This window comes from Sporosarcina thermotolerans (assembly GCF_042658975.1).
GTDB classification, from domain to species: Bacteria; Bacillota; Bacilli; order Bacillales_A; family Planococcaceae; genus Sporosarcina; species Sporosarcina thermotolerans.
In genome coordinates this window covers 1-57,671 of the sequence record NZ_JBHSRM010000027.1, presented here as the reverse complement: position 1 = coordinate 57,671, position 57,671 = coordinate 1, and the positions used below count along the sequence as shown (strand labels likewise).

Sequence of the window (57,671 nt, the reverse complement as noted above, 5' to 3'; positions counted from 1 at the left end):
TTCTCCTCTTGGCGTTTCGAAATAAATTCTTGATACATCCACGTCTCCAGCGGAACTGTTAAACTGTGAGGCCGTTATACTACCGATTAAAATTAACACCAAGGAAATTACTGCCCAAACGACCGGTTTCTTTAGGCTTTTCATAATACCCCCCCATTGGTTTAATATATTTCGGGTATAGAAATAAACCCAATAGAGTATACGCTGTCATAAATTCAACTATGCAATGAGTCAGTTGACTTGGAAGGGGTTTTCTATCTGTTCGATGCAGCCTAACATCTTTTACCCTTTAAGACGTCACCTAATAATGTATTTGCATACTATGTATAGAACATCTCAATGATGGAGGTATGCAATTGACAAACTTTCTATCTTTTACCGGTAGAGTGATGGGGATCGAGAATTTTCCGATCATGACAAACGATCCAAATGTAGGCTGTTACAAATTATTTACATTGACAGACATGGACGGTTCGACTGTAAATTTTGTTGTTGGGCCTGCCACTTATTTTGTTAGACATGAGAAAGTGAGGGTCGGTGATATTGTAACAGGATATTACGATGCGAATGCGCCAGCGCCGTTAATATACCCTCCTCAGTATCCGGCGATCGTGATGGCGAAGGTCCACAGTGATTACCTTGTAACAGTGAGTTTCTTTAACAGCCAATTACTAAGCAGCGACGGCACTTTACAATTAAATCCATCGAGGCAAACAGAAATCGTTCTCGAAAACGGCCAAGATTTCAACGGAAATATAGGAAACCGAGATCTGATAGTCATCTATAGTACTTCTACAAGAAGCATTCCAGCTCAAACAACACCCTCTACAATAATCGTTATTTGTTATTGAAAACATATTTGAAAGAGCCAACCGCATTAAAGCAGTTGGCTCTTATTTAGGTGAGGTTCTCATTCAGACCATCAAACTATAAATCAAAAACTCCATTGAATTTAGCGGATATTAAATCACACGCAGCTATTCTTGACATGGACTGGGTGAATGAAAACTACGACCGAATTCGAAATGAGTGGAAGGATAAGATAAAGTAAATTAATTTGACCCTTTTCGAGTCTACTGACTTGGAGAGGGTTTTTTAGGTGCATGCCTATATTCATTTTCCCGCACTCTTTGATTTTTAGGTATAGAAAAAGCACTCAAAGATTTGAGTGCTTAATAAATAGTAGTCTTTGTCTCTTTATAATAGTTTAGAATGACCGCGTACTTGTTTTCACCGCACCATAGAACCTGATGGATTTCGACTTCTTGAGTTCCTTTTTCTCTTTTGCAGTTCCATACAATTCCCTCTATACCAGATTTTACACTCAGAATGCAGGACCCTAAAGTGAATTCTCCGATATACTGTCCCTTTGTTAATGTAGATATCATTTATCACACCCCCACTGAGACCATTCGCCAAGAAAGGTGAAAATCCTTCAAGCAAAAAACAACCTGTAGGATGCTCGTTATTGTTTCATAAACTCTGTTTTCACCAATATCTTCCTACACCCAATATTTGATGTCTTAGAACCTTCATCCGCAAAGAAAAAAGTAACCACCCACCGCTGACTGGCAAGAAAGCAGGGTAGTTACTCTTTTTTTAACACTAACTATTCGCTCTTGGCCAACCGCTCTTCATGCGGATGTCAGTTGCGCTAACCGGATGTCACAGCATCCGGACTTTTCTTATTATATGTTTAGTTTACCGCAATCAAACAGATATTTCATGTTATTAATTTGGGTACCTAATTTCTGCACAGGCACCAAAGAAGCATGAAGGGTGGAATTAAATAAATATCGATTGACAGTGTTCGAATGTTCAATAAATAATAGAATAGGATGTTAGAGAGTCATTACTTCAAATGAAGGCTGTGAATAAATGCGTGATTGTGAAATCAATGTCGATCAAGCTGTGGAAAATAATATCGCCTGGTGCAAATTGATTTGTGAAGCATATGGCAAGCGCTCAGACACAACAGAAAAGGTATGGGCCCTTACTTCGGAAGCACCTACATACTATCCAGAATTGATTACTATGAATAGAAAAACCAAAGACACGGATATTCTTGAATTCTTGAATCTAAATCATATCAGCAGCGTTAAAGATAGCTATGCAACACTTCAATTGGCGTCTTATGGATATCAAATGCTATTTGAAGCTGAATGGATCTGCTATCCCACCTTGAATGAATATAAACCAGACCAATATGAGTGGAATATCGTCCGTACCGAGAAGGAATTTGAACATTGGAAGAACCTAACAGGGTTGGAAATACCCTCAAGACTGTTAGAAATAGACGGAGTGAATTTTTTCTTCATAGATTGTCCGTCTAAATTCGCGGCTTTTATTGTAAATAAAGCAGCAAACGTTATCGGGATATCCAATGTCTTTTCAAGCGACATGGACATCACCGGCCTGTGGCGTTCAATCCCTCAAGCGGTATCCAAAGAATTTCCCGGCGTCCCACTTGTTGGGTATGAACAGGGCGAATCCCTCTCGGCTGCACATGCATCCGGTTGGACTTCAATTGGCCCGCTTCGTGTTTGGATAAAGTTTAGGTAAGCAATCATCATCTTGTAGTGAAGAGGAAGAAAACAGGAGGCTATATAATTGGGGAATGAAGTGGAGATTCAAGCAGCAATAGAACAGGGGAAAAGAGAGGTGTGGGATAGCAATTTATTTACGATAGATTGCGGTGAAATCATACTGAGAGAGTTTACAAGTGACGATGTGGATCATATTTTTGAAATCACGTCACAACCTGAAGTTTATGAGTTTCTGCCAGATTGGCGATCCACAAAAGAGCAACGGTTAAACTGGCTGACAAATTATGAGATTCCAGCCAATAAAGAGTTCCTTGCAGCCGTACCTATGATCGGCAACCAGAATTATTTGAAACTGGGAATTATATTAAAAGAAACTGGTGAATTCATAGGTTTCTGTACGACAGGCATTAAAGAAGAGCTGAGTGAACCAAACCGGGAAATTGCTTATGCGATTTCAAAACAGTATAGAAATCGTGGATACACAACAACAGCAGTAAAAGGGTTAGTGAACTTTTTGTTTCAGTATACAGATGTAGATCGACTTAATACAGTTGTTCTCCCCCGCAATGGAAGCTCAAATAAAGTTAGTCAAAAATGTGGCTTTCGTTTGAATGGAGAGACCGAAATTGAAGGACAAATACATTTTCATTACACCCTTACCAAAGAAGAGTGGAAAAGAATAAATAGCTTTTAGGCTAAGAGGGGTGAAATTAGTTCATAGGAAAGGTAGGAACAGTAATGATATTGTGGTTTCGGCATTTGCCACAGCGAAATCTGAATTTGCATGAATGGAAACCTTTCATTGAAAATGAATCGTTTCGAAAACATTACATGAAGTTTATATACCTGTTAATGGTTACTTTTTTTTCGGTTCCTTATTGGCTTATCAAGGCAAGTTTCACTCAGATGACATACTTTCCAGTACTGTTAATTATTATTGCGGTTTTTGTAATTCATGAAGCTCTTCATATTCTTGTCATATACAGGAAAGGCGATATAAGCTTGACGATTAAAGGAGTCCATTTTTGGCTCAATACAAATGCAATTCTATCTAAAATGAGATTTTGGATCTTCATGAGCTTGCCTTTTATCGGATTATCAGTACTGCCGGCCATAGCTTCGTTTTTTGTGTTAGGTGAAATTAAAGAACTCCTTTTATTCATCAGTTGGTTTAATTTAATAATTTCAGCATCCGATATTGTGAATTCAATATTGATTTTAGCAAAACCAAATAACTCGGTGTTTTGCAGAGGCTTCTACCAAGTGAAGTGAATAGTAAACACAATAAGGAAGAGAAGAAGAACGACATTGACCCTTTTCAAGTCTATTGATTTGGAGAGGGTTTTTTAGGTGCATAGAAGTATTCATGCCAACAACCAATTTACTGCTTCATTCAAATCCTCTGCAATCAAATCAGGTGTAACATCTTTCCATCTACCAAAAAACTCTCCATTTATGTATTTGTTATACGCATCCTTCCCACTCCCTGTTTTCACCAATATCTTCTTACACCCAACTTCATCCGCAGCCAACAAATCAGTCCACCTGTCTCCAATGACTACACTTCGCTGCAGATTCAAGTTATTCTCTTTAGCGGCTGTAAGTAGCATTTCAGGTGAAGGCTTTCTACAAGTACATCTATCTGTAGACCTGTGCGGACAAAGGTAAATCTTATCGAAGCCGAAACTGATGAGCTCTTCTTCGAAACTTTGATAGGTTGCTTCGCCCTTTGATATACCTGGTTGGTTCGTGAATGAACAAATTAAGATCCCTGCTTTTTTCAGTTTCTGAATCGAATCTGCAACACCAGGGAACAGCGTAAACTCCTTAGGATAAATAACACTGTCACTGCCCCCGATAGTTCCATCCCTATCTAAAAATACTGCTTGAATGCTCAAGATTAATTACCTTTATTCATGTATCATTACATCATTCTCTAAATGGTAAGGGAAATCCTTGTGTTTTGATAAATGTGAAACTTTATTTGTTTAATTCTGTCTAATTATTTTATAGAGGGAGGGAGGTGCTTCTTTGAAAAGGTTGCCACTGTTATTGATAGCTGGGGTTTTCACTTTGTTTTTCGTTAGTGGATGTTCCTCTAAAAACAATCAAAAAGTAGTTGTTTACGAAATGGAAAGTTTTTCGGATATCAAAAAAGATTCATTGACCTCCTTTACAGACCCCGAAGTTGTTAATGATTTTGTGAAAGCGTTCAACAACGCAGTAAAAATGATAGGTATAGTTAATATGGCCGATCCTGAGTATAAAGTTGAAATTGGTGAAGAATCCTATTTTCTTTGGATAAATGAAGAAAGAGGCACGATAATGAATTTAAACGATACTCATACCATTTATACCCTTTCAAAAAGTTCAGCAAAAAAAATTAATGAGTTATTGAACTAACGTGGCAGTTTAGTGGAATAGGTTGTCTTTAGAAACAATGAGGGGGGAAGTATATGAAAAAGGTTTTAATTTCTTTATTAGCAGTAGTTGTGTTAGTAACCGGGATTTATTTTGTATTTAACCATACACCACCTAAACCAACTATAACTATTGAAAATAATACAGTAGAAGTGGCACAAGGTTCTTATTGTTGGGGTGGGCTTATTAAGGGGCAATGTGTTGATATGATTTCCCCACCGGAACTTATTAAACATCACGAACTTAAACCTGTTGCAGTATCTCCTGGAGCTGAATTGAAAATAAAATTTAATCGTAAACCACAAGAAAATACGTTGGTCGCATCTATATGGTTTAGTAACGATGAAGTAGAAAATGTCCCATTAAATGACGATGTAATATTAGTACCAAAAGAAAAAGGCGTTTATATTTATAGTGTTTCCGCACGTTGGGAAAAGGGAAGTTCGAGTTATGTTTTTGTAATTGAAGTTAAGTAAGTCTTTTTTCACTAACGGGGCAGTTTAGTGTTTTTAGTGACATATCTTTTATTCGGTGTAGAATCTATTAGTGAAAAAATGAACAATCACCATTCCTCACTGAACATCATCATCTTCTCTTTTATAGCTGGCAGTGCAGCAAGCATTAAAATGAATGAAGGAGGAAAATATTGTGAAGACAAGCGCTTTCATAATCGTTATTATCCTTACCGTAGTCACTGTGCTTAGTGGATGTATGGAATTAAAGAACAATGTAGTTGTATCTAATGAAGAGGAGATTCCTGAGGATATAACTGAACAAGCTAATGAGCAAATCAATGAGGAATCCAATGAACAAACCAACGAGCAAACCATCGAAAAAGAAGAAATTAATAATTTCGCATTAAGTATCAATGATACATTTATTAATCTTAAGGATTGGGATTACGAGGCAAATATAGAAGAATTATTGGGAGCACCTACTTCACAAGAAATTGAAGAAATTGAAGGAGCAGGTCAGCTTACGGGTTCCTTTATTAAGAAAATTGAGTATGACGGACTTCAGTTTGAACTTTTCTCTCCAATGCAAAATGGTAAGGAATTTTGGATAATGACTATTGACATCAGCAAAAAAGGGTACAAAACTTCTAAGGGAATTGAGATTGGAAATACCGTAGATGAAATAAAAGATGCCTATCCAAATATATCAATAGCCCTTGACGGTAGAACAGATCCTAATAACTGTACTTACGCTCTTAATAATGAAGACATTATGGATTATAGTTATTTGCAATTTGAAGTAAAAGATGGACTGGTTAGCTTTATAAAAATTTTTTACTCAATTCCATAATATTGATGAATTAGATTTCTTCATAAACTAACGGGGTAGGTTAGTAACAAGGTTTGAAACTTTTTCAAACAGAATTCGTTTGAATTTTTAATGAAGAATTTATCAGATTTGGGAATGGGGGGAATATTAGTATGACACGGAAAAAAATTATGATAATAGCTATCGTAATACTGTTCACTATTATTTCAATAAAAGTATTTAAAAAAGATTTATGGGAAGTTAATGAAGAGCTATTGAAACAAGAGGTGTTGAACATTGGAGAATCCGTAGAATCAGTGAATTTATCCAATGTAACTCCATTTGAATGGGATATAATGTATTCTTTTCACCCGTATACTTCTAAAGATACAATCTATAAAACCGTTGGCTATAAGTGGGATACTATCAGTGAATCAGTAAGTGAAGGTATGAATCAATTAGTTTTTATGAAAGATGAGAAAGTGGTTTGTTATTTATATGGATATCCTGCGAATAATGGATATGGAATTTATTTTTTTAATAGTGGAAGTGATACCAGATTAACTTCTGCTTCTATGCTTAGTTTTGATGATGATTTGAATTTTCAAGTTGAAAGACGAGATAGTATTATTTATTTAATGAAAAATGGATGACAACACTCTTCAACTAACGGTGTGCTTTACTTCAATAAGGATAGTGAAATATTCCTTAGAAAATAAAGGAAAACTTTTTATGAAAGAGCTATATCCAATGACATTAAAAAAGAAGCATGAATCCTTTGAAATGAGGAATCATGCTTTTTGAATTTTCGGGGAGTCTTAGGCACCCGAAAAAAAATATTTTCCCAATCGAGTATCCTTTTCCCCTGTTCATCTCTATATAGTTAGTGAACGGACCTATCCGATCACGAATGGGAGGAATGGATATGAATAAGGGATGGTTGAAATTACATCGGGAACTGAAGGACAAGGCGATTTGGAAGACGTCGACACCTGAACAGCAGGTAATTCTTGTGACATTGCTCATGATGGTGAACTATGAAGCAAGTGAATGGGAGTGGAGAGGGCAGAAATATGATTTACAGCCGGGACAAGTCTTGACATCCCTATCTAAACTTGCTGAAGAAAGCGGCAAATACATAACCGTGCAGAACGTTCGAACAGCTTTGAAGCGATTTGAAAAATACGGATTTCTAACAGATGAATCAACAAACAAAAACCGGCTCATGGAATTTCGAGTACCAGGTTCCCATTGAATTTCGAATTGTTTTAGAACCTGGTACCCTTCAAGAGCCAAGCACCACAAAATCTACGGTCAGCTCGCACAGCGCATCATCGACATAAGCAATAAGATGGACGTGGCGCTTTACGGCGAAGAGACGGGCCTTTCCCGGTCGTTCCGTGAGTTGAAGCGGGAGGCGGTGAAGTTTCCGTATTATGCGGGGAGTTTTTGGGGAGGTAGGGAAGGTGAAATGAAAAACGACCCTGTGCTAATTTGTTAACAGGGTCGTTGTCATCTTAGGGTCAATTATTCGCTTTACCATTGATAATCAAGTGAACCTCTTCTTTCGATAAATCTGCAAGCTTACAGATTAGATCCAAAGGAAGCGATTCATCATACATCTTTAAAACAAACTCTTTGATTGTTTGTTCCTTTCCTTGATTCTTCCCCCGAATCTCCGCCTCTTCCAACCGTGTAAGATGATCACGTAATGCAATTTCCCGACTAATGGCTAAATCGACAGTTTCCGGATCCATACTAAGTCTGCGAATTTCCTCGAAGGCTTCTTTAAAAGTGGAACTTTCCATACCGACTTCCTCCTTTGCTTTTTGGTCTCCTTTAAAAAACAACAGCCATTTTTCCAAGTCATCCATGTCGGTTACTGGTTTTTCTCCCTGTTTTCCCATTTGTAATGCGTGGATTTCCAAGTGGTTTGAGAAGATCACGCCGGACGATGGTTCTATTAATAGGAATGTACTATGAATCCCGCTTGAAGGCAACAGTTCAAAATCGGTGATGATAATCTGGATGACCTTCTTCAGCTTCGTGTAGGGATCACTGCTCTTAAACTGGGCAGTATAAGTTTTCGCCCAATAGTAAAGTACTCGCTCATTGAAAGCGGGATGCCGTTGCAGCTGTACCTCAATATTGATCCGTTCCCCACGATCTGTCGTTGCCCGCAAGTCCAAGACGGAGTATTTATCGTCATTATGTTCCTGCTTGTTCGTGGGGTCGATTACCTGTAATGACTGAATGCTCCCCCCTAAAATCGAATTGACAAAATGTAAAAGCAAACCGTTATTCCGTTCATCCGTGAAAAAGGATTTGAATACAAAATCATTTCGAAGTTCCAGTAATTCCAAATCGTATCCTGCGGACTCCTCTTTTACCAAAGCGACCAACATAGACACCCCCATATTCGTTATACAAATAATAAAATAAATGTTCGCAATAAACAAGTAAATTGATTTACTACTCAGATAACAATTTGACAGTTAGGTGGTGAGTTGGATTTCGATGTACTCATTAATACAGGGGTGATGAAACGTATTGAACGAGGAAATGATGAGCGATTCGAAAGAAGAGGATTGCGGGGGAGAACCAGGATTCCATGAGTTTTTGACCATTATGGTAAGCATTCATGCCAACAACCAATTCACCGCTTCATTCACATCCTCTGCGATGAAATCAGGAGTAACATCTTTCCACCGTCCAAAAAACTCTCCATTTATGTATTTGTTATACGCATCCATCCCGCTCCCTGTTTTCACCAATATCTTCTTACACCCAACCTCATCCGCAGCCATCAAATCAGTCCACCTGTCTCCAATGACTACACACTGCTGCAGATTCAAGTTATTCTCCTTTGCGGCTGTAAGTAGCATTTCGGGAGAAGGCTTTCTGCAAGTACATCCATCTGTAGACCTGTGCGGACAAAGGTAAATCTTATCGAAGCCGAAAACAGTGAGCTCTTCTTCAAAGCTTATAAAGGACACTTCGCCCTTTGAAATACCTGGTTGGTTTGTGAATGAATATATTAAAATCCCCGCTTTTTTCAGTTGCTTTATCGAATCAGCAACGCCGGGGAACAGCGTAAACTCCTTAGGATAAATAACACGATCACTGCCCCCAATAGTTCCATCCCTATCTAAAAATACTGCTTGAATGCGCAAGATTAATTGCCTCCATTCATGTATCATTACATCATTCTCTAAATGGGAAGGAAAATCCTTGTGGTTTGATAAATGTGAAACTTTATTTGTTTAATTTTGTCTAATTATTTAGAGGGAGGGAGGTGCTTCTTTGAAAAGGTTGTCACTGTTATTGATAGCTGGGGTTTTCACTTTGTTTTTCGTTAGTGGATGTTCCTCTAAAAACAATCAAAAAGTAGTTGTTTACGAAATGGAAAGTTTTTCGGATATCAAAAAAGATTCATTGACCTCCTTTACAGACCCCAAAGTTGTTAATGATTTTGTGAAAGCGTTCAACAACGCTGTAAAAATGCCTGGTATAGTTAATATGGCCGATCCTGAGTATAAAGTTGAAATTGGTGAAGAATGCTATTTTCTTTGGATAAATGAAGAAAGAGGCACGATAATGAATTTAAACGATACTCATACCATCTATACCCTGTCAAAAAGTTCAGCAAAAACGATTTATGAGTTATTGAACTAACGAAGCAGTTTAGTTTAAGAAGGACATTCTTTATTACTTTTAGAAGTGTAAAATGATTTTTTTAGTAATTGTGAAACGAGTGGAGGGATAAGATGTCAGTAAAAGAGAATAATCAGTCTGGTATTGAAATAGTTACATACAATGAAAAATGGGAAAAATCCTTCATATTATTAGAAGATTTCCTAAAAAAAACTTTAGGTGATTTAATAATATGTGTGGAACACGTTGGAAGCACATCAGTTAAAGGGCTTAGTGCCAAACCAATTCTAGATATAGATGTAGTAATAGAAGATTATTGTGTTTTGCCTGCTGTTATAGAAGGTCTAGAAAAGATAGGTTACTATCATCAAGAAAATTGGAATTTTGAGGGTAGAGAAGCCTTTGGAAGAAAGGATACATTTGTTCCGTGGAATGAAAAAGATACAAATTGGATTGAACATCATTTATATGTGTGCAATAAAGATAGTAAAGAACTAGCCAGACATTTAGCATTTAGAAATTATCTTCGTAACAATACAGAGGCAGTTGCTGAGTATGAACAGTTAAAGAAATATTTGGCAAAGATTGCGATAGACAGAGCAACTTACACTGAGGGTAAAACTAAATTTGTTAGTGAGATATTAGAGAGAGTTATGAAATAATGTATTTATTGTGCCTATAATAATTAATATCTTTTAGTATCTTGTTCAACTAACGGGTGCTTTAGTAAAAAAACACCGAAGTAAAATGAGCGTGGAGACATTTTCCAGCTCATTTTTTTATGTGCATTTTAAATCAACCATTATCTTTGTCATAGCGTTTATTCTCTATGAGTGTTTTATTGTATTTCATATTCCTAACACTTAAAATGTAAAAAGGGCTTTACTTTTTGTAAGAAGTTCTTTACATTTGAGATAGAGATAAAGGAGGAAAGAAATGGAGATTAAGAATCGAATAAAAGAGCTGAGGGCAAGGTCAAACCTTACGCAAAAGGACTTGTCTGAGAAAGTAGGTGTAACACGACAGACCATCATATCGTTGGAGAAAGGAACCTATGTACCATCGCTATTACTTGCGATGAATGTTGCGGATGTATTTGAGGAGCCAATAGAAAATGTCTTTTTCAAGGAGGATGGCAAGTGAAGGTCGTGATATTTGAAAGTGTTAGCAAAATCATTATTATAGGTGTATTTGCGTATGCGGTGGCATTTGCTTATGAAAACGTTTGGTTAATCGATGAATTCGATCGAGCATTGGCTGAAGGTCAATTCATGCCAGTTGACGTGGAATTTAACTTGTTCCCATTTGCATTATGTTTCCTTCTGATCCTCGTTTATATGGTGATGTCAAAGAAATTAAAACCGAGAAAGAAGTTAGATTTACTAATGAAATTTGGAGAATTTCAAGATTCAGATGAACGGGAACTACTCATCACTAATAAAGCAACCAGAGCTTCGCATGTTACCCTCTCATTGGCTGCAGTAATTGCAATGTTGGTTATGTTTGCCACTACAAATTACACTTATCATCATCCTTCTTTCCCTATCTATTTATTCGCGGCAATAATTATTGCATCAAGTGTTGCTTATGCTATAGCATGGTGTCTTGAATTTAACAAATAACAAGAGTCTGCACCGAGTAATTTGTTATCCGGAGGTTTTGATTTTGTCAGTAGAACGAGATGCAATGGTTAATTCATTGAAACAAATTGTTATCCCAACATTAAGAGATAAAAGTTTTAAAGGCTCGTTTCCACATTTTTATAGGAATTTGGAAAATCAAACGGACTTGTTAATGTTTCAGTTTAGTCAGTGGGAAGGTACTCTTTACGTAGAAATCTCAAAGTGTCCACTTAGCGGAAGGACGGGTTATAAAGAAGAACAAATACCTGTAAATAAAATTAAGGTATATCAGGTTGTTGGTAATTCTTTTAATGATAGGCATCGTATTGGAGAAGGCTTTGAATTCAGTGTTTACACTACTGAGGAAGTTGCGAAAGATATTCAAAAATCATTAGATAGAGCTGAGGTTTGGTGGAAAGAACACCCAAATTGGTGGAGTGAATAAAAATCTTAGTTTTGTATTTACTCTTCAGCTAACGGGGCGTTGATCCAAGAAGGGATTGATGTCATTTTTGTTGAACTTATTGAACTAAAAGAGCAGTTTAGTTCAACAAATATTAGAGAATAAAGCTGTAATATATCTGATTTAAGGCGGTGTTCCTTTGAAAGAAACAAACAACAGAAGCGTATGGATAGAAGCTGAAGAATGGGCTGAAGGTGAATGGAATGTTGAAGATGACAACCTTGATGTCATCGTAACTTTCTCTAACCGTTCTAAATGGATTGCGAGTTTTTTCACCTACAAAAACATACAAACATTGAGAGAGAAGAATGCAAAAACAGGGGAATGTATGAAAGGTGCGTATCTTTGGTCAAGCGATATGGTTCTAATAGATATTGTAAGTAAAGAACGAATTTATGAAGTTATTGACTACCTTATCGAAAATGATAAGTTTGAGTCTGTTTTTACTCGGTACCCAGATGTAGATGTTGAAGATGACTATTTGTATCCAGAGGGTTTCTTTAAAATGAGTATTGAATAAACATCTTTATTGAGCTAACGGGTGCTTTAGTGAAGGATCATGTGGCTGCTTAGACGGCTCTTTTTTCTTATTCAACTAACGGAGCAGTTTAGTTGAAGAAGGAATGAGGAGTTTGATTGAAGAATATACACGCCTTGTCTTAGGTATTTTGGTAATAGTGAACTTTAATTTTTCTAGTTCGTATATAAGTACCGAGATTAATATAGTTTTGGAGGTGTAAAATGTGTCTAAAGAAGTTATTTTCATCTTAGTTATAGTATCTATGGCTATATGGATTGCAGTTTCCCATGAGGCTGTAAAACCTTCAAAAGAGATAAAGTGGGGCAAAATGATAACATTATTGTCTGCAGGATCTTTATCTGCATTAGTGATAACGATTACACTTATTCAAAGCCTGCCATTTTAGTTCCGTTAACAGGTGCAAAAGTTTAATAAGAGCAACGCACAATTATGGCGTTGCTCTTATACAATTATCTGGGATTTCTTCTTAGACATCAGGATTCTATTTTAGTCATCTTTTACCTGTGTAATGTGATTCAATCAGTCTTAGAGGATTTGTTTACTTTTCTTCTATCATTCCTCAATCTCAGTCAACGACTATCTTATCCAGAATAAACGCTAAGCATGCCGATTCTTCTTTTAGCTGATTGAAACGTCCGGATGCCCCAAAGTGCCCGGCGCCCATGTTTGTTTTCAGTACAAGTGTATTGTCATCGGTCTTCTTTTCTCGAAGCCGTGCGACCCACTTGGCCGGTTCGAAATAACCGACACGGGGATCATTAAGCCCGGCTGTAACATACAGATGTGGGTACTCTTTCTTCTCCACATTATCGTAAGGACTATAAGATTTCATATAGAAATAGTCTTCCGGTTTTTGAGGATTCCCCCATTCTTCCCATTCCAATGTCGTTAATGGAATCGTATCGTCAAGCATCGTTGTTACAACGTCAACAAAAGGCACTTCCGGAACAATTACCTCAAAGAGTTCACCAGCCACGTTTGCTACAGCTCCGACAAGCAAGCCTCCCGCACTCCCGCCGCGTGCTGCTAATTGACTGGAGGTTGTATATTTCTCGTCTATGAGATAGGTCGCAGCTGCGATGAAATCGGTGAACGAGTTCCGCTTTTTCTGCATCTTTCCATCTTCATACCAGCTTCGACCCATTTCCGAACCGCCACGGATATGTGCTGTCACAAAGACAATTCCTTTATCCAAGAGCGGGATGCTGTACGGATTAAAATAAGGATCACTATTGGCGCCATAGGAACCATATCCTTCAAGAATCAATGGAGCTGGTCCAGAAAGGAAGGCATCTTTGTGGTAGACCATAATCATTGGTATATTCACGCCATCTTCTGCAGTGGCCCACACTTGTTTTTGCCGGTAGGAGGAAGGGTCATAATTTCCACTAACCGGAGCAACTTGTAGCTGCTGCTTGTTACCTGAAAATAAATCAACAGCAAAAGTTGTTCGCGGTGTAAGTAACGATTGATACTCAATCAGCACTTCTGTTGTTGTATAACTTTGATTACCGACTACAGACACCGTGTAAATCGGTTCATCCCATGCAAATTGCTCGAGTTTTCCATCGTGAAATCTCCAAATCTGTGTCATTCCTTTCTCGCGTCCAAAAATAAGCAGTGCATCACGGAAAGGGTAAACCGCTTGAAGGAAGCGTTTCCCATCGTAATTGATTACAGGCTCGCGCAAACCGGGATTATCAAGCGGACACCGCAGCAACTGGAAATTGAGTGCATTTTCATTCGTTAAGATAAGTAAATCATCTTCCCAATGTTCGACATCATAGGTGACTCCATGCTTGCGTTCATCCACGAGCTTTGGCGGGTCTTCTGGTAGATCCGTGTCTAGCAGGCGGAATTCTGTCGTTTCTGTTGAATGGGATTGAATAAAGATAAATTTTCCGCTCTGTGATGTATTAATAAATAAGGTGAATGTTGGATCGGTTTCTTCGTAAATAAGTTCATCATCAGTATTGCTTGTACTTAAACGGTGGCGCCATAGCTGATATGGCCGCTGATTTTCATCCATGATGATGTAAAAAATATATTGACCAGACCGGCTCCACTCGATACTTCCGAATAAATAGACGTTCGGAATCTGATCTTCCAAGAGACTCCCTGTTTCCAAATCTTTTATGTAGAGTGTGTAACGGTCGGATCCGTCCCGGTTTTCCAAATAGGCAAGCAGGCGGTGGTCAGCAGTAATCCGCCTCTCTGTTACATTTAAATATTCATCTTCATGTGCGAGTTCGTTGACATCGATCACAATTTCTTCCTTTGCTTTATCCAGCTGTTCCCGGTTTGCTGCAATCTTCCGCGCGAATATCGGATATTGTTTCTCTTTTTCCAATCGGGAATAATAGAAGTAAGGCCCCCGCTGGACAGGCACTCTTTCTTCTGTCTCCGGAATACGCTGTACCATACTTTCGAAGATTTCGTCGGTTTGTTCTTTCAGCGGTTCCAAGATGTGGTCATAGTATTGGTTTTCTTCTTCCAAGTAGTTGATGACATCCTTGTTGTCGCGATCTTTCAGCCAATAATAATGATCTTCCCGGATATCCCCGTGTATTCGGTGTTTATATGGAATTTGCTTTGCTGTAGGTGGTTTCATAATTTTCTCCTTTCAATTTGAAACAATAAGACTAGTAGCTATTATTAATCATACGTTAGAATTTACCTACTGTCTTGTAAAATGTGAAACTTTTGAAATAGGTGGTAGATTAGATGCTCTTGTTCGAAAACATTAAAGAATAAACGGGTGTGTATCTTCAAAGGAAGGAGAAGCGCTGCTGTCTTTTGTTGAATTAAATAAATAGGGCAGGTTTTATGTAAAATAAATTCAGGGATGAATATGTATGGAATTGTTAAATTTTAGATCTGAAGCGGGAAACAAAATAAGTAATTACAATTCATTGTTAGCTACATATTCAAAGGTGTTAAGGACTAAACGTAGAAACAGTTTAGTGAAATAAATAATAATATTTTTAAACAATGGTTTAATTGCAATTGGATGTAATTTTGATTTTGCACAAGAAGATGAACTCGCACAGGCTGATTTGGTAATAGATGACTTAATTGAACTAACAACAATATTACCTAAAATGTAAAATTGCTTTACTTCAAGAAGGAGTAAAGCATTTTTCCTTATTGAACTAACGAGGCAGGTTAGTTTAATAAGGGATTAATATTTCATGTTTTTAGAGGTAATTATTCTTTTTAATAGAACTATTAATAAAAGAACTTAAAAAAGAGGTGTCATATTTGATAAATGTTAAAGATAATCAAATAATTATTAACTTTTCTGGTAGTTTGGTATCTTTAGGACCCCTACGAAGTGATTTAGTTTCTTATTACAATCGCTGGAATAATGATTTTCAAACTACTAAAACACTTGCTTCTACAAGACCTGTTATTTTGGAGGAAGAAGTTTCGGTTTTCGAACAAGTAGCTAAATCGAGGGATTATATATTTTTTACAATTTATGAGAAAGAAACATTGCTACCAATAGGGAATACATATTTATCGGACATAGATTATAAAAACCGTAATGCTGAATTTAATATTGTTATCGGTGAAAAAGATAGTCGTGGAAAGGGCTATGGAACGGAGGTAGCACTACTTATTCTTGATTATGCTTTTAACATTTCTGGACTACACAATGTTTTTTTGAAAGTATATGAGTTTAATGAAAATGCAATTCGAGCTTATAAAAAAGCAGGGTTTGTTGAATGTGGTCGTAGAAGACAATCACACTTTATTGGAGGCCGTCTATGGGATGTTATCTTTATGGAAGCATTAGCGACTGAATTTGGGGATTCTGCAATAAATAAGGCACTATCATTCGAAGTCAAAGCTGAAGTATAATACAGAATTTTTTATTCAACTCCCATGAAAATTAAAAAACGCTCAAAATCTATAAAATTGCATAACAAAAGAGACTCAGAAAAAGCTTTTTTAAAAAAAGGCTGAGCCTTCAGATTGTATATTGAGTTGGAAGATAGATCAGGAACCAACAACTCCATTCTTCCTTGAATAAAGGCAGGCTGGTGCAATAACCAGAGTAGGATTAATCTCCCATGAGTGCTACTCATATAGAGTGCGACAGTCTGTGATGCACCGTGGTCGTTGGAGTCAGACTAACGGATGGGCTCAATGGCACCATAGTTGATCGACCTTCTTCGCCAGCCATACTAATCTATACCCGTTCTGAAACAATTTTCATCCTCTGTGGTGCAGCGTTTTTTGCTGCATGGATGGCTAACGGGGCAGTTTAGTGCAATAAAGAGATGAAGTTTTATGGTAATATCAAGGGGATAAATGAGTGTGAGATTGGGGGATTCTTCGTGTCAAATGAGATTATTGAAAAAGTAAAAAGAGGACTCGAGGGAATCGAAATGTATTTTATGAAAGGGAAATGAAGCAGCTTGTACATTTCCGTTAGAACAATCGTACATTTTATATGGTTAGAAGCAGAAATTTGGTAATGTTATTCAGAGCAATCCTCTTGTAGAGAAAATATGAGGTTATAGTATTGGAATAAGAAGGTATATCTTGAATTGTATCGAATCTATATTATTGGTTTAAAAAAGTTTGGAAATAGTGAAATGGGGCGTAATATTGGAGATTATTAATTTTCGAGATGAGTATGAAGAAGGTTGGTTACGTTGTAGAGTGTTAGCTTATTTACATACATCAATGTATGAGGATGTTGTAACGAAGAAGCCTACTTTTGAAGGTAGACCCTCTATTGAGTTATAGCAATAGAAAATGGCGAGGTTGTAGGGATTTTAGATATGATACTCGATGATGAAACACTAAAAACAACCTCATTAGGTGAGGGGTTAGGTGCTTTTTTACAAGTAATTGCTGTCCATCCAGACCATCAATACAAAGGAATTGGACAAAAATTATATGTAGAAGCCCTTACTAAACTTAAAAGCTTTAATGTGACATTTATTGAACTCTATACACGTGGGGATGAACCTGCGAATAACTTTTATAAAAAATTAGGCTTTGAAAAAAAAGTAGAGTATTACGACGTGTTTGGTATTGAAAAAGGGTTACGTTCACCAATATCGATAGAAATAAAGGATGGACGGATTTATGCACAAGATGAAAAAGGAAAGCCTTGTGATTATGTAATAACTGAAGGGATTTATGAGGTTTATACGTTAGAAGCGATAGATAAAATTGAATATGACCGTTATTATCCATCGATAGGCTATTATAAGCAGTTATAAGAACAAATTAAGACGTAAACGATATCGATGTAATTGAATGGTATAAATTAAAAGGTAACGAACTACCTGAATTCTACTTAAAATTACTAAAAAAATGAAAGTCATTGTGAATTCTTGCACTTAAACTATCGGGTGCTTAGATCAATAAGGATAGTAAACTATTTCTCGAAAAAAAAGGGAAATCTATTTTATAAATGAGTTAGATCCAATAACACTAAAAAAGAAGCATGAATCCTATGAAATGAGGAATCATGCTTCTTTTTTAGGCTTTTTCAGAAATACTGAAGTTTTGAAGAGGCTCGGAACTCAGAGTAAATGATATAATTTTTTTCTTCCATTGCTTGACGACATCAACATGATCGTCATAAGGGTAAAGATAGAAATTCATTTCCTTTTTCCTGCTTTGAACGTTGATAATAAACGGAATAACAGCAGTCTCTGGATGCAGAAACGATTCCTCAGTCCCGGGAAATATATGATTTCTCTTTACGAATTGAGCCTCATTAAAATAGTCACTTAAACGATTTTTATCTTCCTCTTCCAAGCGCTTTCCGTTAAAAGTTACAGTAATATCGTTTGGGTCAATCTTTGAATGAATTGCAAATCGATTCATTAACCACTCCACAAGTCTACTTGTGGGACTCGATATAAATATACAAAGTGTACCGATTACGATCGAAATAATCGTCCATATCATTTCCTATCAACTCCGTTATGTGGTTGCTTGTTGTATTGATTAATCGTAACAAATTGAGTTGAGAGTGTGTTTGACAAATTACTTACTTTTAATTGTTAACCGGGGGAGGTTTTGGGGAGGTAGTAATTGGGTGTCAGTGCTACACGCTATTCAGGCAATACACTAAAATTGCGTAAAATAAAGAAAAAAGCCAACTAAATAAACAATTAGTGGCTTACTTCATGCATATAGATAACTTTTATAGAATTGTCATAAATGTGTATTGCACAGGCACCACAGATTAATCCCTATTTTCCAATCCAAATCTTTTTGCATTACGGGCTTTAGCCCGTTCAGCTTCTACTTCTCGATTACGGGGTTCGGCATTCGTTACTAATGTGTTAAGTAAATTCTGTGTAGCAATAAACACTTCCTCAACAGCACGATTAATAGCGTCTTCGTTCGCCTTGGATGGCTTACTAAAACCAGAAACCTTCCGAACATATTGGAGCGACGCTGCATAAATTTCGTCCGTCGTAGCTGGAGGGTGAAAATTAAACAGTGTTTTAATGTTACGGCACATATCGTTCGCCTCATTTGTTAGTTTTTTTCGATTGTATCATATTCGACTTAAATGTATGGTTTCTTATCCTATTAGTTGGAAGGAAAATTAGCATCGCCCTGCACATTCATTTCGAGTATTAGGTTCTCATTGAATTTCGAATTGTGTTAGAACCTGGTACCTTTTTCAAAGTGGGAGGCGGTTAAATTTCCTTATTATGTGGGGGAGGTTTTGGGGAGGTAGGGTGAATTAATACAATGAAGCCAATCGTATGATTACAGTTGGCTTCGTTGCTTACATATAAATCGACACGTGTTCGACGTAGATTCGAAACAGTGATGTAGAGCAAAAACCTGGATCAATCTGCATCTTTTCAGGCGAAATCGAATCAGGGAGTGTTATCCCTCCCTCTACAATCGGCAATCGCTAATATGCTGTAATTACTTTGGACACCAGTTTCTCTATTTCAATTGTTTCCAATTTAACAGGCCCAAATATAGAAAAACAGGAGCCATACTCTTTTATATGGAATGGAAAACGTTTTTGTTCTTCGCTAATCGGATTTTTTTTATCTATCATAAAAAAACCTATCTTTTCTTCGTATGAAACCAAGTCTCGAGGGAAATTTCCACGTATTAAAATACTAAAAGGATTTCCATAGTTTATAGTTGGCTCAAACCAATATTTTGCTTCTCCATGACTATCCTCATTCTCTAATTCAAAACAAGTTTCTTGTAGTAGTTGAACTAATTTGTCCGTTGACTTTAAAAAATACCACACAACGTCAAGTAATTCTTTACACCTATTGATATCGGGTGGTGGGGCATCGTTATGCTCGATGGCATTGCGAATAAGACGGAGATTATCCATTATATAAGGCCTTACTATTTGAAAACTTTCTAATAACTCTAAATAACCTTTAGGTTTATTCTTGATATTTATGATTCTAAAAGAATAAAGAGTTTCAATATGATTCAATCTATGATTGTAGGACCTTTTTAAATTAGTGACTCCATCTGCAAGTGCGAACTTGCTATTATTTCCCTCAATTAATGTTTTCGCATGCTCCCAAATGCTATAAGCTCTTGAAATAGGTTCTTGGGAGAGTACTGTGCCACCGGTTGAAGAAGAGTCCCAATAAAAAATTTCACTGGAAATCCAAATCCTTTTTGAGTTCTTTTCCACTCTTTCAGCTCCTATTGAAATTGTCCGCTTTATTAATTATTATTAAGTCAACTATGTAAATATTACCTAAATATATTCAGGTTGAGTTTTTGGACAAATTAACTTCATAAGGATAGAAAAACTGTAACTTTTTTCAACAACAAGGGAATCTATGAAATTGGAATAAAAATTCGGGCGAAAGTAAGGATGAACATTAACATTGAGAAGTCCTTTATAAGATTTTGGGTGAAGTCAGTAAACATAATCTATTTAACTGAACATATAGGGGGGATATTAATTATTAATGATTATCTATCGTATTTACCAATAGTTATAGGAATAATCGTCGCTTGCTTGGGATATTTATTTGGACAAAGGAGTAATAAGATTGAACGATTTTATCGACAATTAGATGATAATTTAAATGGATTATGCGGTCCAATGTATTTCCATCTTAGACGCATATTTGGAGAAAATAATTATGAAAACAGAGAAGATTACTTGATTGAATTTTTCGGTAACTTTAATTCGACAAATTCTAATATATCAAAGTTAGGTAATAAAGATGCAATCGAGGAATTTATAAAAAGTGAAATTTTATTTGTGAAGTTTAAAAAAAGTAGAAATGCAAAGGATTGGAAAGAATTCTGGGAATCATTATATTTTCTTGATAAGATTATCTCTGATGAATACTGGGAGAACTTTAATGCGCTGTACGGTGAATATAGGTGGTTTCAAAAGACATTAACATCTAATCCATTTATTAGATTTTGGAATGAACTTATTCATATTTCATTTCAGACTTCAAAATTCAGTGTTATATCGGCATTGCTTTTCGTTTACTTATGCTTATGGGATAAGTATAACGCCAAACTTTATCCTGAAGAACTATATTATATATCAATCGATATACTTTCACTCGTGGTTACTCTATTTGGATTTCTGTTAATACTGAAATCAACTACTTATAATAGAAATCAAAAACGCTCGATAGTAAAAATCATATTGTTAAAAATTTCACCAAAGCTAGTTGAATTTTGGGATATGAAAGTAGTGCGTACACCTAAGAAAATAGTTATTCCTAACATGCATAATAAACATACTGAAAGGGATAACTGAAGTATTGGCCTTTTTCAAGTCAATTGACTTGGAAAGGGTTTTCTATTTGCATAGAAATATTTAAGCCAACAACCAATTTACAGCTTCATTCACATCCTCTGCAATCAAATCATGTGTAACATCTTTCTACCTACTAAAAAACTCACCAATACTATATTTGTAATATGCATCCTTCCCGGTCCCCGTTTTCACCAATATCTTTTTACACTCAACCTCATCCGCAGCCAGCAAATCAGTCCATCTGTCCCCGATGACAACACACTGCTCTCAATTCAAGTTATTCCCTTTTGTGGCTATAAGTAGCGTTTTAGGCGAAGGCTTTCTACAGGTACATCCATCTGTATGCCCATGCGGACAAAGATAAATTTATCGAAGTTGAATCTGATGAGCTCATCTTAGAAACATTGGTAGGATGCGTCGCCCTTTGAAATACATGGTTGGTTTGTGAATAAAAAAAAATCCCTGCTTTTTCAGGTTGCTGGATTGAATCTGCAACACGGGGGAATAGCTTAAACCCCCCGGGATAAATAACACTGTCACTGGCCCCGATAGTTCCATCCCTGTCTAAAAATACTGCTTAGAAGTCCAAGATTATTATCTCCATTCTTGTATTAGTACTTCTATAAATGTGAAGGGAAGTACTTTTGTTTTGAGAAATAATTGTTTATGAAAGCTGGTACATCGTAAAATCGTGTGTAGACAATTTAAACGCATAGACTTCGGATTATTGGATCAGCTCGAACAAAATGAATTGGTTAAGGGTAGGCCACCACTAATTCCAATGAGTAATGGGGGATAGATTCGTTGTAGGAACAATAGGACTTTAAGACCTTTGCCGACACCAATCGAATGGTAGCCGAAGTATCTGGATATATTACATAAACACCAGTAGAATAAGAGGTAAGATTAATGTTTTTGTTATCATTTTAATAATATGTTGAAAATATAAGTATTTAGGCATTTAGTATTGCGGAAAAGGTGGAATTATATGACAATGGAATTAAAGTACAGTGCGGCCCTTACTGGCGCGTCATTCATGCTTTTTGAGTTTAAGCAAATTGCAACTCTAAAAGAAAATGGTTTGTCAGATGATGAAATACGGCACAAAGTTTTGACGGAAAACTTATTTCAATATGAAAAGTTATCAAGTTTAAAGAGAGGACTTCCTTATATTTTGCAAAGAGTAAATGCTCTTGATGACTATTTACGCAAGTATGTTCTCCAAGAAACACTGGAGTCAAGTAAACTTGTAAACCTGTACGCGATTATGAAAACGGACAGGCTTTTCTTTGAGTTCATGAGTGAAGTGATGCAAGAGAAGTTAAGCACGCATAATTACACCTTGGAAAAGAAAGATATAAATTCCTACTTTGCAATTAAATCAGAACAAGACACGGCCGTTGCAAGTTGGTCGGATTCTACTGTCGAAAAACTTCAATCAGTCTTTCGTAAAATTCTTTATGAATCGGGAATTTTAACAAACTATCGAACAGGCGAGTTGAACCGGTTGATTGTTGATGAGCAAATCAAGAATCATTTACATGCTATTGGTGATGGCCGTTATTTACAAGTGATTGGAGAGAGCAGGTGATTAAATGAGTAATATTTACGGACGTTTGGATAAAATCATACCAAAAATTAAAGAGGACAAGTTCATAGACGGACGTGGACTTGGCAATGAAATTAGTTTTTATGTATTTGACTATGAGCCTCAAGCAGAGCTCATAGTTCGAGATTATGTAGAACATATTAAGAAATACTTCACTTATGAAGGGACGGACAGGAAAATCATTGAGTTTGACCTTTATAAGTTATTAATTGAGATAACCAAAGAAAAACGAATTTTTGACCGAATTTTTCAGATGGAAGAGCGACAAGGGAAAGATGCCCTTTTCAAGGCGATGACGACTTTTGCAAAACCTGAAGTATTCCTACAGAAAATTAAGGAACAAATGGGTGATCACAATGTAGTATTCCTTACAGGTGTTGGAAAAGTTTATCCGTTTGTAAGATCACATAATATCTTGAACAACTTGCAAGAAGTGTTAGATAAAACACCAGTCATCATGTTCTTTCCAGGGCAATACGATGGTCAATCACTACAATTGTTCAGCAAGTTTAAAGATGATAATTACTATAGAGCATTTCGCTTGGTTGAGTAGAAAAAGGGGGATTACAGATGATACTAAAAGACATGTATTTAAAGGACATTGAACGTGACATCCGTGGGGTAATTAAAGTCGCCCAAACAAACGAAGCTGATATTTATCAGGAATTGGACGAATATGTAGTCACCCAAGAATTACATAAGCATCTCTCCAAGTTCTACGACAATTACCAAAGAGGAATTGATGGCAAGACGGACAAAATGGGAGTGTGGATTTCGGGTTTCTTTGGATCTGGTAAATCTCATTTCCTGAAAATTCTTGCTTACTTGTTAGAAAACAAAGCAGTAAAAGGAAAGAAGCCAGTCGATTTCTTTGAAGAAAAAGTCAAAGATCCACTTGTTTACGCTAATATGAAGCGAACGGCTGACGTGGCTACAGAAACAATTCTTTTCAACATCGATTCGAAAAGCTCGCTTGATAACAAATCAAAAGAAGATGCGATTTTGCGTGTCTTTATGAAGGTGTTTTACGAACATAGAGGCTATTACGGGGACATTCCAGGCGTTGCAGAGATGGAGAAGTATTTGGACAAGCAAGGTGTCTACGGAGCGTTTAAACATGAGTTTCAGGCGTTAGCGGGCGAACCTTGGGAAGAACGTCGCAACAGCTTCTATTTCGACGCAGACTTCGTTATCGGAGCATTGACAAAAGTGACCGACATGTCAGAGGAATCGGCACGCAATTGGTTCGAAAACGGGGTTAATAACTTCGAAATTAGTATCGAGAAATTCTCAAAAGACGTGAAAGAATACATTGACGAAAAAGGCCCGAACTTCCATTTAGTTTTCCTTGTTGATGAAATTGGCCAATATATCGGAGACAGCCGTAACCTAATGCTCAACTTGCAGACGCTTGCAGAGGATTTAGGGACGCATGCTCACGGTAAAGTATGGATTATGGTGACATCGCAGGAAAGCATTGACTCGATTGTCAAAGTGAAGGGCGATGACTTCTCTCGTATTCAAGGGCGTTTCGATACAAGACTATCCCTGTCATCTATTTCAGTGGATGAGGTTATTAAGAAACGTATTTTGGAAAAACACTCGCATGTCAATGATAAGCTAAAAGTTCTCTACCCTGAAAAAAGTGCCATCTTGAAAAACTTGATTAGCTTCCGAGAAAGTACGGCGGATCTTAGAGGTTTTGACAACGAACAGGAATTTGCGGATGTCTATCCATTTGTCCCGTACCAATTCAAACTACTACAAAACGTGTTTGAACAAGTAAGGAAGCATGGTTCATCAGGGAAGCACTTATCAGAAGGGGAACGTTCGATGCTCTCAGCGTTTAAGGAAGCAGGGCTTCGCTTTAAAGATGATGAAGAAGGCATGCTCATTCCTTTCCATGCGTTTTACGATACGATTAAGGAATTCCTTAACCCATCTATATCACGGGTCATTGAAGGGGCAAATGAAAACCCAGCATTAAAAGATGATCCATTCAACATGGACTTACTAAAAGTATTATTCATGATCAAATACATTAAAGAACTGCCAGCAAACATCGACAATATTGCCACACTTATGGTGACGAATATTGATGAAGACAAGCTACAGCTAAAAGAAAAAATCAAAGGTTCCCTTCGTAAATTGATTGCGCAAACATTGATTCAAAAGAACGGTGATTATTACTTGTTCTTAACGGATGATGAGCAGGATATTAACCGTGAAATCAAACAGATGAACATTGATGAAGATATCGTCAAGCGGGAATTGGCAAACTATATTTTCCAAGACTTATATGATGATAAACGATTCAATTATTCCAAGGAATATGCATTCTCCTACAATCAGATTATGGATGAGAAAACCTACGGAAACCAAACATCAAGCATCGGGTTGCAAATTCTGTCTCCACTATCAGACCATTATCACAAGTCGGATCAGGAAATGATGATGATGACTTCTGGCAGTGGTGAAATGATCATCAAGCTTGGTGGCAATGAGGCATATGTCGAGGAAATGGAAGAAGCGTTACGAATCGAAGAGTATCGCAGGAAGAAGAACATCACTCAGCTTCCTGAAAACATACAAAACATCTTGAACAACAAGCAAGCAGAAGTGCGTGAGCGTAGACGCAGAGTACGGGAACTGTTAGATGATGCCATCAAAGACGGAACATTCTTCGTCAACGGCGACAAAATGGATATCAAAGGTTCTTCTGTAAAGGAGAAAATCAATTCTGCTTTCAAACAATTGGTTGACAATGTTTATACGAAGTTAGGCTATGTTAAAGAACATTTGGTTAGCGCACAAGACTTGAAATCCATATTGCTTTCAAATGAAGGGCAAATATCATTTGATGAACAAATCGGTAAAAACCCAAATGAATTGGCAAAACGGGAAATTTATGAATTCATTGAGATGCAAAATCAAATCCAAAAACAAAATCGAGTAAAAGTTGTCTACGATCGTTTTCAGGACAAGCCTTTCGGTTGGAAGCAGCTTGACATTGCAGGACTGATTGCAGAGCTATTGATGGAGCAACGTATCCGTATTCGTTATAACGCTGAGTATTTGGAGCCGGATACAGATACGAACAAGTTAATGACGGTATTCGAGAAAGTATCTGAAGCAGATAAAGGAATTATCGTTAAACGTGTGAAAGTTGATGAAGGGCTTATAAGTACTGCGAAACGTGTGTGTAGGGAAATCTTTAACACGACGGATTTAGCGGATGATGAGGATGGCCTTGTCAAAGATATCCTTGGATTGATAGACAAACAAATTGCTGAAATCAGAGGCTACAAAGCCCGTTATGAAGGCAGAAAATATCCAGGGATGAGCTTGCTTGACAAAGGCCTTGAATACTTCGAGCAATTTGACAGCAAACTCGATAATGCTTCTTTCTTTAAAAAGTTAAACGAACTGGAAGATGATCTGGCAGATTGGGAAGAAGACATCGTTTATGTGAAAAGCTTCTTTGGCACGAATCAGAAAGACATTTTTGATCAAGGTTTGGCTGGAATCACTAAATATGAGGAGAACAAAGCATATCTCTCTCATCAAGAAGTGATGGATGCTATGGGCAAACTTCTTTCTATTATCCAAGATCCTATTCCCTATCGGAAAATCAAAGATATCCCAGAATTGGTTCATACATTAGAAAAAGAAATCAAGGTTATCCTTGTCGAGAAAAAAGACAATGCTCAACAAAAGTTAAAAATGGATTATGATGAGTTGTCAATCCTGGCGAAACAATACGGAGTATTCAATCAAACAAAGCAGCGAGTCGATTACTATTATGACGGACTAAAAAACAGTCTCGATTCGTTTACAGATATATTCAAAGTAGATGCAACCATCTCACAAAGTAATAGTTACAAAGAAAGAACAACTACGGAAATTCGCCGTGAAATTGCTGAATGGAAACGGAAAAAAGCTGAAGAACACAACGAACAGAAAGGTGGAAAAGTCGTAGATCCACCAGTAAAAGAACCTGTAGTTCAGAAACAAAGTGTAAAAGTCACTAATCTTGTCCCTGTTACAACTTTAACATCAGAAGACGATGTTGATAAATACATTAATACGTTATCCCATAAATTAAAACAAATCATCAAATCGAATAAACAAATCGAGTTTATCGAGTAACATACCAACGGGTGCCAGACATGGACATCCATTCGCGTCCTACCGCGAATTGTGGCCGTGCCTGGCACCCTATTCAAAGGAGTGACTAATTTGAACAAAACAGCCCTGAAAAAATTCGCAACTGAGGCACGAGTAGAGTTGCTGGAAAAAGTAGAGCTACAAGCAAGAAAACTTGGCATTACAGCCGAATCCATTCAAAAAGCAAATGTCGAAAGCTCAGATGCCGTCTTTATAGGCGGCAAACAGCTTTCTGATACAGAAAGAAGGCAACGAAACAAACTCATTGCTCGAATCAATGAAATTGGCTTTGCCCGTGTTATGGAAGAAACGGCATACACTTGGTTCAACCGTTTCATCGCATTAAGATACATGGAAGTAAACGACTATCTTCCTACAAAAGTGCGTGTCCTTTCTTCAAATTCAGGCAGTGCCGAGCCAGATATGATGAAAGAAGCATTATCACTGGATCTTGACTTAGATAAAGAAAAAGTTTACGACTTGAAAATGAATAATGAGACAGACGAGCTTTTCAAATATCTGATCAAAATGCATTGTAACGATTTAAACCGCTACATGCCATTCATGTTCGAGACAATTGAGGATTATACGGAAATCCTCTTTCCAGAAGGATTGCTTGGAACGGATTCTTTCGTTCGTAAAATGACGGATATGGAAGTTATTCCAGAGAGTAATTGGGAAAAGGTTGAGATTATCGGGTGGCTTTATCAATATTATATTTCGGAAGAAAAAGATGAAGTATTTGCTAATCTGAAAAAGAATATCAAAATTACGAAAGATACACTACCTGCGGCCACACAGCTTTTTACACCGAATTGGATTGTTCGATACATGGTAGAAAACTCATTGGGACGCATTTGGCTTGATAGTTATCCTGAAAGTCAATTGAAATCTGAATGGAAATATTATTTAGATGAAGCGGGGCAAGAAGAAGAGGTTATCAAGCAACTCGATGAAATAAGATATAAAAATGTAAATCCCGAAGAAATTACGTTCCTTGATCCTTGTTGTGGAAGTGGGCATATTCTTGTATATGCGTTTGATGTTTTCTACGACATGTATCTTGAAAAAGGTTATATGGAAAATGAAATCCCTCAACTAATTTTAGAAAAAAATCTCTTCGGATTGGATGTTGATGATCGTGCAGTTCAATTATCATCATTTGCAGTCATGATGAAAGCAAGAGAGAAATCTCGAAGGATTTTTAGACAAGCAATTCAACCAAATATTTGTGCAGTGCAAGAAAGCAATTGGCTAACAGACGAGATGATTAAGAATATATCTGGTAATAACAATGAAATTAAAGATGCACTTCAAACTATTCAAAACACATTTTTAGACGCAAAAGAGTATGGCTCATTATTAAGTGTGGGACTAGTAGAGTATGGATTTATTGAACAGCGATTTATAGATTATAAAGGGGAACAGGCTGATCTCGTTGAGATGGTTGACAAACAAATAGTAGAAGAAAAACTACCACTACTACTTAAGCAATCACTATTATTAAGCCGAAATTATGATGTTGTGTGTACTAATCCACCCTACATGGGGAGAAGTGGCATGAATGCAAAGCTTACGCAATACCTCGATAAGTATTATAAAGAATCAAAAGCAGACCTATTTGCGGCTTTTATTGAAAGATCTTACAAACTTGCTACAGAGTACGGATATATTTCCATGATTACTATGGAAAGTTGGATGTTTCTATCAAGTTACGAGAAGTTGAGAGAAAAAATAATAGAAGAAAAAACTATTTCCCGATTAATTCACATGCCGTACCAGGGCAGAGGAAGAACCAGTTTAGGAATAAATTTTGGAACTTCTGCTGTAGTTATTAATAATCACCATGTTAAAAATTACAGAAATCAGAATATGTGTATAAGATTTAATGAAATTAATGAGGAGGGGGTACCCCTAACATTTCCAGTAATAAATGAAAGGTATAAAAGTTCGAAAGTAGTAGATTTTAATAAAATTCCAGGGAGTCCCATTGCATATTGGCTTAGCGATAAGATTAGGGAAGTTTTTGAATCTAACATTAAACTTGGTGAAATTGCGGCACCAAGAAAAGGTAATTCCACGTCAAATAATAATCTTTTTTTAAGATTATGGTATGAAGTTGAATTTGATAAGCTAAATATTAATAAAAAGAAAATCGTTCGAGAGGAAACAATAAGTAAAAGGTGGTTCCCTTATAATAAAGGGGGACAATATAGAAAATGGTACGGTAATAACGAGTATATAATTGATTGGAAAAATGATGCGGAAGAAATAAGGAAAATTCCAACTGCTGTAATTGCAAATTATGATTATTTTATGAAACCAGGCTTAACGTGGTCTACAGTTACATCTTCGAATTTTAGTATAAGAAAATTCGAAGATGGATTTATATTTGATAATGGTGGTTGTTGTTTATTTACTGAAGAAAATCAAAGAAATTACTTTTTAGCATTATTAAATTCATCGGTATTTAAATATATTTTAGCCGAAATTAATCCTACATTAAATTTCCAATCAGGAGAAATTGCGAAGTTCCCAGTAATAAAAGCAAATCCTCAACAAAATGAAATAGTTGATTTATTGGCAACTAGTAACCATCAAATTAGCAAGGGAGATTGGGATAATTACGAAACATCATGGGATTTTGAACAGCATGCTTTGTTAAAGAATAATGAAAAAATATTTACAATTGAAAACGCATTTGAAAATTGGAAAAGTCAAACTGATAATCAGTTTATAGAACTTAAGCAAAATGAAGAAAAGTTAAATCAAGTTTTTATAGAAATTTATGGCTTACAGCATGAATTGGCTTCCGAAGTTGACGATAAATATGTAACGATTCGAAAGGCTGATATGGAAAAGGATATAAAAAGTTTCATCTCCTATGCTATTGGTTGCTCGTATGGTAGATATTCACTTGATGAAGAAGGTCTCACTTACGCTGGCGGGGAATTCAATGCCTCCCGTTATAAAACATTCCCAGCAGACGAAGACAACATCCTTCCAATCTTACAAGGTGCTTATTTCGAAGATGACATCGTAACGAGATTCGTAGATTTCGTTCGGGTGACGTTTGGTGAAGAAACACTTGAAGAAAATCTTGATTTTGTAGCGAATGCAATTGGGCGTAGAAAGAATGAAACAGCAAGGGAAGCATTGCGTCGTTATTTCTTGAATGAATTCTATAAAGATCATGTGCAAGTATATAAGAAGCGACCAATTTACTGGCTGTTCACGTCAGGAAAGGAAAAGGCATTTAATTGTCTTATTTATATGCACCGTTACGATAAAACGACGCTTTCCCGTATTCGGACTGATTATTTGCATGAAGTTCAGATTCGCTTGGATGCGGAGAAGAAGGACTTACTTGAAATTATTGAAGGGGATTCCACAACTAAGGAAATCAGTAATGCAAAAAAAGAATTGAAATCGCTCGATAAGAAAATTGATGAGTTGAAAGCGTATGATGAGTTGTTGCATCATATGGCGGATATGCAAATTGAGATTGACTTGGATGACGGTGTGAAAGTGAATTATGAGAAGTTTAAGGGGTTAGTGGCGAAGATATAACCTTAGAATGAGAAGCGGTTTCTGTTCATGGACTTGCTTCTCTTTCATTCATATTTAGAGTGACAATCGGGTAATCGTTACTTATTTTGATGTAAGAGCTACTGAAATTGGGTGAATAATTAATGGGAATAATCGAATGGGAAACAGTTCTTACAGATGTTTTGTCTGGTAGTGCAGTGCTTATAATTGGAGCAGTAGGTGGCGGACTCTTTGGATACTTTCGTGGAAAAAAGAAATCAGTATTAGCAATCGAAAGGAAAAACATGATATACCAGCCATTACTGGATGAACTGAATCCAATAAGTAATTTTGAATTAAATGTTTTTAAAAATGAAGAAGCTTCTATTTTGAAGGAAGTTGTTACAAATGAATATAAGTACGGATTGTCAACGGAGTTACAAGAAAAGTGTAATCAATTATATTCACTAATACAACAATTTAATAAAATCAACTTAGTATCTGTTGCTCAAAATAAAATTGTAGGGATATTTGAAAGTGGATATAGAGAAATATTTGGAAGTATAATTGATGGAATCAGTAATAATAAGGACAGGGATGGGAATGAATGGGAGGTTGAGCATTTAGCTTTACCAGTTGAATTAATTCGAAGAACTGATTTCAAAAAATCTATTATTAATCTCCTTAATAATGAAGAATTGTATGATAGTGAAGTTTGTGTGGATGAAAATAATAATATTTTTGTTCCGATATATGGAGAATTAGTACATGTATACAATTCTGTTTTACATGCAACTATTAATGGTGTAAGTAATCAATTACCTCCACTAAAAAAAGAATTAGGTATGTCGCCTGCTGAGTACATGGCTCTTAATTATGACTTTTTTAAAATATTTAATGCAGACACACAAAAGATAAGAAAGTATGAGCTAAGAGAAGAAATAATATTCAAATCGCAAGAAGTAATAGAAGATTTAAAAGAAGTTATAAGAAAAATAGTACAGATATACGAAGTTGAAGAAGTCTAAGTGGATACTATGAAACTTAAATAAGTTGTAATTGACGAAATACTAATTAGCCTCAAAGATATATCTTCATTCACTGGTGAATCTTAGTTTTATTATAGCTGTAGAGAGTAGGTGATTGTAATGAACATGGGACAAATTGAATCCGCACTAAAAGACATTTTCAATGAACCGCTAAAAGACGGAGAACAGCGAAAAATCGTCTTCTGGGTGGACAAGGACGAAGAATTTATTGAAGAAATCGAGCAATTGGCGATTGCTGGAGTTAATGTCGAAACATTATCTGATAATAACCAATTCTACATGAAGCATTTATTAGAGGAAGAAGATCCGACTTCTTCTTATTTAATCTATACGAATGTGGAGTTAGGTGTAGAGGATAACTGGCTGGCGGATACGGTGTTGTATTCAAAGACGTTTTTTGCGGATCGAGTGTCACTTCTTTTGAGTGAGCTTCACATTGACCCATCACTTAGGGCGACTGTTAAAGAGCATGAACGATTCTTTAATAATAAAGAGCGGTTCCGAAAATTTAAGGCATTTGGCATCGAATCTTATACAGAGGAAACGATTGAATTGGCAATCATGAGTGTTCTTTGCAACGTGAATACAACTGATTTTGAAGCAGTGTTAAAAACAGTGCTAATGGATACGCTGGATGATAACGACAACAAGTATTTGTCGCTTATGGAGCGATTCTTTGATATTGACGTATTTTGGACGTATGTGGCGAATCATTATGGGTATGAGCGTGAAACGAAGACGTTGAAGACGCTGTTCTTTCATTTAACTGTGACGGCGTTCAATCATTCTGTGGGTGAAGAGTATTTAACGTCTGTGCAAGATTTTATTGCCAAGCGGAATAAAGCGAATGCATTGGTGTTCATTGACCATTGGATGCACCACAAAACGGATTACACGATTTTTGATGAAAACGCAGAAATGGTTGAACGAGAAATCCAACTTCCAAGTATATTGCAATCTGTCCCTATTGATGAATTCAAGCAGGCTGATACATTCCCATATATCGACAAAGCGATCATCATTCACATTGCCAATAGCTTGATGGAGAAGCTGGAAGATTATGAGGAATATACAAAACTTATTAAGTTAAGACGGGCGAAACATTACTACAATCAATATGCATCCGTATACGAAGCCCTCTATTATACGGTTATGATGCATGAATTCCATAAAGAACATCAGCAAGGCATTCCACAAGTGCGGGCATTCGACCTGTACGAAGAGTATCGTAAGGAATATCACGTCATGGATACATACTACCGCAAGTTTTACATTGCGTACGATGAGGAAAGCAACCACGAATTATTGAAGAAGTTGAAAGAGCTTGTGGAATATCTGTATACGAATTGGTTTATGGGAGAGTTGAGTTCGCACTGGTCGCAAGCGGTGAAAGCAGAAATGACCGAGGAATGGTCGCTTCCTGGTGTACAAAATCAACAAGCATTTTATTCATCCATCGTCGCACCGCATATTCGAAATGGCGATCGTGTCTTTGTAATCATATCGGATGCGATGAGATATGAAGTGGGAGTTGAACTTGCAGAGCGGTTGAACTCTGAAACGATGGGTGTCTGTGACATGCAGACGATTCTTGGGGTTGTGCCATCAGTCACTAAGCTTGGAATGGCCTCATTGCTTCCACACCGTAGTTTAGATTTTGATGCAAATGGTCGGGTGCTTGTTGATGGAAAAGATTCAGCAGGGCTTGAAAATCGTAAGAAAATCATTGAGTCATTTGTAGACGAAAGCATCGCTGTTCATTTCCAAGACGTGCTTGCAATGAATAAGGCAGGCAGACGTGAGACGTTTAAAGGGAAGAAGCTTGTTTATATTTATCATGACACGATTGATGCGATGGGCGACAAGGCTTCAACAGAAATGTACACGTTTAATGCGGTGGAAACAGCTTTAAATCAATTGTACGATTTGGTGAAAATCATTCGGGATGATTTGAGTGGAACGAACATTTATATTACTGCCGATCATGGTTTCCTTTATCAGCGAGATGCACTGGAAGAGAGCGATAAGATTGGCAATGAAATAGTGGATGCGGTTGAAGTGAAACGTCGTTATGTGTTGTCACAAGAAAAACGTGATGTTTCAGGACAACTGGCGATTAACTTATCTTCCGTTGTGAAAAACGAACATGGCTTAACGGCGTATGTACCGAATGGAACGATTCGTAATCGAATACAAGGCACTGGCGTGAACTTTGTGCATGGTGGGGCAAGCTTGCAGGAAGTTGTTGTTCCGTTAGTTTCATTCAAAAATAAGCGGGCGGGACAAAAAGGTTCGCAAGCTATTCAAAAGGTTGATGTTAAGCTTACAAGCACGACACGCAAAATTACGAATAGCATTTTCAACTTAGATTTCTTCCAAACGGAAAAAGTGGAAGATAAGAGGATTCCTCGTACAGTTGTAATTTGTATGGCAGACGACAAAGGAAATGTGCTGTCAAATGAAGAAAGAATTATTGGGGATCGTTCATTTGATAATCCAGCCGAACGGACATTTAGAATTCAATTTGTATTGAAAAATATTTCATACGATCGTAACAAAACCTATTACTTAATTGTAAAAGATACAGAAACAGGTGTTATTACGGAAAAAGTTCCGTTTTCCATCAACTTAGGAATTGTAAGTGATTTTGATTTTTGAGTGAGGGGGTGTAAGCATGGAAGAACGATTAGAGGGGACTCTGACGTTGGATCTCGATAAAAAGTTGAATGAAGCATTTGCAGGTCGTGTCGTCCGTAAAGACTTGACAAAGCTGATTAAAGAAGGGGCGAACGTCCCTGTCTACGTCCTTGAATATTTGCTTGGCATGTATGCAGCTACGGATGATGAAGATAGTATCCAAGAAGGTGTTGAGCGTGTTAAGAAAATCCTTTCAGATAACTTTGTCCGGCCAGATGAGGCGGAAAAAATTAAGTCGCGAATTCGTGAGTTGGGCCAGTACACCATAATAGACAAAGTTACAGTCGCTTTGAATCCGAAAATAGATACGTATGAAGCAGAGTTTTCGAATCTTGGACTAAAAGGTGTTCCAATCGCTTCAAATTTTGTAAAAGAGTACGACAAGCTTTTAGTTGGCGGCATTTGGTGCATGGTAAAGATTGATTACTTTTATGATGAAGAAGTGCGGGTAATGAATCCATTTAGTGTAGGTAGCCTGCAGCCGATTCAAATGCCCAATATGGATATCAATGAGGTGTTTGAAGGTAGAAGACAGTTTACGAAGGATGAGTGGATTGATGTGTTAATCCGTTCGACCGGGATGGAACCGACGCAATTGGAGGAACGGGTGAAGTGGCATCTTTTGCTACGACTTGTTCCGCTTGTCGAAAATAACTATAACATGTGTGAACTTGGACCTCGTGGGACAGGGAAATCGCATGTGTACAAAGAGATTTCGCCGAACTCTATTTTAGTGTCAGGTGGTCAGTCTACCGTTGCTAATCTTTTCTACAACATGTCTACACGAAAGATTGGACTTGTCGGTATGTGGGATTGCGTCGCCTTTGATGAAGTAGCGGGTATCCGCTTTAAAGATAAAGATGGCATCCAAATTATGAAGGACTATATGGCATCAGGTTCATTTGCGAGGGGAAAAGAAGAGAAAAATGCTTCTGCATCCATGGTGTTTGTCGGAAACATTAACCAAAGCGTGGATGTATTGCTAAAAACATCCCATCTATTTGCCCCGTTCCCAGAGGAAATGGCAAATGATACGGCGTTCTTCGATCGGATGCATTACTATATGCCAGGTTGGGAAATTCCGAAAATGAGACCCGACTTCTTTACGGACAAGTACGGATTCATCGTCGATTATATCGCTGAATATTTCAGGGAGATGAGGAAACGGTCCTTTGCGGATTCCATTGATAAGTATTTCAAGCTTGGCAACAACTTGAATCAACGGGATACAGTAGCTGTTCGCAAGACGGTATCGGGTATGGTAAAGCTCATTTATCCAAACGGAGAATACACGAAAGAAGACATCGAAGAAATCATCCAGTACGCAATGGAAGGTCGCCGTCGTGTCAAAGAACAGCTTAAGAAGATAGGTGGTATGGAGTTTTACGATGTCATGTTCTCTTATATTGATAAGGAATCATTACAAGAAGAATATGTCTCTGTCCCAGAACAAGGGGGCGGAAAACTTATCCCAGAAGGCATGGGCAAGCCAGGACATGTCTATGTGGTCGGACATGGCAACTCAGGCATGATTGGCGTGTACAAGCTTGAAAACCAGGTTGTGAGTGGAACAGGGAAGTTCGATAAGTCTGGGGTCAGTTCCTCCCGTGAGGCAAGGGAAAGCCTGGATACGGCATTCCGTTACTTCACAGCGAACAGCAAAAGTATCAGCAATGCAATTAGTACGAAAACTAAAGATTACCTCATGCATATCAGTGACCTTCAAGGTATTGGACTGACGGACGAACTGGCGATTGCTGAACTAATCGGGCTATGTTCGGGGGCATTGGATAAGCCTGTTCAAGAAAGCACCGTTGTGATTGGCAATATGACCGTCGGCGGTACGATTGCAAAAGTAGAAGAGTTTGCGAACGTATTGCAAGTATGTGTCGATGCAGGGGCGAAGAAAGTTTTGATTCCTGCTTCATCTGTAATGGACTTGCAGACAGTTCCACCTGATTTATTGGTCAAAGTGCAGCCGGTGTTTTATGCCGATCCGATTGATGCGGTGTTTAAGGCTTTGGGGGTTGGGTGAGGAAGTAAAGATAAAAAGCAGCAGCCATCTAAAGTGATGGCTGCTGCTTTTTATGATAATAAAAATACCCTAAGTCATGTCCCATAGCCTTCCCTTATAGCCTGCCGGATGTGTTTTTACTTCCATACTTAACTTCCTACTTTTTATTGTTTTAAAAGAACTAGCATCTAAATCAAAAATACTGATACCAACTTGTTGATTTCCATGCAAGTGGGCGATGATGTTATTATGTTTCGTATATGGGGCTTGTGCTGTTGAGCCACCAAACTCACCTGAATTAGCTAAGATTACAGGTTGATACATGTGATATTGCAATGCAGCAACCATATTGTCAAAAGTTTGAATATCCTTATTCAAAGCAGATACTACAAAGATATCGGATATATCTCGTAAATCAGAGACTAATGCCAAATCTGTTGCATCATAACATATTGCCCCAGAAATTCGTATTTTATTATTATTACCGTCTGTCATTTCAATAAGTATCTGGTAGGGGCGGTGTCCCTTTATATTCATCTGAGATTCTGCCTCAGTCACGTTTGCTTTTCCTTGATAAATATAATTAAATTGTCTTCCGCTTTTTCTATCATCCCGCAAAAGCCATAGAGCTTGATTTCTCAGTTCACCCGACTTTTTATCACTTATGAAAGTTAGACCTGCAAAGATACAAGCCCCTGTTTCTTGTGATAAACTCTCCAACAAATCAAGATCATCCAAATGTATAGATAGCTCAGGGAAGATAATTAAATCAATTTTATTTTTTGTGATTTCATTATCGGTTAGATTGGTTGTTGATGCTTGAGCGCGAATTAAATTACACATAGCAGCTAAGTGTCTTCGGTGTGTTTTTCGATCATTTTTCGACCAATTTTCCGGATCTTTAGTATTTATATCCGTTATTTTAGGAAATAGCGTTTGTGCGATTGCTATTTTAAGGGAATCACCCGCTTTATCAGGATCACTATTAACTGGGATAACGTAACTAGGTGTATTTGATAACTTACCGAAAATCTCTCTTTGAAATTTAATTCGTTTATTAATCAGCTTATTGAGACTTGCAGCAGTTTCTATGGACGCTTGCGAAATAGACCTATCTATTAGTTCGATACCCGGCCACTGAAGTAATTTTAAGAGCAACTCTGATAACCATGGAGTGACAGGAAAGTGATCATCGAATAAACCTTTTGGCATATTATTAATGCCGAACCTTCTAGTATAGCTTGTTGAACGAATACCACGATAGCTGTCTTGCTCTTCCTGAATTAGAAATTGGGTTGTTGTATAATCATACTCACCTGTTAAACAAGATCTAAGTATTTTCCCAAGTGAATAAATCCACATTCTTTCTTTAGGCACCCACTCAGGGATGCTTTTTTCTATTGTGAACTTGTCATTACCAAGTTCAATCTTTATATTGCTTTCAAGATTGTTAATATTCCTCCAATCTGTGCAACTTATATTGAAATCAATAACGCCTGCTCCATCTTGTATAGCTTTAATATTTTTAGGTTGCAAGAGTTCCTTTATTAATAATAGAAGAGCATTCTCTTGTTCAAAAGGATTATTGTCAGACATAATTACTCTTAGCAGGCTGATGGGTTTATTTCGTACCAGATTAATTTCTTTCTTTGAAAGATTCTTTAAGAACGTAGTAGCGCTTTTCGACATGATATTATCAATTTTAATAAGCAATCTCTTAGATTGGATTGAGGTATATAAATTGTGCAACATATTTGCATCCGTTATTAATAATAAATTGTATATCTCTTCATGAAACTCTTCTTCAATGTTGTTTATCCATTTGACAAACCATGAGTTAAACCTCTTAGGCGAGGACTTAATGTGCTGAATAATTAAAGCCATTGAAAGCTGATCGTGTATACTAGTTGTATTCGTACTAGGGATTCTGTAATTCGCACAATCAATTAGACATTTATATTCAATCATTTTATCTTCGTTTTTCAAATTGATATCATTATGACCAACTGAAATCAAATAGATAACTGCTGATTGTGCCATGTACCAGCAATCTTCATGATTATCTAAGACCTCTTTAGCAAAGACTGCCAACTCTTCTTGGAAGTCGTTAACATCCGCCTTGAGCGGATAATAGCTACGGCTATTTTTTCCTAAGTACCTAGCAGCAGCGAATAATAAATCTGCTGCTATATACTTTGCTACGTAATTTTCACTGTCGGGGATTCCTTTTTTGTTATTCAATTTCAAGCGTATAGCGTCCAGGACAGGTACAAGCAACTTAGGGTCAGGATACAGATCCAAAGCAATCTTAAGTAGATTGTGTAATGAAGGGTTTTTTGCCCAGCATGCAATCAATCTGCGTGCAGTAGCCTCGAATTCATGGTCCTGTTGAGCTGGTTTCAATTCAGTGACCATCGATTGTTGCATTCTCAGCACTTTATCCATGCGAGTTGCAACGAAGCGTTGCATAGTATCATCTCTCACATCAAGCTTCGGCTTTGAAATAAATGACAATTCAAGTTCATTATGCACTTCAGAATTGGGGGTTAATTGCAATGAGAGCTCCAATAGGCTTTGTAAACTATCAAATGCACTTTTTAGCGATTCAACCGTCGGTGTAACACTGATAGCTCTTTGAGTATCTTCCATAATAATTGATAGACTAGATAATGTCGATGCTTGAGCGTAATTCGTGATTGTAACTTTATCATTTAGCTCTAATTCCTTTGTTGTTCCAATATTCTTAACGTGAGCCAACAATTTATCGGAAATTATTTCTCTCAATAGCTTCTTAAGATAATCTGCTTCCTCGGAAGACTCAACTACAAATGACAAATCATCAACATATCGACAGTAATCTCGTATTTTTAAATTTGCATTTAGTTCATCATTATTAATCATTTCCCCGATTGAAATATCAAAATTCAATAAGTAGGCATTGGAAAGAAAGCCACTCGCTACTAGACCTTGTGGTAAACCCAAAGATTGTTCTGTTACTGTTCCATTAGTGTTCTCCCATTTCCAAGTAAATATCTTACTAACTAAATCTTTATCAAATTGCATGTTGGCTTCTTCTGCTATCTTATGTAATATGTTTACTAATGCGTCAGTATCAATAACAGTGAAGAACGATTTAATATCAAAAGTTATTATGTACAACTCTTCATCGGAAGTACCTAAAGAAGAATAGAATTCACATATTTGCCTTGGCCTTTTTAGGAACAATTTATAGTCTTCGAAGTATTGTCTGTATGTTTTAGAGTTTCCCCATGAAAATATTGCTATATCCTTTTCTTCTTGATCGGTGGTCCAATTGCAGTGTAAACGGTTTCCGTAGCTATATACATTCTTCTTCTGTGCCTTTAAAAAGTCTTGCTCTTCCGAAAACCCTTGAGCAGTTTCTATTAAATTCGCCATGGTCATCATCACTGCAGTGGAAAGAGTTTGGTCTCGTATAGAAACATGGGCTAAAGGTCTTAAATAGTCTGATTCATCCTTTTTTGAATCCTTATCTTTTATCTTCCACAATTCCTGGCTGTCTGAAGGCATTTTGACAAAATGCCATTCTTGGTTTTTGGGTGCAGGTATACATTTTAAAGGATGTGTCGTAAAGTCATCATTTAAAGAAGATCCCCACTCGCCTAGCAAACGTTCAATCTGAATGGTTGTTTTATCAAGCTCTAGAATATCGGCATACCAATTTGCTCTCCGAATATAAGAATTTGATTTTTTCCAAGCCTGAGACAATATCACCTTATCTGTAAGGAAATCAGCAGTAGGAGATAAATCAATATACTTTTGCATAATCATAGACATTTCTTTTACCCCTTTTTGATAAAGATTAAAAATAATAACTTGATTTAATACAATCATTTCCGGGTACCAGGTTCTCATTGAATTTCAAATTGTTTTAGAATCTGGTTCCCTAATTTTCATTTCGTTAGTAACTTAATGTTCTTATTAATCTTACTATGGTAGAATGATTGTGTGCAACCGGATATTGTTAGGGTGGTTGGTTGTCTCTCTTCTTTCCTTTTCGGAAAGGAGGTGATAATCATGGAAACATTTCTTGAATTTCTACGAGAAGTCCTGAAGGGAGTGGTGCGTGCTATAAGCGCATATTTCTTTCGGATACACGTTTTAGAACACAAGAAAACCACCCTACGCCGTAGCAAGCCAAAGGGTGGTTTTCGAAGAAAATAACTTAATTTGACAACCAACATCCTGACGGTTATGGTTGCGGGGAGAAGTTGCTTGCACTTCTCTCTTTTATTATATTCCTATTATACCTAAAATAAACCCTTAAGAGAAGTGAAAAGATTATAAATCATTTGAGTCCCATGTTTTCGAATTATTCCAGAACCCGGCACCATTCACCATTTCAATACCAGAATCCCAGCAATTTTAAAATAATTCCATAACCGTGCACAACACATAGAATTATATAATTGTGCGGCACCTTTCTTTACCCTCACGCTCCATTAGTTCCCTAAAAGTACTAACTACATAATTTTTGGTACCAGGTTCTTATTGAATTTCGAATTGTTTAAGAACCTGGTACTATTTTCAATTTAAATACCAGGTTCCCATCAATTTTATGTTCCACCACCGTGCACAACACAATATATAATTATGTGGCATCTTTCCTTATCTTTTTCCCTCAAGTAGTTCCCTAAAAGTACTAACGACATAATCTATCTGATCATCTGAAATCAAATAATGGACAATTATCCGAATCTTTTTCGACCCTATCTTTTTCACTTTTATCCTTTTTTCTTTAAGATCATTAATTAGTTTATCGGCATCCATTTCACTTTGAAGTATAGTAACCGAGATAATATTCGTTTGTACATCATTCAAATTAATGAAGAGCCCCTCTATGGAAGATAGCTTCTCCGCCAATTGTTTTGCCTTATCGTTGTCCTCTTTTAATCGATCAATCATATTTTCCAAAGCGTAAATCCCGGGAGCTGCGATTATTCCGGCTTGTCTCATGCCGCCGCCAAGTCTTTGGCGGTTTATTTTTGCCTTTTCGATAAATTCTTTTGTCCCTACAAGAATGGATCCTAATGGACAACCTAATCCTTTTGTGAGGCAAAATTGAGCGGCATCTACATACTTGCATAACACTGACGGTTGTACTCCTAACTCTACTGAAGCGTTAAAAATTCTCGCTCCGTCAAGATACACAGGTAACCCGTATTGCTTCGCGACTTCTTGAATCTCTTTCATGTTTTCAAGGGTAACAATTTGTCCAAGGTTTAAGTTGTACGTATTTTCCAAAGAAATTAATGCTGTTTTAGCCCTTTGGATATCGCCCCTAAAAATAGAGGACTCTACAAGCTCGGGATCGAAATATCCATTCTCTACATGAATAGGCCTTGCTTGCACTTGTGATAACGCTGATATTGCGGCTCCTTCTAAATTGTAGATATGAGATTCGCTTCCAAGGATAATTTCCTGCCCCCTTGTTGAAAATCCCATTATCGCAATCTGATTTGCCATGGTGCCGGATAGGACGAGCATTGCGTCCTCCATGCCTAATAGGTCGGCGGCTTTTCTTTCTAATTCATTTACCGTAATATCTTCCCCCATAATGTCGTCCCCAAGTGTAGCGTTTGCGATTGCCTCCATCATTTGGGGTTTCGGTAGGGTAACGGTATCACTTCGAAGATCAATTTCCTCAACGATCATACGGTTTCACTCTCGATGTCAGTTGAACTTGTAGATTCCTGACTTCCGTTTTTTTCCTTTCCGAAAAATCGGTTGATGATCATAAGGATTGAGCCGTCACCTGTAATATTTGTAGCTGTCCCGAAGCTATCTTGAATCATGAACAGCGCTAACATTAGGCCAATCGCTTCATCACCGAATCCAAGGGTGGACTGTAATATTCCGATTGCAGCCAAAGCAGATCCACCTGGCACACCTACAGCCCCAACCTCAATTACACCAAGAATTAGAATGAAAGAGATGATCAGTCCGACTGGGGGTAGCTCGCCACCTGTTAAGAGAGTTACTGTGATTGCACTTATAGTTAACGTCATTGCAGCGCCTGAAAGGTGAACGTTTGCTGTCAGTGGCATAACAAAATCTGCAATCTTTTTATTGATGAACGGAATTGTCCGTGCTTGTCTAAGGGAAACTGGCATTGTAACAGCACTCGACATTGTTCCAAATGCCGTGAAATAGGCAGGTAGCATTGCTTTAAAAACAACCAACGGATTCTGCTTGGAAATCATTCCTGCCAGCGTATACTCAATGATCAGCCAAATAACTTGCATGATTACAATTAAGACAAGCATTTTACCGAAGACCGAAATCGTTCCAAACAATGCACCCTTCGCAGCGATACCTGCAAAAATACAAGCAATAAAAATAGGGAGAACTGGAATGATGAATTTTTGAATGACACGCTCGACTACGTTTCTAAATTCAATTACAGCACCAGAAAGGATTGGTGCTTTCCCCCATGTAGAAGCCATTCCGATAATAATCGCCAATACCAAAGCCGAAATAATGTTCATCAGTGGCGGGATATCGAGGGTGACAAAAGGTGCACCAATTGCAATGCTTTCAACGACCTGGCCAGCCTGTATAGCAAAATTCGGGATAATTAAATAGGCTGCCGCTGCAGCAAGTCCACAAGCTATTATCGTATCCAAATATGAAATCCCGATCGTGAAACTTAATAGCTTTCCAGCCTTTGTCTCAAATTCTGCAATACTTGCCGCAACAAACGCAAAAATGATTAAAGGAATAAAGAATTTAATGAGGTTACCCAATAGCATACTTCCGGTTTCCGTAAATCGGATCATCCAGTCAGGGCCAAAGATTCCTATCAAAATACCGATACCAAGACCAAGCAACAATTTCGGAATAAGACCAAACTTCATATACTCTCCCCCTATCTAATGTATGGTACTGCGTACAATAGACTATATGCTTGGTTACTAAAGGACATGTATGCTTGCTTGAACATATGTTCTAATTGTGTTAAAATTTAGTCAATATATTAACGACTGCTATAAACATAAGGGGGATTTTGTATGGCAGACATTGAAAAGATAGTGAACATACCTTTGAGCAATACAAGCATGTAATTGAGTATGGTGAGGATTTTTGGTTTGCAAGGGATTTGCAAATTGTTCTTCGGTACAAAGAATGGAGAAACTTCATTAAAGTTATTGAAAAAGCAAAATCTGCTTGTAAAACCAGCGGTAATGGGGTTTTAGACCAACTTGTTGACGTCAACAAAATGGTACGTCTTGGAGAACCCGGTACCCTTTCCTTGAGAGTGGGGAGCACTTCCTTCACACCGGATTTCATGACAAATGCGGTCATCCAGTAAATCGTGTCGACTTCAGCCGTTAGGCGCTTCAAATCAGCTAACAGATTCCGGGTCACCAGCCGCGGCTTAGTCATCGTTCACTTCCACCATGTAATGCGCTCTTCAAATCCTCCACGTTTCGCCGCCATCTCCCCACGCACGGCTTCTAAATCCTTGACAGTCTTTTCGTGGAACTTCGCAGCCGCAAGTACCTCCAGCAAATCGGCCAGCTCCTCTACTGCCTCTTCCGGTTGACTTCTTCTATGTATTTCACGTCATCCAGTTATGTCACACACGTCTTCTCAATCCCGTTCGATGATTTGTGGGGTTAGGTCGCATACAAGTTTATTGTATATTGGCATGTGGTGTCTCTCCTTTTGTGTGTTCTCTTATTGTTTAACATAGTGGGGAAATTGGAGGAGTTTGAATAATTACCAAATAAGTAATATTACTCATTTATATAGGATATATTACATGCGGTATGATACTATTGAATTAGTGGGAATAATGTGGAAAAAGTAGATTCAAATGGTTGCGTTGATTCAATGCTAGTTCCATTTTTAAAGCTTTAGGAAAACAAATTTAGGAGGTATGGGAGATGAAAGAGCAGAAAAGAATGAAAAAACCTTTTTACAAGAAGTGGTGGGTTTGGATAATTGCAATTATCTTTGTCATAGCTATTACTACTGGCGGCGGCGAGGAGGATAAACTTGAATCAAATGCAAAAAAAGAAGAAGAGAAAGTAGCTGTTAGTGTAGGAGATAAGAAAGAAAAGCCGGAAGAAGAGAAGGTAGAAAAAGAGGAAGAACTGGAAGAGGCAGACGAAGTTTCAGAAGTCCAAGATGATGTTCCTAAAGAGTTTAAGTCAGCGTTAAGTAAAGCAGAGTCTTATGCTAAAACCATGAGCATGTCCAAAGACTCAATTTACGAGCAGTTGACTTCAGAATTTGGAGAGAAGTTTTCAGTGGAAGCTGCTCAATATGCAATGGATAATTTTGAGTATGATTGGAAAAGTAATGCATTAAAGAAAGCCGCAACTTATTCAAAAACAATGCATATGTCAAAGCAAGGGATTTATGACCAGCTTGCTTCAGAATATGGCGAAAAGTTTACTGATGAAGAGGCCCAATTTGCAATCGATAACTTGATATCAGATTACAACAAAAATGCCTTAGAAAAAGCTAAGACATATCAAGATACGATGAATATGTCTCCTGAAGCTATAAGGGATCAACTGACTTCTCCATATGGGGAAAAATTCACTAAAGAAGAGGCTGACTATGCTATCGATAATTTGGATAAGTGATGGTTTTAGTAAAGATATAGCGCAGACTAATGGAATTTGGACAGTTCTTGAAAGAATTTCAAAAAAACAGGGTGAGAAACAAATAAAAAGGAACGGACGAGCTAAACGCCGTCAGTTCCTTACGTAGAGTGTATTACGCGTGAACTAAGCGCCACGAGTAGATACATTCCTTATTTAACGTACCCTAATTATGAATGAATTATGTATTTGTGTCAAGGGGGTAAGAATTTTTGGACAAACAATTTGAAAACTACACCGATTTGACTATATTTTTTGATGAAAGCGGAAAAACGAAAACTGATAAAATCCAACTAATGGGTGGCCTATCTTTGCCAAGTAGAATCTACTTTAGTAATCAATTTCTCTCTTTACATCGATTAAATGAATCCTACAGATACCACTGGTCTGAGTACAAAGGGGACTATAAGCAGAGGGAGGGTATTCTGCTGCTTTTCGATATCGCATCTTCCCTTGCGCCATTTGGACAGCTTAATATCATTCGTTATTCCCGACAGAACCTAATTATTCAAGAAAAAAAGTTTAGCACATTTGATCCAGATAAGAAGGGCAATGAGATAATGACGAATATGTTATGCACGAAATTACCTGAAAGAATCATGTATGGATTACTAAGGGGGTATGACCCTTCAAGTCCAATCCGATCTACTTTATATATTGAACATGCAAATGAATATGTATCCTTAAATTTGGCAGAGAGTATGAAGTTACAATTAAATATTCATGCTCTTTATCGCGGCGAGCCATTCTACGTTCACGAATGTGGTTACAGGAAGAAAGGCGAAGAAATTGGGGTGGAACTTACTGATATTTTACTGGGAATTGTTAGAACCATCCTTGAAAATCCAGATTGCGAAAGCAGGAAGAAGAGAGAGCAAGTTAAATTAATAGTTGAATTGTTGAGGACGGAGAAACTTCAACCCTTCTTGAATCGATTAAGATTGTTTGAGTTGATGAGTTCAAGTGATTTACGAGAAATTGATATTAAAGCCAGCGTTAAAATGTTTATTGTGAAAAACTATGAGATCTACTTTGATTAATACTCTGTATTTTAAAATAGAGTGCATTTGGTGTACCAGGTTTTCATTGAGTTTCGAATTATTTTAGTACCTGGCACACTTCGTTTTTTAAGACCTATCTTTATACCTTTTATCGGTGCATCGCAATCACTTGGTTTGTAAGACGTGTATTCCGTATAAGTAGTTATTACCCTACATTTTTATTTTAATAAAAACCAGGCCGGAGGTGATGAAGTGGGGGTTTCCGTAGGCGACTTCTGCACTCTCTATAAACAATGCAAAATATGCAATGAACTTAAACATAAGATGAAATTCCCATCAGGAGGCGGAAGAAAGAAAAGCGGCGGAAAAAGAAAGTCGTACTGCTATGATTGCAAAGAGCGCAGGCATGAAAGGACTATTGAACCCCTTCAGACATATAGTTATGACACATCTGCGCTCGATGAAAGCAGTGACATCACGATCCGAGGTCGTGACTTGAATAATCGTAAATATAAAAGTGTCGTAAGCTATGAAAAAGCAAAGAGGTTAGTGGAAGAGGGCGCTGCGGGAATCTATCATAGTACGCTCATTCATCATTTTTATCATAGAAGACTCCTAAAGTCGATTATTTTAGAACGTGATCAACTTACATGCCACTATTGTGGAAAGTATGGAGATACTATTGATCATAAGCTGCCAAGGTCAAAAGGCGGGCTTAGCACGATTGCAAACTGCGTTTGTGCTTGTTTAACGTGTAATACTAAAAAAGGTGACATGGCGTATGAAAAATATATGGCAAAGATTAGATTTCAGGTACCAGGTTGAGCGACCGAGCAAAGTTGCAGCATATAGCGGGTGGGATTCCCGCCGGGTAAGAATTAGCCATTCGCCCGTAGCGAGTCTTGGAGGATGAGGGGTAACCTTCATCTTTAAGCGGGTGGACAAGGGAATACTCTTGAAAAGGTGAATGATAAAATGTTACGAAAAGACGACGAAAATTTTGAAGGTCAATTCCCTGACGGAGTATTTGCAATTCCGAAGGATAACGACGAGCCGCGTATTAAGGTTAGGGCCCTATTTAACTATTGTGAACAACGAGGAATAACTCCTGATCAACTATCATGTGAAGAGTTGGAGAAATTTATGGAAAAGTAAGTAGATACTTGTAAAATGGGAAGCTGTGCGAAAAAATATTTGCCAAATCACAAAAAAATGTATAAGTATTAAATGATAGGCGATTGGTGCAGCGTTTTCTTAGTTTGCAACATTTCACGTACCAGGTTCTCATTGAATTTCGAATTGTTTTAGAACCTGGTACCTCGCACGTTTACACTCGCAGCATTGATTGTAGCTATATTGTCGTTTAACCCATAAAAAATAATCCATCCTTGAGTGTCTAGCTCGCATAGGATGGATTATTTCACCTCGGGCTGATCCCCCTTGAAGGGAACCTGCTATTACAGACCGCTTAATGTTCACAGCATTAGGCGGTCCTTTTTAGATTGGTTATTGAAACCAATTATATGCCTGTTATCTTTAGTATAGAGATATTTCTTGGTCTTTACAACCAATTCCCTTTCCAAACAATTCACTTATTTACATAACCACTTCAACCGTTTTAATCCATTTAAAGTTCTGCAAGTAGATAATTATGAAATCCGACATTCCAATGTATTGGCGTGGTTGATGGATCCGGGCCAGAATCATGATTTGGGTTCATATTTCATTAAGAAGCTTATGGCAAAAGTTTTTGTCAATCCTGCTAATTATGAGGATGAAGACAAGATTGCTAATTATGATGTACTTCAACTGAGCCGTCATTCTTACCATGACCTTGTTGTATTTAAAGAGTTGGCGACATCTAATCGGAAGCGAATCGATTTATTAGCTGTTTCCCACTTGCATCAAGTGGCGGTTTTGATTGAAAACAAGTTTTGGTCCACCGAATCTGAAGGGCAGCTTGAAGAATACATCGAGTTTGTTCGAACGGCTTATGCTGGATATAAAATCATCCCGGTGTTTTTGACATTGCAGGATGAGGAGCCTAATTTCGAGTACCAGGTTCTCATTGAATTTTGAATTGTTTTAAAACATGGTACCTTTTGAACTTCCAGCGATTTTTTCAAAATAGGGAGAAGTCCATTGGCGAAGCGGAATTGAAAGATATTGGCAAGAAAATCGAGCAGCTGAATGTCACAGATAATAAAGAGAAGAAAGCACTGAAGAAAAAGCATAGAGACACGACAAGAAATGCAACGGGAAGCAGGCAAGGAAAGAGTCGTATCCCGGTAGCCAAAGCTGTTAGCCCTGTCACTTCACATTCATCTTCGACAACCAAGGAGTGTCCGAAATGCGGGGCAGCTATGACTTTGAAAGCAGGACGAAATGGGAAGTTTTATGGGTGCGGCGGGTTTCCGGTGTGTCGGTATACGGAGAAGGGATGACTTGCTATCTAAAACAAATTGAAAATGTACTGACAATGCACCCACCATTATTAGATGAAGGTCTTACATTATTGCAAAGGCAGCTGGACAAAATTTTTGGTACCAGGCTCACATTGAATTTTGAATTGTATAAGAACCTTGTACCCTTCACTAATTGAATTTCAATTTGTTTAGGAACCTGATACATTCACTAAGTGCGGCTGATGGTGTAGTCTTGGCAAGAAGAGCAAATGGGTGGAAAGAGTGGAAGGATGAGATTGGAAGTACCTTAGATCAGTTTAAGCGACAGAAATAGTGGATAGAAGGAAGGTCTCGGGGTCTGCACATGTTACTATCAATGAGTTGAAGTCTGTATGGGTGACTAATTGAACCCCCTTTTTTTATATGTAACTTAATGTTCATATTAATCTTACTATGGTAGAATGATTGTGTGCAACCAGATATTGTTAGGGTGGTTGGTTGTCCCTCTTCTTTCCTTTTTGGAAGGGAGGTGATAATCATGGAAACATTTCTTGAATTTCTACGGGAAGTCCTGAAGGGAATGGTTCGCGCAATAAGCGCACATATCTTTCGGATACACATTCTAGAATACAAGAAAACCACCCAGCGCCGTCGCAAGCAAAAGGGTGGTTTTCGAAGTAAATAAAAATTCTTTGACAACCACCACCCTGACGGTAGAGGTTGCAGGGAGAAGTAGCTTGCGCTTCTCTCTTTTATTATATTCCTATTATACCAAAAATAAACCTTCAAGAGAAGTTAAAAGATCTTAAATCATTTGTATGATATCTTTCGTTATCCCTTTCCCTCCAATAGTTCCCTAAACCTACTGACGACATAATCAATATGTTCATTTGTAATCAAATAATGAACAATCATTCGAATCTTTTTTGTCCCTATCTTTTTCACTTTTATTCTTTTTCCTCTAAGTTCATTGATTAGTTTATCGGCATCCATTTCATTATGATGTATAGTGACTGATATAATATTTGTTGGTACATCAATCAAGTTAATGAATAGACCTTCTATTGAAGATAGCTTCTCCGCCAATTGTTTAGCCTTGTCGTTGTCATCTTTTAATCGTTCAATCATATTTTCCAAAGCGTATATTCCTGGAGCAGCAATTATTCCGGCTTGTCTCATGCCACCGCCAAGTCTTTGGCGGTTTAATTTTGCCTTTTCGATAAATTCTTTTGTCCCTGCAAGAATGGACCCTAATGCATTTCAGGTACCAGGTTCTCGTTGAATTTCGAATTGTTTCAGAACCTGGTACCAAAACTCAAAGTTGGAGAAAGTCGTCTGTTCTACTTTTTCTACGTTGGTATTGGAAATTTTGTACATGGCGGATTCCTCCTTATGGAATTGGGGCGTTTTGGTAATTTGAATGTACCATATATAATGATATCTACAACCCAAAATCTGAAACAAACTCCTTAATGCGCTCTTTCGACATTCCTTCAGCCGCCAAATCCGCAACAATCGCACGTCGCATCTGTGCGATTTTATCAAGTTCCTTTACTTTCTCATACGCCTCCACCCAAACCATTTCGCGCCCCCTACAGATACAAAAAATAACCTTTTTCATCTACATTACCACCTATACAAGTTGTATTTTTAACGCAAGGTTTTCATTTTTGTTCAATTGCAATATACATAGGGTTTTTGGAATTTGCTACGCTGCGAATAGATAAGGGGAAGAAAGGTTGGGCTATCTAAAATGGAATCGATTATTTCCCACGGTTTATCGTTCATTTCCCGGAAGTTATCGATCATTTGACGAAGGATATCGTTCATTTCCCAAAATATATCGATCATTTCCCGTGCTATATTGTCGTTTTGTTACTATTGGCCTATATAGATTTGAACAGTGTGATTCAAAGCAAGAAAACGACTTATCGGAAACAAGTTCTCATTGAATTACGAATTGTTTCAGAACCTAATACCTATTTTAATAGGCTGTTTTCTCAAAGTTTGTTGCTTTTGAAAACGCTTTGTTAAATATCCCTGTCGAAAATGAAACTTATCACTCATTAAGAACGTTTTAATATTATGGATATTATTGTTCAATTAACGGGAAAGGTTTATATAATAAGAATTTGCAATACTATTTTAGAGGTACTTACTTTGGGTCAAAGTATCTCTTGTCAGTACGATTAATTAGGGGGCTAGATAGATTTGAAGATGAATAAAAAAGGATTCGGTAAGTTTTTAAAAATGATTTTTTTCTCTGTCAGTGGAATATATTTAGTTTTTGCAGTTGTAGGTTTAGTTGTAATGGTATTGTTTACTATTTCCTATTTCGCACAATAAAGAAATAGCCATCTACACCTAACTGGGTGCAACAGGTGAAAAAAATGCTACAAAAGAGACCTTTTATTGGTCTTTTTTTATGCACTTCTGAGTATCTCCACAGTTGTTTTATTCGATTTTTGACACGCTGAAATAAGCATTTGCTCTACCCGATTTTCAAATGATGAATTCTTGCCGAGGTCAAGCCAACGGAACCAGTAGAGGTAGTTGTCAAGATACTTAGTAGCAACTCCTTGAAAACGTACCATCCAAGCCTTTAAACGATTGTGGAAGTTGTTGACGTGTTGGATGTGATAGATACCCTTCTTAACACGTTGTTTTTGACGTTCATTTACCGTTTCGTGCTTGAGTCCCTTTATTTTGGCGAACTTCTTGTAATTCGTGGCTGTATCTGTACATAACAAAGCAGACGGGTGAATGTATTCACCTATCACCGTGTCAATCTCTTCGGCTTTGGGGCGACCTCTTCCCGCAATGCGGGCAATCACACTTCCATTTCGGTCTTGTGCGACCACAACGGCAATTTTGAGGTTGGATATTCCACGCTTTTCGTCTTTCTCCCCACGTTTTTTCGCTTTCCTGTGAGTGATTTCCTTTCCTTTCATAGACTCACGAAAGAAGGTTTCATCACTTTCTACGATACCTTGTAGTTGATTAAAGCCTTGGCTTCCTAATGCATTTAGGATTTTATGTCTCCAGTAAAAAGCCGTAGATATATGGATTTGTAGGCGTTTGGCGATTTTCGGCAGTGTATAGCCTTCAACCATCAGTTCAATGTATTTGACCCACTTCTCGGGGTAATGTGAGCCTGAAAATGGCGTGTTTGTCATATCATTGAACGATTTCCCGCAGTCACTACACAGGTACCGTTGTCTTGAGCGATATTTGCCATTACGTTTAACTGTTGTACTTCCACAATGAACGCAACCCAAACCAGAAGCAAAACGTGCTTCACGAATGCTTTTGAGTAGTGCTGTAATTTTATTGGGGTCATCTGGGAACAAGTCCTGTTTCATCGCTTCAAACAACGCCAATTGCTCTGATTTGGTTAAATCACTGAAGTCTTCATATACATCTGTCCACATGCTTAAACGCCTCCTTAACCATAGTGTATCAACCTTTTAACAGCATGGTCAAGAAAGCAACAATCTATACGAAAACAGCCTTTTAATATACAAAAATAGTTTATTGACGTTCTACCCTAAACTTGTTATCATTCATCTATTATTTATTTAAAAAGAATAGAAAGACCTTGTATAAATTCAAGAATACGGCTTGAAAGTTTCTACCAGCTACCCTAAATGGCTCGTCTACAAGGAATGTGAAAGTAATGCAATTTTATATTCCTTTTTGTAGAAAAGACTTTGTCCAATCTAAGGCCAAAGTTTTTTATTATATAGGGCATAATAGTATGAACTGGCTCGTTCATTCTTTACTTTAGCAAATAGGAGATTACACCATGAGAAACTTTTTTAAATTTACGGAACGGAATACTTCCTATAAGCAGGAAACACTGGCAGGCGTGACAACCTTCCTATCCATCGCGTATATATTAGTCGTCAATCCACTGATCCTCAGCCAAGCTGGGATGGATAGTGGTGCTGTCTTTACGGCAACCGCGCTTACTGCGATTATCGGTACACTCCTTATCGGGTTGCTTGCGAACTTCCCCATCGGCATTGCACCCAGTATGGGATTGAATTCATTTTTCACTTTTTCTGTCTGTATTGGGATGGGCATACAATGGGAAGTCGCCTTGACGGGTGTTTTTATTGCAGGCATCATTTTTATGTTGTTAAGTGTCATGAAAATCCGGGAGAAGATTATTACGATCATCCCTTTGAATTTAAAATATGCAATCGCTGCTGGAATTGGGTTCTTCATTACCTTTATTGGGTTGAAAAATGGAGGGCTTATTATTGCCAATCCGGAGACATTTGTTTCGATTGGTAACTTAACATCCCCTACGACCCTACTCGCCATTATTGGCTTGGTTATTACGATTGTTATGTTAGTGCGTGGAATAAATGGAGGAATTTTTTATGGAATGATCATTACTACGATTATTGGAATGATTGTTGGATTAATAAATGTTCCATCGGAAATTATTGGAAGTATACCAAGCTTGGAACCCACATTTGGTGTCGTGTTTTCCCATTTAAATCAGATTTTCACTCCTGAATTACTTGCAGTGATTTTCACTTTTTTAATCGTTGCCTTTTTTGATACGGCGGGTGCTTTAATTGCACTGGCCAGTCAAGCGGGAATGATGAAAGGGAATACGGTGCCGAATATAGGAAGAGCCTTGCTTGCGGATTCAACCGCTAGTGCAGTTGGCGCTATATTGGGAACATCCACACCTGCTACGAGTGTTGAATCTTCTGCCGGCATTGCAGTCGGAGGTAGAACAGGCTTTACATCTGTCGTTATTGCTGCTTGTTTTACGATTGCTTTGTTCTTCTCACCGTTGTTATCCGTTATTACATTGGAAGTAACAGCCCCTGCGTTAATTATTGTAGGAGCATTAATGGCAATGGAAATAAGAAAAATAGACTGGAGCAGGCTGGAAATTGTGATTCCATCCTTTTTAACGATCATCATGATGCCCCTCACTTCTAGTGTGGCAATGGGTCTTGCATTTGGTTTTATTCTTTATCCACTTTGTTTAATAGCACAAAAGCGGTTTAAAGAAATTCATCCCATTATGTATGTGCTTTGTTTGTTATTTATACTATACTTTGCTTTTATAGTGTAGCTTCAGTTTAGAGTGCTAGGTTCTCATTGAATTTTAATGTAATGAAAAGGCTCCCCAGCCAAGCTGGAGAGCCTTTTTCGTTACCAGGTTCTCATTAAATTTCGAATTGGCTATAACCTAACACCCTTCACTATTTTTTGGGCATGTTCGAATGGAAATCCTGTTCTTGGAGAACCGTAAGACTTGGTGAATCCTTTTTGGAATAAAATCTGAGATGGTGCCAATTAAATCGTCCCCCATTAGCCAAACTATTTTTATTGGAGGTGATGAAATGATTGTTTTACTCACATGGACGTATAGATCACCGAAGGGAGCGGAGACAATCTTTCGGTCCGAAGAAATGTCAGCGGAGCAAGCTGTATTAATCGCGGAGGATTTGGCGAAGACGGGCCGCGCAAAACAGGTGAACTTCGTCGATCGATTTGACAGTTCATGGACACTTAAAGAGTTGAAGGGTTATTTGAAAGGAATTGAAACAGAGCCGCATAACATCATCGTCTATTTCGATGGGGGGTTCGATTGGGAAACGAAGGCGGCCGGCGTAGGTTGCGTCATTTATTACGACCAAAATGGGAAGTCCTATAGACTTAGGAAAAATGCGTCTATCACTGGGTTAACTTCAAATAACGATGCTGAATACGCTGCACTTCACCTTTGCCTGCAAGAGCTTGAATTGTTAGGAGTCCATCATTTACCTGTCCGTATTATCGGTGATTCAAGGGTTGTCATCAATCATTTAACTGAGGAATGGCCGGTGATTGAGAAGGACTTGTACAGTTGGGCAGAAAAGATTGAAGAGAAAATGGACGCACTTGGACTTCAGCCTGAGTATGAGCTTGTTTCAAGGAAGAAGAATTCCGAAGCAGATCGTTTGGCTGTCCAAGCATTGGCTGGAACCGAGATTATGGCTACTATTGAAAAACGCTAACTTGGTACCAGGTTCTCATTGAATTTTGAATTGTTTTGGAACCTGGTACCTTTTACAATGGGTGTGGACATTCCTATATCCCCTCTATTAATTTCCCAATATCCTTTTAACACACTCTCATAACTGCTATTTTCTCTTCCTATATAATCTTTTCTTAAGCTACTGCTTCCATTTTAGTTTAGCAGTTACATTCGTCTCCCAGAGAGCATACACCTATTTAGGTCTAACATTAAACATCCCTCAAATTACTATTATCTATAATATTTTCACAATCAATCATTGTCATTAATAAAAAAACTGCATAAATACACCATCGTACTAGTTTGAAAGCATAGAGAGCTTATCCATTATGTTCATAAGATAGTAATAGAAATAAATAGGAGGTGATTTACATTGAAATTTTGTGGAGGTTGCGGTTATTCTAGCAATTCATGTATTTGCTTGTCTAAGTATGGTAACTATCGGAGTCATAAAGTAACAGGCGGCTCTAAAAGAGCAATAGTGTGCAAAGGCTCCCATTCATTTTGTTGTCCAATAGCAGGACCACCTGGACCTCAGGGACCTCAAGGACCCATTGGCCCACCTGGCCCACCTGGAACTCCAGGTGGACCACCAGGACCTGCTGGCCCACCTGGACCTCAAGGTGAGACAGGAGCCACCGGCCCAGCTGGCCTTACTGGCCCTCAGGGACCCATTGGCCCTCAAGGTGATACAGGAGCTACCGGCCCAGCAGGCCCTCAAGGCCCTCAGGGATCTGTTGGACCCCAAGGCGAGACTGGAACTCAGGGAGCTCAAGGACCTCCTGGACCTCAAGGAGCTCAGGGACTTCAGGGGCCTGCTGGACCACAAGGCGCGACAGGAGCCACTGGCCCTCAGGGAGCCACTGGCCCACAGGGAGCTCAAGGCCCTCAGGGTGCTCAGGGGCTTCAGGGCCCTTCTGGACCACAAGGTGAGACAGGACCAGAAGGCCCTCAAGGAATTCAGGGAGCTCAAGGACCTCAAGGACCTCAAGGACCTGCAGGATTAGTACTAGACTATGCAGACTTTTTTGCATTGATGCCCCCAGATAATGCTGCAACAGTTCCACCAGGTGGAGACGTAGATTTTCCGGCAGAGGGGCCTAATAGTGGCGGAGGAATTTTCCGTACGGGTGCCGATACATTTAACTTGACTGATATTGGCACCTATCAGGTCTTTTTTCAGGTGAGTGTGACTGAACCTGGTCAACTGGTTCTAACTCTTGATGAAGGAGCTGGAGCTGTTGAATTTGAATATACGGTAGTCGGCCGGGCAACCGGTACTTCTCAGATAGTAGGAATAGCTCTTGTGCAAACGTCAGTCACAAATACAATACTCACCGTGCGAAATCCCGCTGGAAATACAACGGCACTTACCATCACTCCTCTCGCAGGAGGAACAAATCCTGTTTCAGCACATCTTGTAATTACACGTATCAGTTAAACGAGTAAAAAAAATGAAGTATTCAATACTCAACTTAGCTGCAGGTAACAATTTTTTGGTACCAGGTTCTCATTGGATTTTGAATTGTTTTGGAACCTGGTACCTTTTACAAATCAAGTTCCGACGTCATTGATACTTTCCCTCCAAATGCTAATTGGTCTACGAGCTCGGGAGGGACTTGGGCAGCAGCGGCTGTTACCATAATGCGGTCGTATGGAGCGGATTCTTCCCAAGCGTTGCTCCCGTCATCTAACTTGAAGTGGATGTTAGAGAAACCGGCTTCGTCTAGTCGTTCCTTTGCCCGTTCATGCAGGGCGGCAATTCGTTCAATTGTATATACAGCGTTCGAAAAGGCAGCTAAGAGGGCAGTTTGGAAGCCGGAGCCCGTTCCAATTTCGAGCACTTTTACATCATGTTGCAAATCGATTGCTAATGTCATTTCGAGGACGAGGGAAGGCTGGGAAATGGTTTGTTCATACCCGATTGGAATGGCCTCGTCCATATAGGCGAATTCTTTGAGTTCATCCATGAAGAAGCTGCGGTCTAGTTTTTGAAAATACATTAAATAACGTACCAGGTACCCGAACAGTTCTGAATTGAATGGGTGCCTGGTACCTTTCTTTTACTTCACCTTCAAAGAAACAAGCGCATTGTGTATGGCCTCGAGTTTCGTTTCAAGCCGGTGCAAGAGATAAAAGGATACAAAAATCGGAAATCCGATTTGCTGTATCAAATTTAGCCATTGTTCCATTTTGAATGAAACCTCCTTCCGATAATAGTAAAGGCTCCCCAGCCAAGCTGGAGAGCCAATTTTGTTATGCATTTACCAGTTCATCTACAGTACGTTCGATAATGCGAGCGCCTCTTACGGTTGCAAGAAAAGAGCCATCCACTTCAAAAACTTGTGAATCGATAATTTCCTGCATGGCTGCTTCCACTTCGGCTGGTGTCAAATCAGCGCGTGGCTCGTCCACTGTTAGGGATGTCTGTTTTCCCACAGCAGTCGTGAAGTTCAATTGTAACGTTTTCGCCATTCTTCATCTCCCCTTTCCAATTAGTTCATAATGTCTGCCGTTTCTACTCGTTCTGCTCCGATTAATGGATATTCGGAGAGCTGTGCCAATTGTGTAAGGGCGATGTATAGGCTGTCAGCCGTCACCCCTTCTGCGATGTTACGGTAGGACTTCGACTTTTTGATCAATTTCCCATCATGCGTCATCCCGCCGTCGAAATACACCTTTCCAACTGCGTTTCTGAATTCGATCGATGCCATTTGCTTTCCCCTCCTTTCACGTACTATATAGACTCGAAAAGGTGAAAAGGATACTTTCTTCGTGACACGTTTCCAAACTATTAGCTTGTTAAAGTTAGGGAAAATTTTTCTTTTTATATGGTATTATTGTAATAGTTGAAAGAATAGATACATTTTCATGGTTGTCTATAGATGAGGTATCAAATGTATTTACGTGAATGGCATATATAACATTCGAAACTTTATCAATTTCCGACAGAAGACTCCCACTTCAAGGAATGTGAAGGGCAAAGCCCAATAAGTAAGTGGGAGATGAATGTCGGTTAGGCATAAGCCTAAAGATTACTTTGTTTGAATACTTAGTATTTTAATAGTATAATTAGTGTTAAGCAATAGAAAGGCTGACACTACAATGAAATTAGATAGCAACAACCATTCAGTGTTCTTACTGTATTATCATCTTGTTTGGTCGTTAAATACAGAAAAAAAGTTTTCAATGATGAAATGTCTGACTACGCAAAGGACATGTTTGTA

The 57,671-nt window shown here is 37.9% G+C and carries 60 protein-coding genes, 2 pseudogenes and 1 riboswitch (1 of these 63 running past the window's edge); of the genes and pseudogenes, 41 read left to right on the top strand and 21 right to left on the bottom strand.

The window, feature by feature from the left end; genetic code table 11:
- Positions 1-144 carry the 5' end (the start) of an alpha/beta fold hydrolase gene (locus tag ACFPZG_RS17410; protein ID WP_317941314.1) on the bottom strand. Its footprint begins 1,866 nt before the window's first position, so only the first 144 of its 2,010 coding nucleotides appear in the window; the start codon lies at positions 142-144; its stop codon lies off the left edge, out of view.
- Between the two features lie 212 nt (positions 145-356).
- On the opposite strand from ACFPZG_RS17410, the gene ACFPZG_RS17405 reads away from it, so the two are divergent.
- Both ACFPZG_RS17405 and ACFPZG_RS17400 read left to right on the top strand, forming a co-directional pair.
- Positions 357-851, top strand: a complete 495-nt coding sequence (locus tag ACFPZG_RS17405) for a hypothetical protein (RefSeq protein ID WP_317941313.1) — start codon at positions 357-359, stop codon at positions 849-851.
- Between the two features lie 50 nt (positions 852-901).
- On the top strand, positions 902-1,051 hold the full coding sequence (locus ACFPZG_RS17400) for a hypothetical protein (protein WP_381428205.1): 150 nt from the start codon (positions 902-904) through the stop codon (positions 1,049-1,051).
- Positions 1,052-1,172: 121 nt separating this feature from the next.
- Here the strand turns inward: ACFPZG_RS17400 and ACFPZG_RS17395 are convergent, their stop codons facing one another.
- Positions 1,173-1,388, bottom strand: a complete 216-nt coding sequence (locus ACFPZG_RS17395; protein WP_283734273.1) for a hypothetical protein — start codon at positions 1,386-1,388, stop codon at positions 1,173-1,175.
- Between the two features lie 490 nt (positions 1,389-1,878).
- Between ACFPZG_RS17395 and ACFPZG_RS17390 the strand changes: the two genes are divergently transcribed.
- The 3 genes from ACFPZG_RS17390 to ACFPZG_RS17380 all read left to right on the top strand — a co-directional run bounded on the left by ACFPZG_RS17390 (position 1,879) and on the right by ACFPZG_RS17380 (position 3,818).
- Positions 1,879-2,562, top strand: coding sequence for a hypothetical protein (locus ACFPZG_RS17390; protein ID WP_283734274.1), 684 nt, complete (start codon positions 1,879-1,881; stop codon positions 2,560-2,562).
- Between the two features lie 99 nt (positions 2,563-2,661).
- The gene (locus tag ACFPZG_RS17385; protein WP_283734275.1) at positions 2,662-3,240 is read left to right on the top strand and encodes a GNAT family N-acetyltransferase; all 579 of its coding nucleotides are present in this window, start codon (positions 2,662-2,664) and stop codon (positions 3,238-3,240) included.
- A gap of 44 nt (positions 3,241-3,284) precedes the next feature.
- The gene (locus tag ACFPZG_RS17380) at positions 3,285-3,818 is read left to right on the top strand and encodes a DUF3267 domain-containing protein (RefSeq protein WP_283734276.1); all 534 of its coding nucleotides are present in this window, start codon (positions 3,285-3,287) and stop codon (positions 3,816-3,818) included.
- Between the two features lie 92 nt (positions 3,819-3,910).
- Here the strand turns inward: ACFPZG_RS17380 and ACFPZG_RS17375 are convergent, their stop codons facing one another.
- Positions 3,911-4,444, bottom strand: a complete 534-nt coding sequence (locus ACFPZG_RS17375) for an HAD-IIIA family hydrolase (protein WP_317941312.1) — start codon at positions 4,442-4,444, stop codon at positions 3,911-3,913.
- 133 nt (positions 4,445-4,577) lie between these two features.
- On the opposite strand from ACFPZG_RS17375, the gene ACFPZG_RS17370 reads away from it, so the two are divergent.
- The 5 genes from ACFPZG_RS17370 to ACFPZG_RS17350 all read left to right on the top strand — a co-directional run bounded on the left by ACFPZG_RS17370 (position 4,578) and on the right by ACFPZG_RS17350 (position 7,485).
- Entirely contained in the window at positions 4,578-4,949 is a 372-nt protein-coding gene (locus ACFPZG_RS17370; RefSeq protein WP_283734277.1) for a hypothetical protein, read from the top strand.
- 53 nt (positions 4,950-5,002) lie between these two features.
- Positions 5,003-5,443, top strand: a complete 441-nt coding sequence (locus tag ACFPZG_RS17365) for a hypothetical protein (RefSeq protein WP_283734278.1) — start codon at positions 5,003-5,005, stop codon at positions 5,441-5,443.
- Between the two features lie 172 nt (positions 5,444-5,615).
- Positions 5,616-6,272, top strand: coding sequence for a hypothetical protein (locus ACFPZG_RS17360; protein ID WP_283734279.1), 657 nt, complete (start codon positions 5,616-5,618; stop codon positions 6,270-6,272).
- 131 nt (positions 6,273-6,403) lie between these two features.
- Positions 6,404-6,883 carry a hypothetical protein gene (locus ACFPZG_RS17355; RefSeq protein ID WP_283734280.1) on the top strand — a complete coding sequence of 160 codons (480 nt, stop codon included), beginning with the start codon at positions 6,404-6,406 and terminating at the stop codon, positions 6,881-6,883.
- 272 nt (positions 6,884-7,155) lie between these two features.
- Entirely contained in the window at positions 7,156-7,485 is a 330-nt protein-coding gene (locus ACFPZG_RS17350; RefSeq protein ID WP_283734281.1) for a hypothetical protein, read from the top strand.
- Positions 7,486-7,753: 268 nt separating this feature from the next.
- Here ACFPZG_RS17350 and ACFPZG_RS17345 read toward each other — a convergent pair whose 3' ends face one another.
- Together ACFPZG_RS17345 and ACFPZG_RS17340 are read right to left on the bottom strand one after the other, a co-directional pair.
- Complete coding sequence (locus ACFPZG_RS17345) at positions 7,754-8,632, bottom strand: Rpn family recombination-promoting nuclease/putative transposase (protein WP_381428198.1); 879 nt, start codon at positions 8,630-8,632, stop codon at positions 7,754-7,756.
- A gap of 237 nt (positions 8,633-8,869) precedes the next feature.
- Positions 8,870-9,406 (bottom strand): HAD-IIIA family hydrolase, encoded by a 537-nt coding sequence (locus ACFPZG_RS17340; protein ID WP_283734598.1) that lies wholly within the window; start codon positions 9,404-9,406, stop codon positions 8,870-8,872.
- 127 nt (positions 9,407-9,533) lie between these two features.
- Here ACFPZG_RS17340 and ACFPZG_RS17335 point away from each other — a divergent pair, with 127 nt between their 5' ends.
- From ACFPZG_RS17335 to ACFPZG_RS17305, 7 genes are all read left to right on the top strand, one after another.
- Positions 9,534-9,905, top strand: a complete 372-nt coding sequence (locus ACFPZG_RS17335; protein WP_283734284.1) for a hypothetical protein — start codon at positions 9,534-9,536, stop codon at positions 9,903-9,905.
- 92 nt (positions 9,906-9,997) lie between these two features.
- Positions 9,998-10,546 carry a GrpB family protein gene (locus tag ACFPZG_RS17330; protein ID WP_283734285.1) on the top strand — a complete coding sequence of 183 codons (549 nt, stop codon included), beginning with the start codon at positions 9,998-10,000 and terminating at the stop codon, positions 10,544-10,546.
- Between the two features lie 274 nt (positions 10,547-10,820).
- Positions 10,821-11,027, top strand: a complete 207-nt coding sequence (locus ACFPZG_RS17325; RefSeq protein WP_283734286.1) for a helix-turn-helix transcriptional regulator — start codon at positions 10,821-10,823, stop codon at positions 11,025-11,027.
- Complete coding sequence (locus ACFPZG_RS17320; RefSeq protein WP_283734287.1) at positions 11,024-11,506, top strand: hypothetical protein; 483 nt, start codon at positions 11,024-11,026, stop codon at positions 11,504-11,506. Before ACFPZG_RS17325 ends, ACFPZG_RS17320 begins: the two co-directional genes overlap by 4 nt.
- 43 nt (positions 11,507-11,549) lie before the next feature.
- Complete coding sequence (locus tag ACFPZG_RS17315; RefSeq protein ID WP_283734288.1) at positions 11,550-11,951, top strand: DUF4304 domain-containing protein; 402 nt, start codon at positions 11,550-11,552, stop codon at positions 11,949-11,951.
- Between the two features lie 157 nt (positions 11,952-12,108).
- Positions 12,109-12,489 carry a hypothetical protein gene (locus tag ACFPZG_RS17310; RefSeq protein ID WP_317941310.1) on the top strand — a complete coding sequence of 127 codons (381 nt, stop codon included), beginning with the start codon at positions 12,109-12,111 and terminating at the stop codon, positions 12,487-12,489.
- Positions 12,490-12,712: 223 nt separating this feature from the next.
- Complete coding sequence (locus ACFPZG_RS17305) at positions 12,713-12,895, top strand: hypothetical protein (protein ID WP_283734289.1); 183 nt, start codon at positions 12,713-12,715, stop codon at positions 12,893-12,895.
- A gap of 180 nt (positions 12,896-13,075) precedes the next feature.
- Here the strand turns inward: ACFPZG_RS17305 and ACFPZG_RS17300 are convergent, their stop codons facing one another.
- Positions 13,076-15,121 carry a S9 family peptidase gene (locus ACFPZG_RS17300; RefSeq protein WP_317941309.1) on the bottom strand — a complete coding sequence of 682 codons (2,046 nt, stop codon included), beginning with the start codon at positions 15,119-15,121 and terminating at the stop codon, positions 13,076-13,078.
- A 376-nt stretch (positions 15,122-15,497) separates the two neighbouring features.
- Here ACFPZG_RS17300 and ACFPZG_RS17295 point away from each other — a divergent pair.
- The 3 genes and pseudogenes from ACFPZG_RS17295 to ACFPZG_RS17285 form a co-directional block, all read left to right on the top strand.
- A pseudogene (locus ACFPZG_RS17295) lies at positions 15,498-15,617 on the top strand (nucleosidase); the annotation flags it as partial.
- Between the two features lie 154 nt (positions 15,618-15,771).
- Positions 15,772-16,374 (top strand): GNAT family N-acetyltransferase, encoded by a 603-nt coding sequence (locus tag ACFPZG_RS17290; protein WP_283734291.1) that lies wholly within the window; start codon positions 15,772-15,774, stop codon positions 16,372-16,374.
- Between the two features lie 890 nt (positions 16,375-17,264).
- Entirely contained in the window at positions 17,265-17,750 is a 486-nt protein-coding gene (locus ACFPZG_RS17285; RefSeq protein ID WP_317941319.1) for a GNAT family N-acetyltransferase, read from the top strand.
- A gap of 262 nt (positions 17,751-18,012) precedes the next feature.
- Here ACFPZG_RS17285 and ACFPZG_RS17280 read toward each other — a convergent pair whose 3' ends face one another.
- From ACFPZG_RS17280 to ACFPZG_RS17270, 3 genes are all read right to left on the bottom strand, one after another.
- A complete protein-coding gene (locus ACFPZG_RS17280) occupies positions 18,013-18,447 on the bottom strand; it encodes a YfmQ family protein (RefSeq protein WP_317941308.1) in 435 nt (144 codons plus the stop codon).
- A gap of 280 nt (positions 18,448-18,727) precedes the next feature.
- On the bottom strand, positions 18,728-19,009 hold the full coding sequence (locus ACFPZG_RS17275; RefSeq protein WP_283734294.1) for a DUF2277 domain-containing protein: 282 nt from the start codon (positions 19,007-19,009) through the stop codon (positions 18,728-18,730).
- A 405-nt stretch (positions 19,010-19,414) separates the two neighbouring features.
- Positions 19,415-20,173 (bottom strand): hypothetical protein, encoded by a 759-nt coding sequence (locus tag ACFPZG_RS17270; protein WP_283734295.1) that lies wholly within the window; start codon positions 20,171-20,173, stop codon positions 19,415-19,417.
- Between the two features lie 186 nt (positions 20,174-20,359).
- On the opposite strand from ACFPZG_RS17270, the gene ACFPZG_RS17265 reads away from it, so the two are divergent.
- Entirely contained in the window at positions 20,360-21,271 is a 912-nt protein-coding gene (locus tag ACFPZG_RS17265) for a hypothetical protein (protein WP_283734296.1), read from the top strand.
- 126 nt (positions 21,272-21,397) lie between these two features.
- Here the strand turns inward: ACFPZG_RS17265 and ACFPZG_RS17260 are convergent, their stop codons facing one another.
- Positions 21,398-21,502: a hypothetical protein gene (locus tag ACFPZG_RS17260; protein ID WP_283734297.1), complete on the bottom strand. Its 105-nt coding sequence runs from the start codon at positions 21,500-21,502 to the stop codon at positions 21,398-21,400.
- 757 nt (positions 21,503-22,259) lie between these two features.
- Here ACFPZG_RS17260 and ACFPZG_RS17255 point away from each other — a divergent pair.
- The 7 genes from ACFPZG_RS17255 to brxL all read left to right on the top strand — a co-directional run bounded on the left by ACFPZG_RS17255 (position 22,260) and on the right by brxL (position 36,356).
- Complete coding sequence (locus ACFPZG_RS17255; RefSeq protein ID WP_283734298.1) at positions 22,260-22,862, top strand: DUF1819 family protein; 603 nt, start codon at positions 22,260-22,262, stop codon at positions 22,860-22,862.
- 4 nt (positions 22,863-22,866) lie between these two features.
- The gene (locus tag ACFPZG_RS17250; RefSeq protein WP_317941307.1) at positions 22,867-23,433 is read left to right on the top strand and encodes a DUF1788 domain-containing protein; all 567 of its coding nucleotides are present in this window, start codon (positions 22,867-22,869) and stop codon (positions 23,431-23,433) included.
- A gap of 17 nt (positions 23,434-23,450) precedes the next feature.
- Positions 23,451-27,029, top strand: coding sequence for a BREX system P-loop protein BrxC (gene brxC / locus ACFPZG_RS17245; protein WP_283734301.1), 3,579 nt, complete (start codon positions 23,451-23,453; stop codon positions 27,027-27,029).
- 81 nt (positions 27,030-27,110) lie between these two features.
- Positions 27,111-30,617 (top strand): BREX-1 system adenine-specific DNA-methyltransferase PglX, encoded by a 3,507-nt coding sequence (pglX, locus tag ACFPZG_RS17240; RefSeq protein WP_381428189.1) that lies wholly within the window; start codon positions 27,111-27,113, stop codon positions 30,615-30,617.
- A 122-nt stretch (positions 30,618-30,739) separates the two neighbouring features.
- Positions 30,740-31,603, top strand: coding sequence for a hypothetical protein (locus ACFPZG_RS17235; protein WP_283734302.1), 864 nt, complete (start codon positions 30,740-30,742; stop codon positions 31,601-31,603).
- A gap of 126 nt (positions 31,604-31,729) precedes the next feature.
- On the top strand, positions 31,730-34,282 hold the full coding sequence (gene pglZ / locus ACFPZG_RS17230) for a BREX-1 system phosphatase PglZ type A (RefSeq protein ID WP_381428186.1): 2,553 nt from the start codon (positions 31,730-31,732) through the stop codon (positions 34,280-34,282).
- Between the two features lie 16 nt (positions 34,283-34,298).
- A complete protein-coding gene (gene brxL / locus ACFPZG_RS17225) occupies positions 34,299-36,356 on the top strand; it encodes a protease Lon-related BREX system protein BrxL (protein ID WP_317941305.1) in 2,058 nt (685 codons plus the stop codon).
- A gap of 69 nt (positions 36,357-36,425) precedes the next feature.
- On the opposite strand, the gene ACFPZG_RS17220 is transcribed toward brxL, so the two are convergent.
- The 3 genes from ACFPZG_RS17220 to ACFPZG_RS17210 form a co-directional block, all read right to left on the bottom strand.
- On the bottom strand, positions 36,426-40,208 hold the full coding sequence (locus tag ACFPZG_RS17220; protein WP_381428183.1) for an RNA-directed DNA polymerase: 3,783 nt from the start codon (positions 40,206-40,208) through the stop codon (positions 36,426-36,428).
- A gap of 774 nt (positions 40,209-40,982) precedes the next feature.
- Positions 40,983-42,029, bottom strand: a complete 1,047-nt coding sequence (locus ACFPZG_RS17215) for a threonine aldolase family protein (RefSeq protein WP_317941303.1) — start codon at positions 42,027-42,029, stop codon at positions 40,983-40,985.
- Positions 42,026-43,231 (bottom strand): cation:dicarboxylate symporter family transporter, encoded by a 1,206-nt coding sequence (locus ACFPZG_RS17210; RefSeq protein ID WP_317941302.1) that lies wholly within the window; start codon positions 43,229-43,231, stop codon positions 42,026-42,028. Before ACFPZG_RS17210 ends, ACFPZG_RS17215 begins: the two co-directional genes overlap by 4 nt.
- Before the next feature lie 206 nt (positions 43,232-43,437).
- On the opposite strand from ACFPZG_RS17210, the gene ACFPZG_RS17205 reads away from it, so the two are divergent.
- Positions 43,438-43,686, top strand: coding sequence for a hypothetical protein (locus tag ACFPZG_RS17205; protein WP_381428215.1), 249 nt, complete (start codon positions 43,438-43,440; stop codon positions 43,684-43,686).
- A 77-nt stretch (positions 43,687-43,763) separates the two neighbouring features.
- On the opposite strand, the gene ACFPZG_RS17200 is transcribed toward ACFPZG_RS17205, so the two are convergent.
- Positions 43,764-43,886 carry a nucleoside triphosphate pyrophosphohydrolase family protein gene (locus tag ACFPZG_RS17200; RefSeq protein ID WP_283734310.1) on the bottom strand — a complete coding sequence of 41 codons (123 nt, stop codon included), beginning with the start codon at positions 43,884-43,886 and terminating at the stop codon, positions 43,764-43,766.
- Positions 43,887-44,263: 377 nt separating this feature from the next.
- On the opposite strand from ACFPZG_RS17200, the gene ACFPZG_RS17195 reads away from it, so the two are divergent.
- The 6 genes from ACFPZG_RS17195 to ACFPZG_RS17170 all read left to right on the top strand — a co-directional run bounded on the left by ACFPZG_RS17195 (position 44,264) and on the right by ACFPZG_RS17170 (position 48,434).
- The gene (locus tag ACFPZG_RS17195) at positions 44,264-44,971 is read left to right on the top strand and encodes an Ltp family lipoprotein (RefSeq protein WP_283734311.1); all 708 of its coding nucleotides are present in this window, start codon (positions 44,264-44,266) and stop codon (positions 44,969-44,971) included.
- A 230-nt stretch (positions 44,972-45,201) separates the two neighbouring features.
- Entirely contained in the window at positions 45,202-46,029 is an 828-nt protein-coding gene (locus ACFPZG_RS17190) for a hypothetical protein (protein ID WP_317941301.1), read from the top strand.
- Between the two features lie 285 nt (positions 46,030-46,314).
- Positions 46,315-46,815: an HNH endonuclease gene (locus ACFPZG_RS17185; protein WP_381428178.1), complete on the top strand. Its 501-nt coding sequence runs from the start codon at positions 46,315-46,317 to the stop codon at positions 46,813-46,815.
- A 150-nt stretch (positions 46,816-46,965) separates the two neighbouring features.
- Positions 46,966-47,145, top strand: a complete 180-nt coding sequence (locus tag ACFPZG_RS17180; protein ID WP_283734315.1) for a hypothetical protein — start codon at positions 46,966-46,968, stop codon at positions 47,143-47,145.
- Between the two features lie 399 nt (positions 47,146-47,544).
- Positions 47,545-48,069 (top strand): PDDEXK-like family protein, encoded by a 525-nt coding sequence (locus tag ACFPZG_RS17175; RefSeq protein WP_283734316.1) that lies wholly within the window; start codon positions 47,545-47,547, stop codon positions 48,067-48,069.
- Positions 48,066-48,434: a topoisomerase DNA-binding C4 zinc finger domain-containing protein gene (locus tag ACFPZG_RS17170; protein ID WP_381428175.1), complete on the top strand. Its 369-nt coding sequence runs from the start codon at positions 48,066-48,068 to the stop codon at positions 48,432-48,434. Before ACFPZG_RS17175 ends, ACFPZG_RS17170 begins: the two co-directional genes overlap by 4 nt.
- Before the next feature lie 792 nt (positions 48,435-49,226).
- On the opposite strand, the gene ACFPZG_RS17165 is transcribed toward ACFPZG_RS17170, so the two are convergent.
- Positions 49,227-49,616: a beta-eliminating lyase-related protein gene (locus ACFPZG_RS17165; protein WP_283734601.1), complete on the bottom strand. Its 390-nt coding sequence runs from the start codon at positions 49,614-49,616 to the stop codon at positions 49,227-49,229.
- A gap of 220 nt (positions 49,617-49,836) precedes the next feature.
- Positions 49,837-50,016: a hypothetical protein gene (locus tag ACFPZG_RS17160; RefSeq protein WP_317941300.1), complete on the bottom strand. Its 180-nt coding sequence runs from the start codon at positions 50,014-50,016 to the stop codon at positions 49,837-49,839.
- Between the two features lie 590 nt (positions 50,017-50,606).
- Here ACFPZG_RS17160 and ACFPZG_RS17155 point away from each other — a divergent pair.
- Positions 50,607-50,741 (top strand): hypothetical protein, encoded by a 135-nt coding sequence (locus ACFPZG_RS17155; protein WP_317941299.1) that lies wholly within the window; start codon positions 50,607-50,609, stop codon positions 50,739-50,741.
- Between the two features lie 77 nt (positions 50,742-50,818).
- Here ACFPZG_RS17155 and ACFPZG_RS17150 read toward each other — a convergent pair whose 3' ends face one another.
- Positions 50,819-51,826, bottom strand: coding sequence for an IS1595 family transposase (locus ACFPZG_RS17150; protein WP_317941298.1), 1,008 nt, complete (start codon positions 51,824-51,826; stop codon positions 50,819-50,821).
- A gap of 147 nt (positions 51,827-51,973) precedes the next feature.
- Positions 51,974-52,074, top strand: a riboswitch (purine riboswitch).
- A gap of 126 nt (positions 52,075-52,200) precedes the next feature.
- Between ACFPZG_RS17150 and ACFPZG_RS17145 the strand changes: the two genes are divergently transcribed.
- The 4 genes from ACFPZG_RS17145 (at position 52,201) to ACFPZG_RS17130 (ending at position 55,885) form a co-directional block, all read left to right on the top strand.
- Positions 52,201-53,496, top strand: coding sequence for an NCS2 family permease (locus ACFPZG_RS17145; RefSeq protein ID WP_283734319.1), 1,296 nt, complete (start codon positions 52,201-52,203; stop codon positions 53,494-53,496).
- A gap of 271 nt (positions 53,497-53,767) precedes the next feature.
- Positions 53,768-54,424, top strand: coding sequence for a reverse transcriptase-like protein (locus tag ACFPZG_RS17140; RefSeq protein ID WP_283734320.1), 657 nt, complete (start codon positions 53,768-53,770; stop codon positions 54,422-54,424).
- A gap of 604 nt (positions 54,425-55,028) precedes the next feature.
- Positions 55,029-55,451 carry a hypothetical protein gene (locus ACFPZG_RS17135; RefSeq protein WP_317941297.1) on the top strand — a complete coding sequence of 141 codons (423 nt, stop codon included), beginning with the start codon at positions 55,029-55,031 and terminating at the stop codon, positions 55,449-55,451.
- A gap of 29 nt (positions 55,452-55,480) precedes the next feature.
- Complete coding sequence (locus ACFPZG_RS17130) at positions 55,481-55,885, top strand: hypothetical protein (RefSeq protein WP_381428171.1); 405 nt, start codon at positions 55,481-55,483, stop codon at positions 55,883-55,885.
- Between the two features lie 106 nt (positions 55,886-55,991).
- Here ACFPZG_RS17130 and ACFPZG_RS17125 read toward each other — a convergent pair whose 3' ends face one another.
- From ACFPZG_RS17125 to ACFPZG_RS17110, 4 genes are all read right to left on the bottom strand, one after another.
- The gene (locus tag ACFPZG_RS17125; protein ID WP_381428169.1) at positions 55,992-56,447 is read right to left on the bottom strand and encodes a protein-L-isoaspartate O-methyltransferase family protein; all 456 of its coding nucleotides are present in this window, start codon (positions 56,445-56,447) and stop codon (positions 55,992-55,994) included.
- Between the two features lie 60 nt (positions 56,448-56,507).
- Entirely contained in the window at positions 56,508-56,636 is a 129-nt protein-coding gene (locus tag ACFPZG_RS17120; protein ID WP_283734324.1) for a YvrJ family protein, read from the bottom strand.
- Positions 56,637-56,700: 64 nt separating this feature from the next.
- Positions 56,701-56,919: a DUF2922 domain-containing protein gene (locus ACFPZG_RS17115; RefSeq protein ID WP_283734325.1), complete on the bottom strand. Its 219-nt coding sequence runs from the start codon at positions 56,917-56,919 to the stop codon at positions 56,701-56,703.
- Positions 56,920-56,939: 20 nt separating this feature from the next.
- On the bottom strand, positions 56,940-57,158 hold the full coding sequence (locus ACFPZG_RS17110) for a DUF1659 domain-containing protein (RefSeq protein ID WP_283734326.1): 219 nt from the start codon (positions 57,156-57,158) through the stop codon (positions 56,940-56,942).
- A gap of 391 nt (positions 57,159-57,549) precedes the next feature.
- Between ACFPZG_RS17110 and ACFPZG_RS17105 the strand changes: the two are divergent.
- Positions 57,550-57,671, top strand: a pseudogene (locus tag ACFPZG_RS17105) (transposase); the annotation flags it as partial.

What these genes read in the sequence shown, in the direction of transcription:
- ACFPZG_RS17395 (WP_283734273.1), bottom strand. Translation starts at nt 1,388, where the DNA reads ATGATATCTACATTAACAAAGGGACAGTATATCGGAGAATTCACTTTA.
- ACFPZG_RS17390 (WP_283734274.1), top strand. Translation starts at nt 1,879, where the DNA reads ATGCGTGATTGTGAAATCAATGTCGATCAAGCTGTGGAAAATAATATC.
- ACFPZG_RS17380 (WP_283734276.1), top strand. Translation starts at nt 3,285, where the DNA reads ATGATATTGTGGTTTCGGCATTTGCCACAGCGAAATCTGAATTTGCAT.
- ACFPZG_RS17365 (WP_283734278.1), top strand. Translation starts at nt 5,003, where the DNA reads ATGAAAAAGGTTTTAATTTCTTTATTAGCAGTAGTTGTGTTAGTAACC.
- ACFPZG_RS17355 (WP_283734280.1), top strand. Translation starts at nt 6,404, where the DNA reads ATGACACGGAAAAAAATTATGATAATAGCTATCGTAATACTGTTCACT.
- ACFPZG_RS17350 (WP_283734281.1), top strand. Translation starts at nt 7,156, where the DNA reads ATGAATAAGGGATGGTTGAAATTACATCGGGAACTGAAGGACAAGGCG.
- ACFPZG_RS17330 (WP_283734285.1), top strand. Translation starts at nt 9,998, where the DNA reads ATGTCAGTAAAAGAGAATAATCAGTCTGGTATTGAAATAGTTACATAC.
- ACFPZG_RS17325 (WP_283734286.1), top strand. Translation starts at nt 10,821, where the DNA reads ATGGAGATTAAGAATCGAATAAAAGAGCTGAGGGCAAGGTCAAACCTT.
- ACFPZG_RS17300 (WP_317941309.1), bottom strand. Translation starts at nt 15,121, where the DNA reads ATGAAACCACCTACAGCAAAGCAAATTCCATATAAACACCGAATACAC.
- ACFPZG_RS17280 (WP_317941308.1), bottom strand. Translation starts at nt 18,447, where the DNA reads ATGATATGGACGATTATTTCGATCGTAATCGGTACACTTTGTATATTT.
- ACFPZG_RS17275 (WP_283734294.1), bottom strand. Translation starts at nt 19,009, where the DNA reads ATGTGCCGTAACATTAAAACACTGTTTAATTTTCACCCTCCAGCTACG.
- ACFPZG_RS17265 (WP_283734296.1), top strand. Translation starts at nt 20,360, where the DNA reads ATGAACATTAACATTGAGAAGTCCTTTATAAGATTTTGGGTGAAGTCA.
- ACFPZG_RS17255 (WP_283734298.1), top strand. Translation starts at nt 22,260, where the DNA reads ATGACAATGGAATTAAAGTACAGTGCGGCCCTTACTGGCGCGTCATTC.
- ACFPZG_RS17250 (WP_317941307.1), top strand. Translation starts at nt 22,867, where the DNA reads ATGAGTAATATTTACGGACGTTTGGATAAAATCATACCAAAAATTAAA.
- brxC (WP_283734301.1), top strand. Translation starts at nt 23,451, where the DNA reads ATGATACTAAAAGACATGTATTTAAAGGACATTGAACGTGACATCCGT.
- ACFPZG_RS17235 (WP_283734302.1), top strand. Translation starts at nt 30,740, where the DNA reads ATGGGAATAATCGAATGGGAAACAGTTCTTACAGATGTTTTGTCTGGT.
- pglZ (WP_381428186.1), top strand. Translation starts at nt 31,730, where the DNA reads ATGGGACAAATTGAATCCGCACTAAAAGACATTTTCAATGAACCGCTA.
- brxL (WP_317941305.1), top strand. Translation starts at nt 34,299, where the DNA reads ATGGAAGAACGATTAGAGGGGACTCTGACGTTGGATCTCGATAAAAAG.
- ACFPZG_RS17220 (WP_381428183.1), bottom strand. Translation starts at nt 40,208, where the DNA reads ATGATTGTATTAAATCAAGTTATTATTTTTAATCTTTATCAAAAAGGG.
- ACFPZG_RS17215 (WP_317941303.1), bottom strand. Translation starts at nt 42,029, where the DNA reads ATGATCGTTGAGGAAATTGATCTTCGAAGTGATACCGTTACCCTACCG.
- ACFPZG_RS17210 (WP_317941302.1), bottom strand. Translation starts at nt 43,231, where the DNA reads ATGAAGTTTGGTCTTATTCCGAAATTGTTGCTTGGTCTTGGTATCGGT.
- ACFPZG_RS17195 (WP_283734311.1), top strand. Translation starts at nt 44,264, where the DNA reads ATGAAAGAGCAGAAAAGAATGAAAAAACCTTTTTACAAGAAGTGGTGG.
- ACFPZG_RS17185 (WP_381428178.1), top strand. Translation starts at nt 46,315, where the DNA reads ATGAAATTCCCATCAGGAGGCGGAAGAAAGAAAAGCGGCGGAAAAAGA.
- ACFPZG_RS17180 (WP_283734315.1), top strand. Translation starts at nt 46,966, where the DNA reads ATGTTACGAAAAGACGACGAAAATTTTGAAGGTCAATTCCCTGACGGA.
- ACFPZG_RS17160 (WP_317941300.1), bottom strand. Translation starts at nt 50,016, where the DNA reads ATGAAAAAGGTTATTTTTTGTATCTGTAGGGGGCGCGAAATGGTTTGG.
- ACFPZG_RS17150 (WP_317941298.1), bottom strand. Translation starts at nt 51,826, where the DNA reads ATGTGGACAGATGTATATGAAGACTTCAGTGATTTAACCAAATCAGAG.
- ACFPZG_RS17145 (WP_283734319.1), top strand. Translation starts at nt 52,201, where the DNA reads ATGAGAAACTTTTTTAAATTTACGGAACGGAATACTTCCTATAAGCAG.
- ACFPZG_RS17140 (WP_283734320.1), top strand. Translation starts at nt 53,768, where the DNA reads ATGATTGTTTTACTCACATGGACGTATAGATCACCGAAGGGAGCGGAG.
- ACFPZG_RS17130 (WP_381428171.1), top strand. Translation starts at nt 55,481, where the DNA reads ATGCCCCCAGATAATGCTGCAACAGTTCCACCAGGTGGAGACGTAGAT.
- ACFPZG_RS17125 (WP_381428169.1), bottom strand. Translation starts at nt 56,447, where the DNA reads ATGTATTTTCAAAAACTAGACCGCAGCTTCTTCATGGATGAACTCAAA.
- ACFPZG_RS17120 (WP_283734324.1), bottom strand. Translation starts at nt 56,636, where the DNA reads ATGGAACAATGGCTAAATTTGATACAGCAAATCGGATTTCCGATTTTT.
- ACFPZG_RS17115 (WP_283734325.1), bottom strand. Translation starts at nt 56,919, where the DNA reads ATGGCGAAAACGTTACAATTGAACTTCACGACTGCTGTGGGAAAACAG.
- ACFPZG_RS17110 (WP_283734326.1), bottom strand. Translation starts at nt 57,158, where the DNA reads ATGGCATCGATCGAATTCAGAAACGCAGTTGGAAAGGTGTATTTCGAC.